The following is a 53,265-nucleotide window of genomic DNA, read 5'->3' as shown; positions in this document are numbered from 1 at the left end:
CACATGCCCGCCAATGTCAGAATACGAAGACGCAGCTGAATAAAACAAACCATCAAACCCCCCGCCAATCAGGCAGGGGGGTTTTTAGCCAATCGAGGAACGGCTGCAAAACGCCAACCACGTGCAAAACAGGTGGAGGAGAAATGAAGCACTATGTCCCTGCAAATGACCATGCGCATTTGGCCGAAACCACATTGGGAAGACAGAAACGCGAACATCAGATCGAGATCATTCTCTGCGAGCCTGATGCAAGAGCATCTGCTCATATGCTGGTCGAGTTCTATCGCGCACTGAATGATCTTGCCGAAGACCATGTGTATGTCACGAATATCCGCACCATGGCCCAGGGTACTGCAGGCGGGCCCTTGCACTGGTCCGGGCGCACCGCGATCTTTTGGGGAGATATCTACAAAAGCTGTCAACTAACGGCGCACGACAAAGCCTGGATTGCGCAGGTTCTGAACCTGTCCTCGCGCTCGGTTTTGGTTGGTGGCGCGGTATTTCTGCTAACCCACACAGCCCGCGTGGCCAATCCGGTTGCGTCTGTCCACCCCAATTTTTCTGCCGCAGCACACGAGGTTGGTTTGATCGATAGTGGCACGGGTATATACTTGTCACCAGATAGCCGCACCCATAGTGCGTCGAGCAGACTGGCTGCATTGCGGTTGATGTCCGACTTTATTGCTTTGGATCACGGTGAGCATCTTGCCGACTCCGTGCGCAGTTATATCGGTCTGATGGATAAGAAACCCGCCTGTGAAAGCCAGCTTGCGGCCCGACTGATCCGTCGTTCCAAAGCCGATCCGATGGTGCGGCAGGTCGTTGAAAAGATGCAGAGCAACCTGGAAGACCCCATTAGAATCCCAGAATTGTCCACGGCGCTTGGCACCTCGACACGCCAGCTACAGCGGCGGTTTCTGGATCGAACAGGAGTAAAACTTCTTACAACATACAGGGAACTTCGTCTCGAGCGCGCCCACAGCTTGCTTCAGTTTACCGAGATGCCATTTCTCGAAGTGTCTACCGCAACGGGTTTTTCATCTCCGGGCGCATTGACGCGCGCTTTCCGAGATCACTACAAAACCACACCGGAAACTATACGTAATCGCCGATTTGCAGGAAACATCTCGGGTGGTATTGCCTGAACCGCATTCACTCCACCGAAGCTGGCCGAGGTGTATTGTGATCTATGCCCTGATCGGCCGTAAAACTTTTGACCTCCCCAAAGTGGGCGTTAAAACAAAGAGCATATGTCGCAAATTCCCCGAAGATGGGCGCTCTGACCAATAGCTGCGCATCAACAATTTGGTTTATTTTGGCAAATCGTAACCGCTCCGTTTCATTCCCAAGAGGAACCCTATTTGTCCGCGAGCAGCGATCCTAGTGACTGGGGTGCCAGGAAAAGCTACTTGCTCAATTAAGTGCCTGACCTTTCCGCCCAATACCGTAAGGTGTTGAGGCCTTTCACCCGTCTTGGTCCGTATTGGGAGGAGAGAGAATGAACCAGAGAAACTTTATCCCCAAAGGGGCCGCCAGCTATGGCATCGAATATGACGGGCCATCCAAAGAGATCTATTTCCTGCTCCTCCCGAAGCTTACCATGCTTGCCTTCAGCGCAGCGGTTGAGCCGCTGAGGATCGCCAATCAGGTCACCGGCAAAGAGCTTTATAAATGGTATCTCATCTCTGAAGACGCACACCCTGTTTTGTGTTCCAACGGCGTTAAGATAACGCCCGATCTGGCCCTGCATAACCTGCCGAGGTCGTCCAGATTATTCGTATGCTCGGGCATCGAACCTTCGGAAAGCTGCAACCCCAGAATTCTTTCATGGATCAGCCGTCAAAAGGCGTTTGGCTGCAAACTCGGCGGTATTTGCACCGGTGCATTTACATTGGCCAAGGCGGGGATGCTGGCCGGAAAAAGGTTCACTCTGCATTGGGAGAACCAACCCGCATTTGCCGAACATTTTAATGACCTGACGCCTTCGGCGAACCTCTATGAGATCGACAACGATCTCATGACGTGCGGCGGTGGTAACGCGGCCACCGATATGATGCTGGACATGATTGAAACAGACTTTGGGAAAGATCTGGCCATCATAGTTTCAGACATGTGCATTCATTTTCGGTCCAACAACCAGAAGACGCTCCAGAAGTCTGCATTATCCGTCGCGCTGGGGAGCCGGAACCAATACCTGATTAATGCCATGCAGATCATGCATGAAAATCTGGAGGAGCCTCTGGATATCTCGGAAATTGCTGAAATCGTTCAAATCTCACGCCGGCAATTGGAGCGGTTGTTTCAGAAATATGTCGAGGCGTCTCCGGTTCAGTTCTACATCGAACTGCGTGTCGCCCGTGCCTACGCTTTATTAAGCGAAACCGAAATGACAGTTGCCGAAATAGCTGCCGCCACCGGTTTTGGCAGCGCGACCCAACTCACCGTTCGCTTCAAGAAGCGGTACGGTGAGGCGCCAACGTCATTCAGACGGGGCTGGTCCGACTAGATCAGGTGACTGCCGCGCGCCTTAGCGTCGCGCTGTCTGAATATCACAGGCAACCCGAAAATTGGACCGGTCTGCGGACCTTCACTGTCATTCAGGTAGACCCGGCCGGAATCGTGATCTACCACTCTACGTCAATACCCAAGCTCACTTGGCTCAGCGTGCGCCAGATATCTGGGAATGGAGGTCGTCTTGGATTTGAACCTACCCGAATTGCGTCGACTGAGACAGTCGTTCCATAAAGCGCCCGAATTGGGTTTTCATGAGACGGAAACCAAAGCCAGGGTCGCAACATTGCTGCGTCAGTACGGGCTTGAAGTACATGAAGGTGTGGGCGTAGTCGGCATTCTCAGGGCCGGCCAGGGCAATCGTGCTATCGGATTGCGTGTCGACATGGACGCGCTGCCAATTCAGGAAGCAAGCGAGCATGATTATGTATCTCAGAACCCGGGTGTGATGCACGCCTGCGGCCATGACGGTCACATGACGATGCTTTTGGGCGCAGCGGAAGCACTGGCCGCTAATCCCGGATTCAGCGGCACGGTCGTATTTCTATTTCAACCAAACGAAGAGCTGGGCCTCGGAGCCCAAGCGATGCTGGACGAAGATGTACTGGGGCGATTTCCAATCGACGAGGTCTACGCCATACACAACCTGCCCGGTGCCCCCACCGGACAGATTTCCACACGAAACGGGCTGATCTGTTCCTCGGAAAGCCTGTTTGAGATCACGGTTACCGGTCAAGGTGGCCATGCCTCTATGCCACAGGCAGGGCGTGATGCCCTGACCATCGGATCAGAGATCGTTTTGGCGCTACAGACGATTGTCGCACGCAAGCTCGCCCCAGGCGCCGGAGCTGTTGTCTCGGTGACCGAGTTTCTGACAGATGGGCAGCGAAATGTTCTGCCGGGAACAGCAACGCTCAAGGGGGATGCGCGGGCACGCAGCCCTGAAGACCGGAACGAGATCGAAGCACATATGCGCCAGATTGCCCATGGCATCGCCTCTGCTCATGGCGTCGAAGCACATGTGGATTACAGGACCGAATTCATCGAGACCATCAACGCTCCGATCCCGACCGAGGCCGCCATTCGCGTCGCGCAAAAGTCCGGGTTTGATACAATCCCTGATCGCCAACCGATGAGCTTTTCGGAGGATTTCGCCCATTTCAGCGCCGCGGTGCCCGGCTGTTTTATCCTGCTGGGAAATGGCGAGAACGGCCCAAACGGTCAGCCGCTACATTCAAACGACTACGATTTCAACGACGCTCTTTTGCCGATCGGTGCGGAATTTTGGGCTAACCTTGTACGCGACAGGCTGCCACTGCAGGAAAACGGCTAATAGGGCTCAGCAATTCACTTTGGCGGCACTTTGATAGTCCAAGTTGACCTTTCATACCCAACACGGCCCGTTGCTATGTTCGCCAACCTTCATCACCTGGATCAACAGCGCTTTATGTTTGACATGAAAAAATCGAAGGAGGCTCAGAACGGAAACATCCAAAAGCCGGAATAGATCTTGGTGCCGAGGCTATCAGACGGAATCGGTTCCACACCTGTGTCCCAAATCAATTTGACTGAGGTTCCAGGTGGCCCCTTTAACTCCAGCGGCTCAGCACCGAGAGCGAGAACAGTACCGCTAGTCACCATCTGGTCGTCAATTTTGATAGGTTGGTTCGCTTCAACCCTGTATCGCCCCGGAAAGGGCAGGTTCAACATGACCTCATCTGCTGTCAACGCGACCTCCGCCCCCGCAAGCCAGATCACACCTGCATAGTGTACATATGACCGTCGCAGAACGTCGTGGTCTTCTGGAAGCAACTTTGGAACCGCTCCGCGTGAAAGTGATTGGGCCATCGTTCGCGTAAGTGCCACCTTGTTCGCGATCAACAGAGGTGGTTTAGTAATTCTGATGATGTCCACAAAAACCGGCTGATTGGCCCGTCTGTAACTGGTGAGCCCCCAACTGGACATAAAAAAGCCGACCCGCGGGAAAGATGCAATCATTCCGCTGTCGTCTATGTAAGGCACTGGGCTTTCAAAGAGTCGATGAACTTCAGCTATCGTTGCGCGTTGTGTTCGTGTCCGTGTTCCTTCGCGCAAGACCAATGCTAACTGTAAGCAGGTGCTGATCAGCATTACAGTCATAATACGGATCATTGTCTGCGTTTGCGTTATGCGTTGCGCACCAATTGCAGCCGCCACCATTAACAAGGGCACCGCAAATGGAAAGAAATACACATAGGCATTGCGATAAACCACAACCGAAAGAAATGGCCCCGCAAACAGCAGAAGAACAATTGTGCGCCTCCGATCACCCTGAGCTGTCAGTCCCAGAACAACTAGGCAGACTTGCGCAAGACTGAACAGAAACCAGTTTAAAACTTCCTGAGAACGCGGCACCCAACCGCTATTCAGAAATGTTGTGTTCAACGCAGATTTAGCGTTTGTAGCAGTGGTTTTTCCTTCGGCGACTGAAATGCCGGAAGAATGCCACAGATATAGAAGCGCACAGAGAGCTGCGGACAGGATGCCCGCACCAATTATTCTGAGAACGACGCTCCGATCTTCAATCCGCCAGATTAGAGCAGCAAAATAGGCGGGCAGGTATAAAGCCGATTTTATGGTGACTAAAACGGCAAGCGCGCTTAGCAGGGCAACAAGCACGATCTGAATGACGGACATTCGTGTCGTTAGAATGATGGCTATGGACGAAGTCAAAAACGCGGCAGCGATTGGATCGGCACGGAAACTCGCCCCATGAGGCAGAACAAATGCAGAGGTTAGAAACGCCAATACCGCGATGATTGAACATCTCTGGTCGGAGAATTCTTCTGCGATCTTGTAGATCGAAAAGCAGGTAGCGGCCAAAAATCCGATCATGACGAGGCGCGCAGCGAAAATCTGGCCCATCTCATGACCAGGAATCTTACCGAGCCAAGCAAAGCCGTGAACAAAAAAAGTCTGCAACGGGCGATCAAGCCTCCCGTCAAGGAAGGCATGTACATGGGACAGGAAGTAGAACTCATCCCAATTGACGTTCTGTGTATAGGCGAGCACGGTAAGAAGCAGAAACAATACTGCAATAGCGTAACGCCCCAGCAGATAGTAATCGCTTTCTGAACTGGTGCTGGGGCGAGGATGCTTCTTCAAAGCATCAGGCATTTTCTGCGATGTCGACAGCTCGAAGTGGTACAATTTCGGGGGATTTCTGTACCGGTCGCAACAGATCCCGTGCCCTAATATCTTCCAATAAATTGCGGTTGGTGGCAATCAAATCGGCCAAGATACCCACCGCGAACATGATTGTCGCCATGGCAAGCAAGACGCCTGATAAGACCAGAGATTGAATGTGACCTGCACCGCCATCCGTCAGGTAGAACAAAACAAAGCGTGCGATACCAAAAAGCCCGGGCAAAGCAAAAACTGCAGAGAGTGTCAGGAAGAATTTTAACGGGGCATAGATAACAAAGACCCGCAATATGGTACGCGCCGAACGGGTCACATACTCGGTTATCCCTTTGAACAGGCGCGAGGGGCGTGTGACGCGGTTAACACGGACCGGTACGGACGTTATCGGGATCTTCTTGCGCCCTGCCTGGATGATAGTTTCCAAAGTGTATGTATATGTATTTATTACGCAGATACGTGCCGCAGCATCGCGCGAATAAGCCCGGAAACCGCTAGGCGCATCAGGTATCTCAGTACCACTGGCCAGACGTACAACCCAACTTCCGAGCCGTTGCAAAGCCTTTTTTATGGGTGAAAACTCATCAATCTGTGTAATCGGTCGGGCGCCAACCACAATTTGCGCAATGCGTTTTTGTATTGGCTCGATAAGTGCGGGGATGTCTTCGGCACAATACTGATTGTCAGCATCCGTATTCACAATGACATCGGCACCAAGAGACAAGGCCTCTTCAATGCCCGCTGAGAACGCGCGCGCCAAACCCAAATGACTGCTCAGTTGCAAGATGTGATCTGCACCAGCCTGTCGCGCGACATCGACCGTACTATCAGTAGATCCATCGTCGACCACCAGAACTTCGACCGAGTCCACCCCCGGAATAGACCTGGGAATTTCACGTATGGTCTGGGCGATTGTTTCCTGCTCATTGAGGGCGGGGATCTGAACAATAAGCTTCATGTGATAAGTCGACTTTTCTGAACCACCAATCAGGACTGCACCAAGATCGCGGCAAAATTATGTTGGCGCAAGGTTTTCTTATCGGCGACACGAAGTATGGGATTGCCCCCGGCTGTCAGGGCTCACTCGCTTCTGAGGGCGTTTTGGAACGAAGGCCCAAGCAAACAGCGATAGGCGCCAGCACCATTAGACCCACAATGCGATTTAAAGATGTTGCAAGGTAACCCGCAGCTGCTGCAAGCGCGACCAACGGCGAAAGCAGCGCAGCGGTTCCTTCTCGAATGCCAAGGCCAGCCGGGACTATTGATATTGATGCCCCCACAACACTGGAAACTGTTAGAACAGAAGCCTGTCCAAAAGTTCCGTCAACCCCGAGGACCCTAAAGCACAGGAATATTCGGGTTGCATCAATCAAGACCAAACCGATCTTGACTAAGGCAAGCCGCACGACCGTCGCATGTTTTTTGAAAACATGGATTCCAACTGCTGCAACAACGATGAGAAGAAGTAAGCCAAACAGACAAAAGATCAGCCCGAGCCCCTTCCGGTCTGTGCCCTCGCCCTCAATAACCAATAGCCAAACACCGGAGTACAGAAATGCGACGCCGACCCAGAGGAACGAAATCAAAAAAGTTGCGGCGGTCCCCTCTTTCAGATTAGCCCCTTTGGCCTTCAGCGCACCGATCCTTACCATTGTGCCACCTGGGATCGGAAGCATGTTGGCGACGCTCGCCACGATCGTGATCTCAAGTGCAGAGATGCGCGAAAACTCACGACCGATAAGCTGGCCTGAAAGTCGGAACTCTTCAGTGTTCAGGGCTACGGTTATCGGAATACCAAACACCACCAGTATCAACAGCGGGATATAGTTGAGATCAGAAACCAGTTCTGGTTTTGCGCGGATCGAGACATAAACACCAATCGCAAAGCCAAATGCGGCCAAGATCAACAACAACCGTTTCCAAAGTGGTCGGCGAGCGGGCGAAACCCGTGATGTCGGACCGGATTCTGCCATCATTCTGAGAGCCGATCCAGAATCATCCGATGCCACATCACGACGACTGCTTTGTGGCTACAACAAAATGACCGAAAGGCATTTTCGCAGGCCCATGGACTTCAACTTCAACGTCGTCAAACGCAGCAAGCATCCGCTCTAGCGCATAGCGTGTAAATCGATAGAAATCGTGCGGCTCGTCATGCAGAGGAAAGGCAAATGGAACTGCAACGATCAGACGACCACCTGGTCTGAGCGCTGCGTGAAGATTACACACTGCAACTTCTGTTTCATAGACATGTTCCAAGACATTCAGGCACAAGATCAGGTCGTATTGTTCTTGGATATTCATCTTCGTGATATCAAGTACTTCGTGCCCATGGGCCGGGTTGATATCCGTTTGCCGGAACTCGGCGACATCGTTGAATATGTGCACCGCAGAATATGCTTCTTGGCCCTTCACCTGCTTGCCGCTACCGATTTCAAGAACACGCTGATCGCGCGCGCTCGGTGCGATTTCTCGCAAACGACGGTAGTAGAAATCTCGTGTTCGGGTAACGGCCTGCAACAGTTTTCGAGCTATGTTCTTGAACATTTAAGGTAACTTCATCTAAGGTTCTTCTGAACAAGTTCCGGTGACTTCTACTCTGATCATCCGACGAACATCCACCAAAAAAAATCCGGATGACGAAAGCATGTATCTAATTCTGCACACATTCAGCCGCAGAAACTCTGGCGACGGTCTGCTTGTTGATCTAACCTTAGAGGCCCTTAAAGACGCGGGAATTGCAGCTGACGAATGTGCGCTCCTGGCACTGGATCCTGAAAGCTTCGACAATCCTATTAGGGTCTATCGCGCACCAGGAGAACCCTTCGGACGCCCCTCGCCCAGATTAGCGCGCGCTGCGCTGGAGGTGCTCGTAGATGGCGTTACGGCTGGCCATCTGGGCACCGTCGGAAAACTTGCACGACACGCCAAAGGATTGATCGCCGTTGGTGGCGGTTATCTTGTCGCGGACAGTTTCGTACGGCAATCAGGTGTTCTGTTTAATCACATGGCTCAGTTATCCGCGGCGGCTCGATCAGAGGTACCAACGATATATTTGCCGCAAAGTATCGGGCCAGCGACCGGCTTGGTTGGCACAATGATGCGCAAAAGGTTGGCTGCGGTAGATCGTCTTTATGTTCGTGACGACAAGACGTTTTCAGAACTTGGCTTTAACAATATGCGCCGCGTGGGTGACCTTGCAGTCATGAAACTTGCGCGCAAGATTCATGACATCACTCCCGAAAATCCCAGTGGAAAACCAGTGCTGGTGGCACGAGATCTACCAAGCGCGGGAGAGTATCAGGGGCGGCTAACACAGCTGGTGAAAGGGTTACACGAACCTATTTATGCCGTACAAGCTGACGCACCTGGCCCGCGCTCAGACGCCGCCTTCTATCGCCGAATGGGTTGGACAGACGATGGCAGCTTTCAGAAAATCCTTCGGAGCGGTGCGCCTGGTGTCGTTGTTTCGGTCAGGCTTCACGGGGCCATAGCCGCACTGCTTGCGGGTTGGCCCGCGATTCATCTATCATATGAAAGAAAGGGATGGGGCGCTTACGAAGACCTCGGCGTCGCAGAATACGTGCATGATGCGCGGACCTTCGATCCCGATCTGATTCTGGCGCAGGTCAAACAGCTTTCTGAAGATCCAATGCAGTATTGGGATCGAATCCGAAGTTCAGCAGACGTACTTAAGACTCAATATGCAGGAATGGTCGATGACCTTAAGAAACGGCTTAACCCTTGAAGTTAACGCTGTCAGCTACGCTCAGATACTCTTCGATCAGGCAATCCCACGTGTAGTGCCGCATCGCATGTTGCAAACGTCTGGACCGATTCTGGATCTCATCCAGGTTTAGGCTCAGAATGCGCTTGATAGCGCACGCAAAGGCCGCTGTGTCCGCAGGGTCGTCCAAAAACTCAACATCATCTTTAATCGCTTGCCATTCGGGCAAAAGCTCAATGTTTGTGGCTTTCGAGGCGATAACAGGTTTGCCCGAAACCAAAGCCTCTAACAGCGAAACCGGCATACCCTCCACATCCCCCTCTGCGTTGACCGACGGAAAAGCCATGGCAAAACAGTCACCGAAGAACCCGGCTTTCTCTGAACCTGACAGGAAACCGGTGAAATGGGTATCTGCGTGAATTGGGCGTGCCTTCAGGTCTTCGGCATCTTCCCCGTCACCGGCGAGACCAAGCGGGACCGGCTGACCATCCATCGCCAGAAGCTCAGCCGCATCAATCAAGTGATGAATACCCTTCTTTTTCGACAACCGGGATATCGTGCCAACAGCATACTTCGACCCCTGCACTCCATTGCATCGGGATGAGCGATTGAGATCAAGCGATACCCCCATCGGGAGGACATGGCATTTGAGCCCCGGCGACAGGGATCGGGCAAAGACCGCTTGATCAGAGTTGACGCAAAAGAAGGCTTCCGCCTGCCGCAATATCGCGCGCGCAAGGCGGCGACCCAAAATTCCAAACTTGCCAAAAACAGATAAATCAGACGAATGGTTCTGAAGCAAATAGGGAAGATGAACGAAACGCTTGAGCGCAAGTGCCACTAAACCCTGCGGCATCACCCAATGTGCATAAACCAGATCAATTTTTCCCTCTCGAGCAATTGATTTCGCGGCGGCGTATTGGCTCCATAGGAAAGGAAAAATCTGAAACACTCGCCAGGGGTTTTTGCGAATGTTCGGTAGGATCGCTGGATAGGCAAGTGTTTGCATTTGTTCGGACGGCATGTAGCGAAAGCGTCTAATTTCAATGCCATCAAGCGTTTCATTCAATGCTGCGTCCTGGTCATGTGGAGCCAGGATAAAGATCCTGTCCTGCGGACGTTTTGCACGCCATGCCAGTGCCTGTTCCAAAACGAATGGGGCCTGTTGATCGCCCGCACTCCGCGGGAAAGTTGATGTCAAAAAAAGAATGTTCATGGGCACTTTAAATCGATGATTTACCAGTTAATTGGGTCTCGCACATTCAAAGAGCCCCACGTAGCACTTGAGAACGAGTGGTACTGTATCCACCGGTACTTGTGACTGAAATACCATATCAATCCCGGCCCTCAAGTCATCACACTTCGGGGTCGGTATCTGGTATCAAGAATTCCTTAGCACCGTTTGTCCCCCAAACTTAGTTGGCCCTCCGTCATGTTTAGAGGAGCCACGAAATCAACAGAAATGAGGAACAGAGCAGGCCTTGATAACACGGTCTGAAAAACCAAACTACTCCGCGCAATGTGCAAGGCCACAGCCAGATCGCCTGTTTTCACGTTAGCCTCCAACTCCTGGCCGCGATTTTCATGTTTTGTGTCGTTGGGGTTTTTCGAATATACACCATCGCATCACAATAAAAGAAATTTTTTTTCTTGTACAAAAAATAAAACTATGCACCCTTCTTGTTACTTAGACTGTCCACCAGTCAGGTGAGGAGAATGCCGCATCATACAGTGCGCTCTTCAAGCCAAGTTTGAAATTGAAGTGATGAGCGCCGCATCCCAAGCTCAGCACAAGTAATTTCAAGTTTCATTCTTATTCGAAAGCTCCTGGCAGGGGCAGACACTCGGTTCGAGTGTACCCAGTCAGTGCGTTTTTTGTGATCAAGTGGCGTATCCGTGTCGCGAATACACGGGATGGCAACAGGGGGAAACTGATGTTCCAGGCTAAACGATTGGATCACAAGCTCACACGAATTCAGAATGGAGAATACCACCCCAAAGACTTCATTATTGCCGATGCCAAAGACAGCGACATGGCGCTCGGCGTGTGTGCGGCGGGTCCACAATATGCTTCCAACGGGCAACCAACCGGGAAACACCGGCCGCTTCAGGTGTATCGCGACGCAATGAGTGAGATGATTGCAAGCGATCTGGTCGACGTGATGCTGACCTCGTTGTCATCGGGCGAGTATCTTGCCCGTCACGCGGCGTTCGTTGGTTCGGCCGTGACCCCGGCAATCCGGCTGAATGACGGCAGCGATATCTGGCACTGGCGCGGGGCGAACTACAAGTCATATCCGACGGTGCCGTTTCGCACGGCACGTTTGGACAGGGTGAAACCGTTGGCAGATCTGGGCCTCTACGCGCTGACTTTTTTCAATGACCTCGACCAGGATCGACGCTCGCTAGAGGCTTATGCGCAGTTCCGCGACGCGGCCTCGACTGCGGGAATTCGGCATTTTCTGGAAGTGTTCAATCCGCAGTTCGACGTCGCAACAGGCGACGCGGAATTCGCCGCCTACAACAACGATGCCATCGCACGATGCCTTGCAGGCGTTTCGCGCCTGGATCGGCCCGTGTTCCTGAAGGTGGTCTATAACGGCGCGCGCGCCACTGAAGAACTGGCGTCTTTCGATCCTGAGAACTTGATAGTCGGCATTCTGGGCGGGGCGTCTTCGACAACGCGGGACACGCTTGAGATGGTGAAGCAGGCTGAGCAATACGGGGCCCGCGTCGCGCTGTTCGGGCGCAAGATTTTCTTTGCCGAAAGCTCAACCGGGATCGTTCGGGCCATGCGGCGGGTGGTAGAAGAGAGGATCTCTTCCGAGGAAGCGACCAAAGCCTATCACGACGAACTGCAAAAGGCGGGACTCCGGGCGAAAACGCCACTGACTGAGGATCTGGAACTGACCGATTCAGCGCTGAAGGCAGGATAAGGGGCATTACAGGCTGGCGAACAACTCCGGTGGCAGAAACCATCGGCGGGCAGGGCCACTTCGGTTAGCCGGAGGGTCTGGGATTCAAGGAGGAGAGAACAGCTATGTTTAGAAAGCAGATGCTCGCGACACTGGCCGCGCTGATGACATCCACCGCAGCCACGGCCGACGAGACAGAGGTTACAGTGTGGTCCTGGTTCGTGCAAAGTACGATGGAAAAACCCATTGCTGCGTTCGAGGAGAAATACCCTGACATCAAGGTCAAATACACTTATTATAACTATTCGCCGGAATACATTACAGCGCTGAAGGCCGCCGCAGCCTCAGACAGCCTGCCGGATGTGATCGGCTTACAGCCTGGTTCGCTGACGCAGCAATACCGTGAACATCTGACTTCTGTGAACGACATGGCTGCGGCTGAATGGGGTGCAGATTGGGCGGATAACATCTTTCCTGTGAACCGCCGTCAGGTGCTGATGGGCAACCCCGAAGGCGACGAAGGCTATTATATCGTACCGCAGGAATCTCAGGTTCTTTGCATCTGGTACAACCGCAAGATTTTTGACACGCTTGGCCTTTCGGCCCCGCAGACCTATGACGATCTGAAAGCCGCCGCCACAGCGTTGACCGAAGGTGGGTATATCCCGATGTTCCAAGGCGCGGCTGACGGTTGGCAAAACGAGAATGTCTTTTTGATGCTTGCGAACCAGTTCTCTGCCGGTATCACCGACAAGGCGCAGGCTGGCGAAGTCCCCTGGACGTCGCCCGGACTTGTGTCGGCAATGAACGCATGGAAGGGGCTGTTCGATGACGGGATCTTCCAGCAGGGCGCACTTGGTGCACATGCCTATCCCACAGGAGCGCAGCTTTTGGCGCAGGGCAAGGTTGGTATGATGGCGCTAGGCTCATGGTGGATGCAGGAAAGCAAGTTCCCGCCACCATTATCGGAATATGTCGAGAACATGGATGGGTTTGATTTCTTCTATATGCCGCCGGTTCCTGGCTCGACCCAGCCCAGCCCGCCGGTTGGTGGTATCGACATCGGCTATGGCCTGACCAAGAATGGAGCAGAGAACGAAAGCGCCTGGACCTTCCTGACCGAGCTAACCAACGGAGTCGGTCTGCAACAGGCTCTGAACGATCTCAATGATCTTCCCGCTTTCAAGGGCCACGAGCCGCAAGGCGAAGTATCTGATCATGTCAAACAGATGTATGCCCGTTTCATGGAGGATCTGCCCAACGCCGAAAATCAGCGTTTTGCGATTCCGGCCATTGCCGAAGCACTGGATAACGCGCTTGCGGGTGTTGCTGCGGGCGAGTTGAACGCCGAAGATGCATTGGCATCGGTCCAGGCGGCCACGGATAAGGCGCTTGGGCAGTAGAACCAGCGCACCCGACCAAAGGCGCTGCCGCGAACACAGAAGCAGAGCGGCGACGCCAAGAAAACCCGCAGGATCGTAAATGATATGGCACAGTGCATTCGATATAGTGCAGAGGCCGAACTGATGAGTGAGACAGCGCAACTCCCGAGACGCTCCCACTCGGTTGCCCGTTTGACGAACTTTGCGTTCGTCCTGCCTGCCGTTGTGCTCTTTGTGGTGTTCATTGCCTACCCGATCCTGTGGGTTGCTCAAAACAGTCTGCTTTCAGCGGGTTCCGAAGGCGGCACTCGCTATGCCGGTTTGACGCATTACATCGACATCCTGTCCAACCCCACGTTCTGGACTGTGGTGCGCAATATGTTTCTGTGGGGTGTCATCACAATTCCAGTGCAGATGGTGATCGGCGGGGTTCTGGCCTATTGCATCGAGCGCCATACCCGGGCCTGGCGCGGTTTTTTCCGAACTGCCTTTTTCCTGCCTGTAGTGACATCGGTGTCAGTGGTCAGCCTGGTCTGGGTGCAGATCTATGCACCCTATTACGGGATTGCGCAGGAGTACCTGAAACATATCGGGATAACATTGACCTACTCGCCAATAGGCGATCCAAAAACCGCGATTTACGCTCTGATCATTGTGAACATCTGGCAGTGGACCGGATTTTCGATGCTGATGTATATCGCAGGGATTGCCAACATGCCACCAGAAGTGCTGGACGCAGCACGTGTCGATGGCGCACGGGGATGGCGTCTGGCCGTTCATGTCATCATTCCGATGCTGGCGCCGTCGACGAAATCGCTGTTGATGCTGGGCGTGATCGGCACGTTGCAGACCTTTCCAATCGTGCACCTGATGACCGGCGGCGGGCCAAACTGTGCCAGCGAGGTTTTTGGCACATTCATCTTCAAACAAAGCTTCATTCTGGGCGATACGGGCAGCGGAGCGGCGCTTTCAGTCCTGGTACTGATGATCGCGCTTGTCCTTTCCGTACTTCAGATCGTGTTTCTAGGGACGCAGCAATCCTCTGCAAAAGGACGAAGCGCATGACCCGGATATCGCGAAGCAGTGCCAAATCCCTCGCCCTTCACGCCACTCTTTTTGTGGTGCTGGGGTTCTGGATGCTGCCTTTGGTCTATATGGTATCTGTCGGGTTACGATCGCCATCGCAGGCCTTTGACCCGGTGCTTTTTGCCTGGCCAGTCACCTTTGCGAACTTCATCACGGTGATCCGCGACAACCCGCTGACGGGTATCTTCCTCAACAGTCTGATTATCACGGTCGCCACCGTCATCACCGTGGTGAGCGTTTCGGCCCTGTTTGCCTTTGCCTGCTCGGTTCTGCGCCTGCGGGGATCGCTGGTGATTTATGCAACCTTACTGACAACGTTGATGGTGCCGCTGGCCTCGTTGGTGTTGCCGCTGGCCATCCTTCTCAAGACCTTTGGTTGGGTTAATACCTATTGGGGCCTGATCTTTCCCTACTCGGCGCTTGGCGTGCCGTTTGCGATCGTCATTCTGAAGGCGTTCATGGATGATTCACCCAAGGAACTTTTTGATGCGGCGCGGGTGGATGGCTGCAGTTCGTGGCAGACCTTCTGGCACGTTGCGCTGCCACTGGTGCGCCCTGCACTGGTTTTCGTCGCCATATGGCAGTTCATCGTAACCTGGAACGAGTTCTTTCTGGCCCTGATCGTACTGACAAGGGCCGAGATGAAAACACTGACCATCGTACCGATGCAATATTCAGGCCTTTACATGGCTAATCCTGGCGCGCTTTTTGCCATTCTGACACTGATCGCGCTTCCGCTGATATTCCTCTATGTGCTAGTGCAACGCGCCTTTGTGCGCGGGCTTTTGGCCGGTGCGGTGAAAGGCTGACCCATGGCGACCCTCCAGATCGATAACATCATCAAACGTTTCGGCACAGTGACGGTCATTCCGGAATTGTCGCTAACAGTCAAAGACCGCGAATTCTGTGTTCTGGTCGGTCCATCAGGATGCGGGAAATCCACCCTGCTGCGGATCATTGCTGGGTTAGAGGCGATCAACGCAGGGCGGTTACTGGTCGATGGCCGGGACGTATCCGCACTGGCACCGCCCGAGCGCGGCATTGCCATGGTTTTTCAATCCTATGCTCTCTATCCGCATATGGACGTGAACCGTAACATGGGTTTCGGCCTGGAGATTTCGCGTACCCCGCGAAACGAGATCGTCTCACGGGTTGCGCGTGCGGCAGAGTCGCTGCATCTGGGCAAGTTCCTGCGACGGCGACCTCGGGAATTGTCAGGCGGCCAGCGCCAACGCGTGGCCATCGGACGGGCCATCACTCGCAAGCCAACGCTGTTTCTGCTGGACGAACCGCTTTCAAATCTCGATGCCGCACTTCGGGTCAACATGAGGGTCGAAATCGCCCGACTGAAGGAAGAGCTGAACTCGACCATGATCTATGTCACACATGATCAGGTCGAAGCGATGACGCTGGCCGACCGGATCGTAGTTATGAACGAGGGTCGGATCGAGCAGGTCGGTGCCCCTCTGGAACTGTATGAGCAACCCGGCAACCGATTTGTCGCGGGGTTTCTGGGCTCACCGGCCATGAACTTTCTGTCCGGAACGGTCGCGCAGGTTGCCGACGGCGCGGCCCGGGTCGATCTGACTGCCGGGACCTCGGTTATGATACCGCTTGCGGGCCGCGTTGAGACCGGTCAGTTCGTAGAGCTTGGAATCCGGCCAGAACATATCAAGCTAAACGAGGATGACGATGGAGTGCCCGTCAGCGGACGAGCGGCAATTGTCGAGATGCTTGGCAGCGACACGTTTGTGCACGTCCGCCTGGGTGATGAAACGATTGTGGTACGCGACAGCCACGGGCGCCGGATCGGCAAAGGTTTGGATGTCGATCTGCGCCTGCCAGTCGAGGCGTGCTATCTGTTCGATCAGACCGGCCTACGTGTTTCCCGACTGAACGGGCTTGCAGAAGCCGCATAAGAGCCTGAAAGGAATTGGACCGCACCGTTATGAAAAACGCCTCTGACAATACCCCCTACCCTCAGTCTGGAAACAGCTCTGATAGCAGCGCTCCTGGGATTGCGATCTTTCAAAAGCTGGTCGCGGTTGCGCGGTCATCAGACAAGACAATGGCAGGTCTTTCACAATGGATTCTGGACAACCAGGCGCAGGCCACAGGGCTGACAATTTCCAGCCTCGCCCAGCAGACCGGCGTCAGCGAGACGACGGTGTTCCGCTTTTGCAAGATGCTTGGGCTGAAGGGCTACAAGGATCTTCGGTTCGCACTCGCCGAGGGGCGCGGTCTGGCGCTCGGTACGCAACTCGCCGGCACCGGAGCCGAAGGCCCCGATCCGAAGGATCACCGCATGTCTTCGATCATGCGGCGGGTGATCGACGTGAACACCGAGCAATTGCTCAAGACTGCAAGCCTGGTACCGTTGGACGCGCTACAGCAGGCATCGGATCTTATCGTGGCGGCCAATCACATCCATCTGGTGGGTTTCGGCAGTTCAGCGCCGGTAGCGTTTGACGCCTATCAGCGTTTTCTGGCGCTTGGGTTGACCGCAAGCGCCCATTCCGACCCTCACATTCTGGCCGCCGTCACCGCCACCGTGCGACCGGGGGCGTTGTTCTTGGGCATTTCTTGCTCAGGGTTGACGCGGGACATCACTGATACGTTCGAATCTGCAGGTACGCGCGGATTGAAACGGATCGCTATCACCAGCAATCCGAATTCGCCGGTTGCCGCGGGTGCGGATGTGGTGCTGGTATCTGCTGTCCGACGTTCACCCGTGTCCATGGACGTCATTAGCACCCGGATTTCACAACTGTCGATAATCGAAATGATTTGCGTTGCGTTGGCGGAAAACTACGCTGCCGATCCTACGATCATGCATGATACCAAGATGATCGATCAAGAGATCGCAAAAAAGCGGGTTCCCGTTCGAGACACTCCTCCCCCTAAGAAAACTCCATGAGGTTTCAGGACCATGACTAGTACCGATCCCGTCAAAGCATCCATCGTACAGTGTTGTCATCTGATGGCACACAAGGGCCTTATCGCTGGCACTGAAGGCAATGTAAGCGCCCGGGCGCGCGACGGTGGTGTCTGGATGACGCCATCGAACCTGAATAAGGGGAAGTGACCAAAGAGGTCTTGGTGCGGGTAGATTTTGAGGGCGAAATCATCGAAGGCGACAGACAGCCAACCTCGGAACGTTTCATGCATCTGGAATTCTACAAGCAGCGACCGGGCGTCAATGGGGTGGCGCATGGTCATCCGGTGTACTGCACCGCCTATGCCGCGGCTCAGAAAAAGTTACCCCGGGGCATTCTGCCCGAGCTGGTTGCCACCATCGGCGACGTAGCGCTGGTACCTTATGGCACGCCGTCAGGCCCCAAACTGGCCGCGGAGGTGGCAGCCTTTGTCAATTCGCACAATGCATTCCTGCTTGAAAATCACGGGTCAATCGCCTGCGGCGAGACAGTTCTGCAGGCCTATCAGAGGCTGGAAGTTGTCGAAGCCTATGCAAAGACCTGTTGGGTGGCCGAAGCAATCGGCGGTGTGAGGCCGATATCGGCTGCGGCCATTGCGGATCTTCCGACCCCTTCCTTTGCTTGACCCATAGGGTGCACTGATGGGTGATATATTTCTGGGACTCGATTTGGGCACCAGCAGCTGCAAGCTTATTGCTTTTGATGCTACAGGCCAGCTGCTATCGGGCGCGGTACGTTCCTACGGCGCGTTAAATCCGCAAAAGGGTTTTCACGAAATCGATGCCAACGATGTCTGGCACAAGGCTGTCGAGTGTTTTGCAGAACTGCGCACCACCGAGCTTCCGGGCCACGTGCGCACACTGGCGATCTCAGTGCTCGGCGAGGCGATGGTGCCACTGGACACGGACGGAGTGGTGCTGGCTCCCGCTCAACTCAGCTCAGATATGCGTTGCACCAAAGACGTCACCCGCCTTGATGCGGAAATCGGCGGGCAAGGGATATACGCGCGTACAGGCCAGCCGCTTTCACCGATTTATACATTGCCGAAACTCATGTGGTGGCGACGTCATCGGCCAGAGCTGCTTGATGATGCGGCCTACCTGCTGTGTTTTGGAGAGTTCGCTCTGATGCGTCTCGGGCTACCTCCGGTCATCGACCGGTCGATGGCCGCGCGCACGTTGCTTTATGATATCCGCACCGGCGATTGGTCAGACGAGTTGCTGGCCTATTGCGGCCTTCACCGCGAAAGACTGGCACGCATCGGGCAGAGCGGCGATGTGATCGGCCAAGTGCCCGATGCGGTCGCGAAAACGCTATCCCTGCCCTCAGGCGTTACGGTCGTGCTTGGCGGACACGATCAGCCAATGGGTGCGCTCGGCGCAGGAGTGGTGGCACCGGGGACTGCAATGTACTCCATCGGTACAACCGAAGCGCTTGTGGTGTCGGTACCCGGCCCGAGCGCGGACTTCGCCAAAGCAAACATTCCCTGCTCTGCACACATAGTCCCCGGACAATATGCGGCACTTGCAGGCACGCAGAGCGGCGGGCGGTGTTTGGACTGGTACCGCAATTCCATAGGTGCGGCGGACAAGGGCAGTGCCATTGCAGAGATCGGTGATATGCTGGCGTCACTGCCAGATGAACGTGCACGCTGGCCCATCACCCTGCCGCACCTTCTGGGCAGTGGATCGGTTCTAAACGATCACCAAAGCCTTGGGGCAATCTATGGGCTGCGCATGAATACCAGCCAAAGCGATCTGTTGCTGTCTTTACTGGAAGGGATCACCTTCGAGCAAGCCCTGAACCTTGAGGCGCTTGAGATGACCGGACGGGTGCAAAACCTGCGCGCAGTCGGTGGTGGTGCGCGCTCATCCCTTTGGTTGCAAATGAAGGCCGATATTCTTAATCGCAAGATCACGCGGGTGGCAATAGAGGATTCCCCCTGTCTGGCTGGTGCAATTCTGGGACGTGCCTGTATTGAGCAGCAGGACGTGGTAGCCGTCGCGCAGGACATGATCCGCGATGACGCAACGTTCATCCCGAGGCCTGAACGCCATGAATTGCACGCGGTCCGGCTGGAAGTTTATCGCGACCTCTACACCGCTTTAAAACCGTTGTCGCAAAAAGTGGACTTTCAGTGACCCTCAAAGCGATATCTGACCGGTGCTCATAACCGGGCAACATGGGTTTCCGCACTAAGCTCCGCGCCTCGTATGCCATCCAATCAGGCTGAAACACGCAAACAACACGGCTGCGACGCAGACAATTGAAGGTCCTGCTGGCGTATCGACCACGTAGGCAGACCTTAGCCCTGCAACGGTGGAAAATGCGCCTATTGCCGCTGCGATTAAAGCCATCGATTCAGGTGACCGCGCCAAACTGCGGGAAGCCGCCGCCGGTATGATCAGCATCGCGGCAATCAGAAGAACACCCACGACTTTGATGGCCACGGCCACAGTTACGGCCAGTGCCAAAGTCAGGATCAACTGCTCGCGCTTGGGATTGAGGCCGCTGGCATAGGCCAGTTCTTCATTCAGCGTCGCGGTCAAAAGCTGGGACCATCGCCATGCGATCAGCCCCACGACAAGAGCAGCCCCACCCCAGATGACAACCAGATCCCAGCGCGAAACCGCAAGGATGTCGCCAAAGAGATACGCCATCAGATCAATGCGAACGCCCGACAGGAACGACACCGCGACAAGACCAAAAGCAAGCGCGGAATGCGCCAGCACACCCAGAAGCGTATCCATCGCATAACCGCGCCCAGTCAGCAGCGATACGGTCAGCGCCATGGCAAGCGCAACCGCCAGCGCGCCTGCAAAGATCGACACCTGGAAGGTCAGCGAAAGCGCGACACCAAGGATCGCCGCGTGGGCTGTGGCATCTCCGAAATAGGCCATTCGACGCCATACAACAAAGCATCCTAGAGGCGCCGCAGCACAAGCTACGCCAATACCCGCCAGCGTTGCACGCGTCATGAAATCATCAAGCATTATTCCGCGGCTTCCTGAGAGTGTTCACATTGATCGTGATCATGATCATGATCGTGCCGATAAAGCGCCAACGCACCGCCAGTGCCCGTCCCGAACAGAGCGCGATATTCCGGGGCCGAAGCCACAACAGCAGGCGATCCCTCGCAACACACATGCCCATTGAGACAGATCACTCTGTCCGAGGCACTCATGACCACATGCAACTCATGACTGATCATCAGTATGGCACAACCGGTTTCCCGCCTTACCTCCTCAATCTGGTGATAAAACGCCGCAGAACCGGGTTGGTCCAGTCCCTGAGTTGCTTCGTCCAGCAACAATACATCCGGACGGTTGATCAGCGCCCGCGCCAGCAATACACGCTGGAACTGCCCGCCGGACAATTGCGACATCTGTCGCTTCAGAAGGTCCGGCACTCCAGCCGCTTCAAGTGCATCCACGCATTGTTCGCGAGAGACTGGATCAGTCAGTCGCATGAATCTTTCGACAGAGATCGGCAGCGTCGGATCAATATGCAGTTTTTGCGGGACATACCCAATCTTCAGACCCGGTTTCAGCATAACCCGGCCTGCGGACGGTTTAGTCGCACCGATGATCGCCCGCAACAGACTGGTCTTGCCCGACCCGTTCGGACCAACAATCGTGACGATCTCGCCCGCCTCTACCGTCATTTCTACATTATGCAGGATGGTGTTTGCGCCATAGCGCACGCTGAGATTCTCAACGGTGATCAGGGTCATTGCTACGCCTTTTCGGTGCAGTCAGGGCAGAGCCCTTCGGCTTCTACAACCGTTCGTTCTATTTCGAAACCCGCTGCGCGTGCAGCCGCGCCAAGGACGCCTTTGGTCGGTGCCGACTGAGCTTCGGCAACAGCGTCACACTTTCGGCAAATCATGAACGCCGGTGAATGCACGGCGCCGGGATGAGAACAAGCAACAAAGGCGTTCAACCGCTCGATCTTGTGGACAAACCCGTTCTGGACAAGGAAATCAAGCGCGCGGTAGGCCACCGGCGGCTGAGACCCAAAACCTGCTTCACGCAGAAGATCGAGAATGGCGTAGGCTCCAAGTGCCCGATGCTCTTGCAGCAACATCTCAAAAACCTTGCGCCGGACAGGCGTCAGCCGCAGCCCGTCTTCTTTACACCGGGCTTCCGCTGCAGCCAGTGCAGTCTCGACACAGTATTCGTGGTCGTGGTCATGGAACCCAACCGGCGCCGTGTCGTCTGCTGGAGTGGAGCGTATCTCACTTGTCATGTTATTCCATATCATGTATGCGGCTCGTAACGTTATAAAATCACACAGAGGGTCCAATGTCCAGAAAGCTTCTGCCACTATCGATCGCTGCAGCAATAATGAGCGGAACTGCCATGGCAGATGCTCCCAAAGTGGCGGTAGATATCGCCCCGGTCCATTCACTGGTAACCCGTGTTATGGAAGGTGTTGGGATCCCGGATTTGATCATTTCGCCGGGTGCCTCGCCACACGAATACAACCTGCGCCCATCGGAAGCATCGGCACTGCAAGAGGCAAATCTTGTGTTCTGGATTGGCGGCGATCTGACACCATGGCTGGAAGGCGCTGTCGAGACGCTCAGTGGTGGAGCAACCGTTACGGCTTTGCTGGAATCGGATGGAACGGTTCTGCTTGATATCCGTGAAAACGCACTGTTCGAAGCGCATTACCATGGGGATCACGATGATCATGGGCATGTTGACCACAACCATTCTGAGGGCGATGGGCATGATCACGACGATCATGGGCACGAGGATCATGCAAAGGATAACAATCATGACGATCACGCGGAGCATGACGAACATGGTCACGATGATGACGAGCACGCACATGGCGAGCGTGATCCACACGCGTGGCTTTCCCCAGCAAACGCTGAAGTTTGGTTGAATTCAATCGCGGCGCAGTTGTCTGCGGCCGACCCGGAAAATGCAGGTACCTATTTTGCAAATGCGGCAGCTGCACGCGAGGAAATGGCCACTCTGTCAGCGGAGGTAACCGAAACGCTAAAGCCAGTCCGCGGCCGTAGTTTCATCGTGTTCCACGATGCTTATCAGTATTTCGAAGATGCCTTTGATTTCCCGGCTTCCGGCGCGGTTTCGCTCAGCGATGCATCCGACCCGAGCCCGGCGCGCATTGCGGAAATCCAAGCGCGCATCCGTGAAGAGGGCATCGATTGCGTCATGAGCGAGCCGCAATTCAACCCAGGCATTATTGCAACCGTGCTGGATGGGACTGATGCCAATACTGGCGTGATTGACCCCTTGGGCTCTGACTTGGAACCCGGAGCGGCGCTTTATCCTCAGATCATCCGCAACATGGCCAATACACTGGCCAAATGCCTTTGATTCAACAACCGATCCAATGGTGTCTAAGTGTCCGGGATTGTGTCGCAAACATTGGAACCCTATTAACGGGGCAGCCCGCTCTGGCATTTGTTTCGCGCAAATAATTCTCGGACAGGTTTCAGCTTGATCTCATTGAAAGGCTGCCACTTCCCCAATGATGCGATTTTGTACGCCGTGTACTTCTACCTTCGATACATGGTGTCTTATCGTGAATGAGCGTGAATCATGGCCGAACGCGGTGTGCAGGTCGACCACGCCACTTTGAATAGGCGGGTAGGATCGGCGAAAGCAGACATTCGCTGTAGGTGTATTGTTTGAAGGCCGAGTACTGTAAGCAGACTCACAATGAGCCTCCCCAACTGAATTGGTCCCCCATGTTTAGGAAACGGAGGACCAAGAATGGCAAACAAGAGACCGAAGCCTGAAGGGATGTTTTTGAAGTTACGGCAGATTGAAGTACTGATGGGACAAGGCATGTCCAGTCTTGATGCAATCAGTTAGATTGGCGTTGTTGAGCAAACCTACTACCGATGGCGTAAAAAATGAGCCGTTGAAGGCGCCATTGGTTCGAGCCCAACGGCGAATGCGGAATGAGGGTAGGTCAGTTGAAAGAACTGAAGCGGCTCCAGAAAGAGAACGAACGACTGCGGCGTGCGGTTTCTGATCTGACTTTGGACAAACTGACCCAGTCGGAGGCCACAAAGGACGAAAGCCGCACTATGAGTGCCGCATGCATGTCAGCACCCGACTACGCAAACTAGCAACCAAAGATTTTTCTTACCCAAAGGGGGATGTCCATACATGTCGCAAAGTTCCGGGGTTCTCTGTTTGAATAGAAACCCTTGTGATATCGACGATCCAAGTTTCAACTTGGGTGCTACTGTAATGGCTTCATTCAACGGTGCGCACTTTCCAAAGGATGTTATCTTACACGCGGTTTTCTTCTATCTCCGCTACGGTGTTTCAGACCGGGATCTGGAAGAAGTCATGTTGGAACGCGGCGTTGACTTGGATCGCGCGATGTTGAACTGCTGGGTCGGTCGATACTCTGTTCTCGTGGCAGAATCTGCCCAATATAGGAAGCGTTCCACAGACCATTCATGGCGCATAGAAGAGACGTATGTGAATGTAAATCGCGAATGGGTTTACCTTTATCGAGCTATCGACAAATACGGCAAGACGCTCGATTTCATGTTGTCAGAGCGTCGGAACAGCCGCGACAACGAAGTTTTTCGCCCGCGCGCTTGTGGTGAACGGTTTACCGCGCGAGATCGTCATCGACAAAAGCGGCGCCAATACCGCTGGCATCAAAGCCATGAACAAGATGTTGAAAGGCCTTGGTTACCCAATCCCGGTCGAGATGGTCAGGCGGAAATACTTCAACAACTTCATTGAGCAAGATCACCGGTTCATGCAACGTCGGATCAAGCCAATGGTGGAATTCAAGTTCTTCACGGCTGCAGCATCTGCCCTGGCTGGCCTCGAACTGATCAACTTGACCAGCAAGGGTCAATTCACGTCCGAAATCACTCTATTTCAACAGTTTGCCCAACTGGTGGGAAAGTCGGTTCATTACTCCACCTATGCAGTCCCAAAAAAAGTTTGCGACACATCCAAAGTTTTGGCTGTCGGCGTCAAGCTGCCAGCGCAATCGCCTTTTTACGCCTTGCCAATCAACTCTTGCGGCACTTGCATGCCGTTGGAATAAGGAAGACTATCGAGGCGAGGTTCATACTCACCAGAGCCAGAGATCGCGTTGATATGATTGGCAATCTCTTCCAGCGTTGCAAACCAGACATCCCCTGTACCCAACATGTACTTAATCATTTGATCTACCCTTTGCCAGCGAGACAGGCGCCCGCTGACAAAGGGGTGCCAAACAGAAATCCAAAGTCCCCCCGGGGAGTGGCGGAGCGCTTCGAATTCGGCCACGAAAATCTCCATGGCCCGGTCCGGCGATTGTGGTGCAAACATGTAGCCCAGATCCGGGGCGTGAACGTATGGCGGCCAGTCATCCGTTGCCCAGCTAACAGGCAATTCAACCAGATTTCCTCGCCCGGTTTTTAGGATATAGGGAACATCGTCTCCCATCAGCGACGAGTCGTACACAAAACCCTCTTGTGCCAGAAACTCAGGGGTTTTGGCCGACATATGGTAGAGAGGCGAGCGGTTGCCGCGCGGCCGTTTACCAGTGTGTTTTTCGATTATCTCAATCGAGCGACACATCCAGTCGTGTTCCTGAGCTTCGGACAGACTGTTCGGGGCTTCGTGGATATAGCCGTGATAGCCGACCTCATGATCATCCGCGACAATGGCTTCCACCGCTTCGGCATGGTTTTCGATACACCACGCCGGGATGAAAAAGCTCTGCTTCAGGTCATACTTCCGAAAGGTCTCCAGAATACGCGGAACCGCTACTTCGGGCCCATACCGCAGCATCGACGTGGCCGAGAGCTTGTTTTGCGCGTCCTCGCCGTGATGAATATGGATAAGGCTGTCAGCGTCCATATCCAGTGTGATGGCGCAGGCAACCTTGGCACCATTGGGCCAAGGTACGGGTCTTGCGAGTTGCATTCGGAGATACTCCTTAAATCATGACTGCGCCACCATTTGGGCTCAGCGTTTGTCCTGTAAAATATCCGGCATCAGGTCCACACAGGAACCGCACTAGCCCGCCGATCTCGGCCGGTTGGGCGATCCGGCCTAATGGAACGTCAAGTTCCTTTTCGATCCATTCCGGTGACATATTCTCGACTGCCAACATTTGGGTATCCACTGGCCCCGGCGCTACAGTGTTGACTGTAATCGCAGGCGCAAGCTCACGTGCAAGGGATCGAGTCAAACCCACAACCCCGGCCTTGGACGCACAATAGGCCGAGTAATCCGCTCGCCCCAGATAGGCGAGTTCCGAGGCGATCAGAATGATCCGCCCGGAATTGACCTGTGTCATCAGCCGCGCCGCGCCTTGTGCGATAAGGAACGATCCCCGCAGATTGACCGAAATCATTCGGTCAAACTCAGATGGGTCCATGTCGATCAGTCTTGCTTCAAACAAAATGCCCGCCGCGTTTATCGCAAAATCCAGGCCCCCTTCAGTCTCAGATATCGAGCGAAACAGCGCATCTACGCTGTCTGCATCGGACACATCACAGTTTATTCCCCGCGCGTTGGGCACACCTGATAAAGTATCCGAGACATCCTGCATATCGGTCGCCACTATTGTAGCCCCTGCCTCAGCCAAAGCGCGCACGACGGCCGCACCAATCCCCTGTGCAGCGCCAGTAACCAATGCAATCTTTTCAGACAGGCCCTGAGTCATTGCATTAGTTCCCCGCGATCAACGGTAAAGGATTGGCCGGTGATGTTGGCCGCTGCAGGTCCGGACAGAAACACATACATCGCTACCATGTCCGAAGGCTCCATCAAGCCGCCAAGCGCCTGTGCCGATACGATTTCGTCCAGCAAATCGACTTCGGTTCGGTCCTGCCGAGCGGCCATGAAAGCCAGCGATCGCATCGACGCCACCGTCCGGACCCAGCCGGGGCAGACCGCGTTGACCGAGATGCCGCGTGGTGCAAGTTCCTGTGCCAGAGATCGGGTCAGCCCGATTACCGCGTGTTTCGAGGCGCAATAGGCGCTGAACTCGGATACAGCTGTTTTCCCCCACATCGAGGCGCTGTTCACGATCCGGCCACCATCCGGAATCTTGTCAAGTAGGTAACGTGTCACGGAAAACGTGCCGATCACGTTGGTTTCGATGATTTGCCGAAACACCTCATCCACATGATCCGCTGGGTCATCGATTGGGGTGATGTATTCAAAACCCGCATTGTTGATTAGAACATCAACTTGATCGAAAGACGCGCACATCGCCTTGACCTGATCCAGATCAGAAATGTCACATTTGATATGCCCAACAGCCTTGCCATGATCCTTGTACAATCTTTCGGCAACCTCCTGCACGTCATCTTCGAACGCCACAATGGTAACTTCCGCCCCTGCCTCCAGGAACCCCTGCGCTAGACCAAGACCGATCCCCCGGTTGGCGCCGGTGACTACCACATGTTTGCCAGACAATTCTGCACCCATTTTAAGCTTCCTCTAGTGTATGTGCATATTCGGCCCGGATGAGTTCGAGTATCTCTGCGCGCAGTTTGAAGAACCGGTCCATATCCGCCGTGCCGTTGCGGCGGTCCTCGATAGACAAGATGTCATCGACTTTGATTTCTCGCACCACCCGCGCCGGACGAGACGAGAAGATGACGATGCGGTTGGCCAGCAAGATCGCCTCTTCCACGTCATGCGTAACAAAGATGGTGGTCTTCTTCTCGGCCTTGTTGATGTCCATAAGCTGGAATTGCAGATATTCCCGCGTCTGAGCATCCAGTGCGCCAAATGGTTCGTCCATCAGCAACACATCTGGAGACGAGGCAAGTGTTCGTGCGATGGCAACCCGCTGACGCATCCCGCCAGAGATACGATTGGTGTAGAAATCTGCGTAGCGTTTCAACCCAACCATATTCAGATAGTGGTCGGTCACCTCTTCCTTTTCCTGTGCGCTAATGTCTTTGCGATACCGGGTGCCGAACTTGATGTTGTCGCGCACGGTCAGCCACGGGTATGACGAGTAAGACTGGAACACCATGCCACGCCTGCGGTCCGGCCCCGTCAGCAAGTCTCCGTGCAGATGGATTGTGCCCTGGTCCGGTGTTTCCAACCCGCCGACGATCCGCATCAGAGTGGTTTTCCCGCAGCCCGAAGGCCCCAGGAACATGACCATTTCGCCTTCGCCAATTGTCATGGACAAAGGCAGGACAACTTTGGTTTCGATCTTGCCGTCATTAGACCAATAGGTCTTGGCGACATCTTTTATTTGAATGAAGTTGTCCATGAGCTACCTGCGCAGATAAGAGAACAGCCGTGTGTGGGCATAGCGGAAAGCCTGATCGGTCAGCAGGCCGATGATCCCGATCGTGATGATGCCTGCCATCACTTCGGGTGTTTTGACGAACCGGCGGAGGGACCAGATCACATGGCCGATACCGGAATTTGCGGCCACGATTTCCGCCACGATCAGATAGGTCCAACACCACCCCATCGTAATGCGTAGACTGTCGATCATATTGGGCAAAGCCGCTGGAATGATGATGTGCCGCATGATCTGACCGTTGCTGGCCCCAAGGGTTTGGCCGGATTCAACGAACTCGACTGGTACGCGTTTGGTGTCATCCGAAATCATCAATATCAGTTGAAAGAATGTTCCCATCCACAGAACAGCTATCTTTGAGGTTTCGCCGACGCCAAACCAGATGACCAGCAGCGGTACCAGAGCGGGAACCGGCAGATAACGGACAAAATCCACAAAGGGTTCAAGGATCGCACCGGCGAATCTGTATGTACTCATTAACAGCCCCAGCGGGATAGCGATTATCACCGATAACAAAAACGCAAACCACACGCGCGAGACACTAATGACGATATCCGAGGCAAAGTTGCGCTCGACAAAGAGGTTGACGAAGGCCTGCACAACGGCGACGGGCGACGGCAGGAATTCTGGACGGATCACACCGGATCGCACAGTAATCTCCCACATGGTCAAGAACAGGATAAAACCTGTTATTCCCAAAACCAGGTCGGTGCGGCGATTTAAGGGTTTGCGGAAGGCGAACAATGACTTGAACACGCTTAGTTCTTTCTGGTTATGAAATCAGAGGAATGTCTTGCCCCCGCGCCAGCGGCGCCGGCGCTAGAGCAATTGGCTTAGCGCGTTTGTCCATCGAACAGCCCATTTAGAACCGAACCGTCGACAAAGGGTTGATAGTCAAGCGGGGCGTCTTGAAGATCGAGCACCACGTTGATGTCGTTGAATGACTCGAAGACATCTTTCAACTGACCATCCCCTGCGGCGGAGGGCAGATAGTTAACACTTTCCTCGTAGGATGTGTATTTAACGCCAGCGAGCGACTCCATCATTTCGTCTTCAGGTACATCGAAAGCCGGTGCCGATATGGCGACGAACTTACCTGGATCGGTATTATAAAGGTCGATCGCCCGATAAATACCCCTCAGGAATTTACCATATTTCTCGGGGTTTTCCTGCAGGTCCTCAGTGCGGACAATGATCACATCAGTGATCAGCCCCTCATAATCGGCAGAGGACAGCAACAGATGCGCACCTTCCCGAGACGTATTCTTGACGATCGAACTCATCATCGGTTCCCAAGTTGCAACGGCTGACACGTTAGGATCCTCGAACACCGCTGCCGAGTCATCGGTGGCGATTAACTGGATATCCACGTCCTTGATGCTTTTGCCCACCTGCGAAAGAGCATGCTGGATCAGGGTGGTTCCGGGATGATTGACCTCACCGGCCATGGTTTTGCCGATCAGGTCTTCAACCGACTGAACGTCCTTGGATGCAACGACCCCGTCCGCCCCGATTGAGATGTCGATGGTTCCAATTACTGTTCCGGTTGTGTCAGGCTGACGCGGGCGCGACATGCTTTCACCGATGGTGCGCATTGTGCAATCAATCGAGCCGTTTGCCATCGCGGGCAACACGTTTGCCCGGTCGTTGTCAAACGCTGTCGTCACCTCAAGCCCTTCGCTTTCAAAATAACCTTCCTCCTGCGCGACGAACACGGGCGCGAAGCCGAACCAGAATGGGAAGATACAGCTGATGCTGTCCTCGGCCTGAGCCGTACCAGCTGACAAATTCGTCGCCATCACAACAGCGGCCGGTACTATAAGGGCTTTTCTGGCTGTCCGGAAAATTGAGTGGTGTTGCATGTCTTGGTCTCCTTGTTGAGTAAGAGATGGCTCTGACGGCCACTTCGTTCCGGAATGAGACACAAGCTAATAGCGATCAAAAATACAGGAATCGTTTACTTTACATCTAGTTTTTTAGAAGTAATGGGCGCTCTCATTAACTTCGTTCGCAATTTAATTACAGGTTGAGAAATCCTGTACGTTATTTTCACAATATACAAAAAGGGGGCGGACTTGATGCCCGCCCCTTTTGAAATCACTGGCGCTTTGATCAGGAAACAGCCTTTAGAGCCTTCTCAAACCCGGTCAGAAATCTGTCTGCGTGGCCCTTGTCAAATGTCAGATGCGGCCGAATTTTCAGGACGTTAGCATTGAACGATGTGGCCGAAATGAGAATCCGCTGCTCTCGCAATTCGTTGACGAGGGAAAGGGCGCTGCGGCTGTCCGGAGTTTTGGTGGCGCGGTCCTGCACCATTTCGACACCCATATATAAACCGGTTCCACGCACGTCGCCGATACTTTCATGACGCGTCGCAATATCGCGCAGCCCATCCAGCATGATCCGGCCCACATGGTCACAGTTTTCCTGAAGGTTTTCGTCCTGAATGACCTCGAGTGTCGCCTTGGCTGCAGCCATGGCCACAGTGTTCCCGCCAAAGGTGTTGAAGTATCGCGTGTCGTGTCCAAACCGTTCGGCGACTTCGGGACGCACGGCGATCCCGGCAACTGGGTAACCGTTGCCCATCGGTTTGCCCAACGACACAATGTCAGGCACCACGTCGTGGTGTTGATATCCCCACATATGCGTGCCAGTCCGCGCAAATCCACATTGCACCTCGTCCGCCACAAACAGGCCGCCCGCGTCTCGGACCAAATCCAGCGCCGGTTTAAGCACCCCCGGATCTTGGGGAAAAATCCCGTCCGAGGTGAATAGTGAATCGGCCACAAAAGCTGCCAACCCCTGCCCACGCCGGTGCAGATCATGTATCTGCTCTGAAACGCGCGCGGCCAGCCACTCGCCCATATTCTGCGTTTCGACCCGATAGGTGTCGGGCGCAGGCACCAGTCGCACCCATGTTCCCAGCGGTGAATTTTCGCCCATCGACGGCGAGAATCCGGCGGTCAGTTCCGAGTTGCCGTGATACGCCTCGGATGTGACGATGATGCCCTGATTGCCAGTGTGGTGTTTCGCCATGCGTAGGGCCAGGTCGTTGGCTTCAGACCCCGTGCAAGTGAACATGACGTGACCGATTTCGGTTTCAAACGTGTCCAGCAGTGTCTCGGCAAAATCCAAAATACCGTCCTGCATGTACCGGGTGTGGGTACACATGACCTCCATCTGCTTTGCGATGGCTGCGTTCACATGGGGATGGCAGTGACCGACGGACACCACGTTGTTGTAAGCATCGAGATATTCGTTGCCGTCCGAGTCATACAAGAACACGCCATTGGCGCGGCTGAATTCCACCGGATTGGAATAGAACAGGCGATAAGCCGGACCCAGTAGTCGGGCACGGCGTTCGACAAAGGCGCGCGCACGCGGGTCAAGGTTTTCAGTATTGGCCGGGTCGAACCCGTTTACCATCTTTCCACGTTTAGTCGGTTTCTGAGCTGTGGTCACTACGATCGCCCTTTCTGATCGGCAAAAGACATCAATAAGTCCGAGACCTGATCCGGGCTGCGCGCCAGAAACCAATTCAGCTGATGCCACCCCTGATAGGTATTGCGCATGATATAGCGTGTGTTTTCGGGAAACATTTTAGTGCGCCACAAAGTCAGCAATGCGCGCAAAATGACTCGCCCCATCACAAGATGTGGGATCAGGGCAATCTCATCCTCGGTCAGTTCCGTGACCTGCAAATAGCCGCGCAGCACATCCCGTCCGCGATAGAACAAATCATCATATGGCCCCTGCGGCAGTTGGTTGAGCAAGGCTGTCGCCACATCCACCGCAATCGAGGTTTTGACAGAATCGCCAAAGTCGATGATTCCGGTCACAAATTCCGGCCGGTTGTGATCGACCACGATGTTGGATTTGCTGAAATCGTTATGCAGCACCTGTTGCCGGCGTTGGCGCAGACCGGGCTCAATCCCCCGGAACCTCATGAACCCATGTTCAAGCGGTTGGCGTTGCGACGGGTCATCGACATGGGCCAGCAGATGTTCCAGTGTCAGCAAATGCTGTACGTCCCAGGCATATTGCCGCGCGGCACCGGGATGATCGAACCCTTCGGTGGCCAGCCGCAAACGGCCCAGTACCTTGCCGATCTCGACCCGCTGGCGCGGATTGGATTCGGTCGAGTCCAGCGGGATCCCGTCCAGATAGCTGAGAACACGCACCACCCGCTTGTGCCCGCCTTCATCGGTGACAAATCCATAGTCCTGACCTGCGACTGTCGGGATAGTGTCCGGGATCGCAAGTGCGGGGTCGCGCGTTGCCGCGTAGCGCATCATGCAGGTCTGAAAGTCGATCTCTTCCAGTGGTTCGGTCGGGTTGGCGATTTTCAGTACGAACTTGCGACCATCCTCGCAGGACACGCGGAAGGTGTCGTCCTTTTCGGTCTCGAACCGGCGTAGCCTGCCCCGAAAACCATAATGCTCTTGCAAAACGGCATTGGCGTGATCGGGCGAGATGGGGACATATGCGCCGCTCAGCCCGCCCTGATCTGTCACTGTCGAGCTGGTTTCGGTCATTGCACTATCACCGCGTGCTACGCGCTTCGGCCAGCACGCAGAGCAGTTCATACATCACTGTCGCCCCTGCCAGCGCCGTCATCCCGCCCACATCGAAAGGCGGTGACACCTCGACCACATCTGCACCCACATAATTCAGCCCGCGAAACCCGCGGATCAGCGCCATGGCTTCTGCGGTGGTTAGGCCCGCGACCTCGGGCGTACCGGTGCCGGGCGCAAAGGCCGGATCAATGCTGTCGATATCGAAGCTCAGATAAACTGGACCTTCGCCTACAACGGTGCGTGCCTCTTCGACAATGGCGGAAATGCCGCGTTCCTGCACTTCTTCGATGAACATCACCCGCATTCCGGCCTGTTCGGAATAATCCCATCCCTCGGACATGTTCTGCGCGCCGCGAATGCCGATCTGAACTGTTTTCTTGGGGTCGATCAGACCCTCTTCATGGGCGCGGCGAAAAGGGGCACCGTGGTTGAATTTTGATCCCTGAAAGCTGTCCCAGGTGTCCGTGTGCGCATCAATGTGGATCAGCGCCACCGGTTCGTGCGCGACCGCGCGCAAGATCGGAAGAGATACCGAATGATCCCCGCCGCAGGACAGCGGGATAACGTTCCGGGCAACCATTTGTGCGACGAAATCAGTGATGTTTTTGTGAGTTGCCTCGATATCAAAAACCGAGTCGAACGGAACATCTCCCACATCCGCGATGCGACACAGTTCATAAGGGTTGACTCGCGTGGCGTGATTGATGGCACGCATCAGGCTGGACTGGTTGCGCACCTCGCGCGGACCATGGCGCGCGCCGGGGCGATTAGTCAACGCGCCATCATATGGGATACCAAGCAGCCCGATGTCCACATCCGCCAGCGAGGACGCGACAGGGGTGCGCATGAAAGTCGCCAGCCCGCTATAGCGCGGGGCAAACATATCGGGCGAGGACGGCGGAATATATTCTGTCACGAGAGGTACACCTTGTTCTGCATCTGGCACCAGAAATCACGCTTGATTACCGCCGAGCAACCCATGATAAATGATGATTACATCGACAATTATCGTAGGAAGCGGGATGCTGACTTCAATTTCCACACCAGACCTTCATCTGCTGCGCGTGTTTGTCGCCGTGGCCGAGGCCGGAGGGTTTTCGCGCGCTCAGATCGCGCTGAATGTCAGCCAGTCAACGATCAGCACCCAGATGAACGACCTTGAAACGCGGCTTGGCATGCGGCTCTGCCGTCGGGGACGGGCCGGGTTCGCGTTGACCGAAGAAGGGCACGAAATCTATCAGATCGCAACCGAGTTGCTGCAGGATTGTCAAGGTTTTGTCGCTCGCGCCAACAGCCTGCGCGGCGAGATCGCAGGCGAGTTGGAGATCGCCACAGCGGATTCCCTGCTGGGGAATGAGGACTTTCCCCTTGACCGCATCCTTTCGGATCTGCGCGATGCCATGCCGGACGTGAAACTGCACCTGCGAGTCATGGAACCCCTTGAAATCGAGCGCCGGATCCTGGAGCAGAAGCTGCATATGGGAATTCACACTTTCCCCAACCATGCGCCCGGTTTGCGGTACGTATCGCTGTTCAAGGAACAACAGTCGCTTTTTTGCGGCATCGGCCACCCGCTGTTCGAAATCCAGAACCCCGACCGAAATGAGATCGAGACCCATGACTATGCCTCACGCTCTTACTATGGCGGCTCGCTGCGGCCCGGAGGGTTGAAACCCGCGCATGAGCATATTCATAGCGGCAATATGGACGGCATTGCCGCCGCCATCCTGTCGGGGCGTTTTCTGGGGCACTTGCCTGCCCAATGCGCACGGCCCTATCTGGCCGCCGGGCGCATGAAAGAGGTCTGCCCCGAGCAGTTTTCCTATGACGCGAATTTCGAGGCCGCCTTCCCCGTCGGCGTGCGCTTGTCGCGCGCACAACGCATATTAGAAACAACCATCGACAAAAGGTTTCACGCCAAGCTTTGACTCACTTGTGGTGAAGTACCCGCCCGATGGTGTTCATCAGGATTTGTGCCGCCAGAATAGCTGAGGTTCCGGTATGGTCATAATCCGGGGCGACCTCGACCAGGTCGAGCCCCACAACAGTCCCGCGCTTTATCAACCCATCCAGCAGTTCCAGCACCTCATAGTACAGAAACCCCCGTGACTAGGTGTGCCCGTGCCCGGCGCAATAGATGGGTCGAACCCATCGATATCGATCGTCACATAGTTACGCACGCCGGCTGGAATCCGATCCAAAACCGCCTCAGTTCCCAGCCGACGGGTCTGTCGGACGCTCAGGATGTCCGATCCCATTCTGCGCGCGTCATCATAGCCTTCTTTTGCGGTTGAAGACACGTTGCGGATACCGATTTACGTCAGCCCTGAAACATAGGATTTCTCAGCGGCCCGGCGCATTGGGTTGCCGTGACCAAACTTCACGCCGTGGCGCTCATCGACAAAATCCAAATGCGCATCGATCTGCACAATATGAATAGGCCCGCATTAGACACAATCCTCTTCAAATGCGTTCACGCAGGGAATATTGACCGAGTGATCCCCGCCCAGAACAACTGGAATCGCGCCCGCCTTCAGGCCTTTCCGGACTCCGAACTCAATGTTGATGTGGCTAGCGGCGGTATCGGTGTGAACAATGTCCGCATCCCCCAGATCAACGATGCGTGTTGTCTCTGCGGGCAGATAGGTGATGTCGTCCTCATGATCATATGCCCCGCCATGCCCGAAGGAAAACAGCGTCGACGCCTCGCGGATCGCACGCGGACCAAATCGTGCGCCAGGACGGAATTGAGTGCCAAAATCGAATGGTGCGCCCAGTATCGCTACATCCGCATCGATTGTGTCCCAGTTGTTGACATAGGGGTATTTCCCAAATGTCGATATCCCGACGAAGGGCAGGTTCAGTCGCCCGGTTTCATATCCAGGTGCACTCACCCTAAATCTCCTCTTAACTGACTGCAGTGTGCTCTGGCTTAAACGCGATGAATTCCATTTCGACCGCTGCTTCGATGGTCAGGCCCGCACAAATCGTGGCGCGTGCCGGTGCCTTGGTGGAGAAGTACCTAGCATAAACGAGATTGAAGGCGTCGAAATCACTGACATCGGGAAGACAGACGTTGACTTTAATTACGTCGGACAGCGAGGCGTTTGCGGACTCAAGCTGCGATCTTGCGGTAGACATAATTTGATGAGTTTCCGGCTCTACGCCCCCGGGGACGATTACGTCATTGTCACCAAATCCCACCAGGCCGGAAAGATAGATGAAATCGCCTGCTCTTACATAGGTCGAGTAAGGTAGGTTTTCGCTGCTGGGCGATCCATGGCTGATAAGCTGTTGCTGATGCTTCATGATATCATCTCAGGATTTTGAGTGACTTGATGAAATGTAGCTAGATCAATGTTGCGTCCGCTTATGACAACGATGGCCCGTTTGGGCTGGCGTTCTTTAACTTCTGGCGATAGGGCAGCCAGAACAGAGGTAACCGAGCCACCCTCGACGATCATACCTTCATTGTCTGCAAAGCGACGCATTTCCGGAGCAAGGCTGTCTTCAGAAATGAGAACAGCATGATCCATCAGATCACGCACAATCGGAAATGTGCATCGGTTTCGAAGACCGATAGCACCCGTAATACTGCTTGCGAGACTTGGGTGTTCCTCGACATGTACCGGCTTTCCTGCTTGAAGGCTGCGTACCATGCCAGGTTCGATTTCCATCGAAGACCCGATCACCGAAACGTTCGGGGACACCGCTTTGGACGCCAACGCGACCCCGGACAAAAGCCCCCCGCCTGACAGCGGTGCGATGATCATGTCCGCGTCAGGTAGATCAGTGAACGCCTCAAGCGCAATGGTGCCCTGCCCAGCAATCACATGCAAATCATCGTAGGGGTCAGCCCATGTGTACCCTTCCTGCGCAATCAGGTCCTCAGCATGGGTCTGCGCATCGTCCTGCGTGTCCCCATGCACGATCACCTCAGCCCCATAGGATCGCATCGCCACTCGTTTGTTTTCTGGGCAAAGGTCGCAGACCACGATTTTCGCCGTGATCCCAAGGCGCCTTGCAAGGTAAGCTACCGCACGCCCATGGTTGCCGCTGGACACCGCAATGATCCCTCTGGCGCGTTCATCGTCGGTCATCTGCAGAATCCGGTTCGACGCCCCACGGATCTTGAAACTGCCCGCGATTTGTAAATTCTCAAGCTTGAGCCACACCTCGAACCCAGCACGATCAGACAAGTGTTCCGAAAACACCAGAGGGGTCCTGCGGATAACCGGTTCAATTCGCTGGCGCGCGATCATGATGTCACGCAATGAAGGATATTCAGAAGTCTCTATCATTTCGCGTCCCTTTCGCCGAGCCCGAGTGGAAATCGATCTGCAAACGGGGCCACCATCTGGGCAAGTTGTACCCGAAGCGGAACCGGAAGCGGTGATAATGGTGGTCGCAGATCCCTCCACCCATTGTCACCTGATACTGACGCGACCACTTCTTTTACGGCTTCGCTAATCGGAAACTTTAACAGGACTTCCTCCCAAAGTTGGGAAAGTGTCGCGTGAGCGGAGTGAACATTACTCCGTTTCTCATGCCAGTCTACGCGTACTTGAGCCAGCAGGTTTGGCATCAGATTTGCGGTAGCGGTGATTGCGCCATAGCCACCGGCCTCAAGCAAGGGCCAAAGCAGATGATCGTCGCCTGTATACACCTTCAAATCAGGGAATTGCCGGGACAACTCAATCATGTTGTCCAGGTTTCCAGTGCTGTCTTTAATCCCCACAAACACACTCGGGTACCGATCCATCAACTGCTCGATCACCGCTGAATTGATTGGCGCACCGGTCGCATCCGGGAAGTGATAAAGAACTATATCGCGGGCATCAGCTCCAAGGGATTCTACCAGTTCGGTAAAAAAAGCCAGGCTGCCTTCATCGGTGGCTGGCCTAAAGAAGAACGGAGGATGTATCAGAATACCTGCACAACCAGTTGCCAGAGCGTGCCGACTCAGTAGCATCGTGTCCTCAACAGAACAACAACCCGTACCCACGATCAACCGTGCGGAATCTATCCCAGATGCGATAATTTCCTCCAGCACAGAACGTCGCTCTTCGATGCCAAAAGATGCAGCTTCTCCGGTTGTTCCAAATAGAACAACTCCATCGCAGCCATTGTTTAACAGCCAATGGCAGTGCGCAGAAAGTTTCTGCGTATCGGCTGCGCCTACGATATCTACTGGCGTTACAGATGCCGCACAAACTGTTGGCAAGTTGCCCATGCTCGGACCTCCAATATTTTTTGCAAATTGATCGACTTTTAGTCAGCCCAAAACCCAGAGATTCTAAAGTGTACTATTGTCTGCCAGAAGTGAACTCACCCTTTGACCTGTATCACTTCCAGAGCCTTGAGAAATTTCTCTGCGCGGCGATCCTGGCTTTGGCGGCGGAAGGCAACTTTAATGTCGGTACTGTATGCATAAGACTCTGGATCCAGAGCCCAGATTTCCTTGTTTTCGATCCATCTTTCGCATGCATGACGCGGAAGGTACCCAAGGTACTTGCCACTCAGAACCATGCCGAGCATGGCTTCAACCGTTGAAGCCGTTGTGGTTTCCGTTGGTGAGGCCGACGGCGCGTTTTGTTTGGCATCATCGTACTTTCGCGCCGCATATTCTGAGCCCGCCACGATTTGTGCCAGTTTATCACTGTCCTCTACACCAAATGCAGGATGACCCCGACCGCAGCAGAGCAGTTGTTTTTCACGGTAAACCAAAGCAGAATCCAGCGCGTTGGAAATCTCCAGGAAAGGCCCGATCGCCAGGTTCAATTCGTTATTCAACAAAGCGCGCTCCATTCTGGGCGCGGGCAGGATGGAGATGTGTAGGTCGATATCCGGGAAACTGGAGATAAAGGACTGCATAACCTTGTAAATAGGACATCTCAGATTGGTGAGGATTCCGTCATCCATTGCAATCAGGAATTGACCGCGCATATCTCCCTTGAACGCATCAAGCGATGTTTCAAACCGACTCAGCGCAGAGTTGAGGTGCGACAATTGAGAATAAACAAGGTGCCCTCCCTCAGTGACCTGAAATCCGCTTCGTCCCCGCTCGCAGAGACGAAACCCCAAACGGGTTTCCAGATTCGAGATTGCGGTACTGATCGCCGAAAGGCTCATGTTGAGGTCATATTGAGCACTCGACAAGCCACCCGCTTCGACAACTTTGGCAAAGACATGAAACATCTTCAGGTCAACATCTTGAAATCGTGTGTGATCATTGGGGCTATTATTCATCTTTTCCCGTTTCAAGCTCACAGCCAGTCACTCATCTTTGGTAAACACGTCCGATACTGATGTGATGGCAACGTGGTTGACCATTGATTTAGACTGAACTATCCAAATTATACGATCACGTCAATTTACTGCCTCGTCCGCCAAAAGGATTCCCCATGACACATGCCGCTTTTTCCCCGTTTCAGGTCGAGCAATTCCTGTCCGAACTGGAACATGGTGTCGTCTACAACTTTTCAGAAAGTGGCGTGCATCCTATGTCGCTACAGGGACTGGTTGATCTGGCTGATATCGACATGTCCGGTTTGATGCAGACCATGCTCGATTACCCGCAGGTCAACGGAAAACAATCGCTTCGCGAGACAATTTCGGGGTTGTATCCGGGTTCCGCACCCGACGGGGTGATGATCACCGTTGGCGCGACCGAAGCGAATTCGCTGGTAGCCAACACGTTGCTGCAGCCCGGCGACAACGTGGTTTGTTTTCGCCCGACCTATGAACAGATTTCCGGGAACGCGTTGAATCGCGGCAACGAGGTCCGCTGGGTCGATCTGATCGAAGCCGACAGCTGGGCCATCGATCATGACGCATTAAGCAAGGCAGTGGATGACAAGACCCGCATCATCCATGTGGTCAATCCAAATAATCCGACAGGGCAAGTGATCTCGGATAATGATCGCGCCGCAATCATTGCCGCTGCCGAACACGTAGGGGCATGGATAGTCGCCGATGAAGTTTATGCCGGAACCGAGCGCGAAGGCGACGCTGAAACCCCGTCTTTCTGGGGCAGCTATGACAAGGTTCTGATCGTGAACTCGATGTCCAAGGCATATGGCTTGCCCGGTCTGCGACTGGGTTGGCTGGTCGGCCCAGACGAAATCATCACCGAGTGCTGGCGGAGGCATGAATACGCATCGATCGCTGCTTCAATGCTGTCGATGGAACTCGCCGATATCGCGTTGGCAGAGCCTACACGCTCGAGGCTCAAAGCGCGGGCGCGCCAGTTGATCCGAACAGGATTTGACGTTCTCGCTCAAGAATTGTCACATTATCAAGGCGTCTACAGCGTCGTACCTCCAAAAGCCTCAGCGATGTCGTTTGTGCGTTTTAACCTCCCGATTACATCAGAAGAATTGGCTTCGCGTTTATTGATGGAAAAGGATGTTCTCGTGATCCCTGGATCACGGTTCAGCGTCGAAGGCCATTTCCGCGTCAGCTCAGCTTTGCCCGAAGATCATCTGCGCAAAGGCCTGACACTGTTAAATGATCTGACCGGTGATATTCTGGCAGGGCGCTGATGATGTCTGACATTCGATCCAATGCGACGGCACTGGCACGGGCAATACCGATGCTTTTTGGCAGGCGCGCCGAGGTTGTGTTGCACGATCTGGAAACCGAGACCATTGCCTATATCGAAAACCCGTTTTCCAAGCGCAAGCCCGATGATCCGTCGAACATGCAAGAGATCGACTTTCGCCCGGGCGACACCGTGATCGGGCCTTATGAAAAGATGAATTGGGATGGCAGCATCCTCAGGTCGATCAGCGTGGTTTTACGCGATGAGGCTGGAGCAGCGCAATTTGTCCTGTGCATTAATCACGACCTAACCGACCTGCATCAACTCAGCCAGTTGGTGCATAATCTGCAACCGGCACAGATGGCCTCAACCCAGCCGGACTCACTGTTTCGCAATGACTGGCACGAACGCCTGAATGTCTTTGTTAGTGGCTGGTGCACGCAGCGCGACTTGCGCATTGACGCGCTGGACCGCGAAGCTCGGCGCGATCTGGTCAGTGCTTTGCAGGTTTCAAACGCTCTGGCCGAACGCAATGCCGCCGCCTATGTGGCCCGATTGTTAGGGGTAAGCCGCGCGACTATCTATAACGATCTCAAGACGCTTGTCGAATGACTAACGATCTGAGACCCGTTCTGGACATTCTGAACCGCCTGATTGCGTTTCCCACGGTCTCGGATCAGTCAAACGCGGAGCTGGTAGGATTTATTGCCGCCTATCTCGACCAGCTTGGGGTCCACGCACAGATCGTACCCAATGCATCAGGTGAAAAACTGGGGCTGATTGCGCAGATCGGGCCGTCAGTGGAAGGCGGAGTGCTGTTGTCGGGCCACACGGACGTTGTGACGGTCGAAGGTCAGGCCTGGACGTCCGATCCCTGGGTGCTGACGCATCGTGAAGGCAAGTTCTATGGGCGCGGCACCTGCGACATGAAAGGATTTCTGGCACTTGCACTCGCAGCGGTGCCCCAAATGCTGGCCGCACCGCTGACCCGCCCGGTACAACTGGCCTTTTCCTATGATGAGGAAATCGGTTGCCTTGGGACGCAGCCAATCCTTGCAGCCTTAGATGCGCACCAACCGCGTGCCTCGGCCGTGATTGTAGGAGAACCCAGCCTGATGACATTGGTCACGGGGCATAAAGGCGGTCTGGGCTTAAAGACACGGATCATGGGAAAAGCCGCGCATTCCTCGCGCCCTGATATCGGCGTTTCCGCGATCGAAGCCGCAGCGCGTCTGATCCAGTGGCACCAGAAGGAAACCGTGCAATCTCAAAGCCAGACGACCGACAATGGTTTCACCCCACCCTATTCGACCGCCGGAGTTGGTACAATTCACGGCGGTATTGCTCTAAACACGATCCCCGAAAATTGCGTATTGGAAAGCGATATCCGCTTTGTGCCGCCTGATACTGCCGAGGATTGGATCGCGCGTTACAGACGTGAGGTCAAAATAGTTGAGGCGACAATGATCGAGCGTCACGCGGGTGCTTCGATCACAGTAGACGTACCTGAGAATATTCCCGCCCTGCGCCCTGATCCGAATGGCGTTGCCGCACAGTTGGTGCGCAGGATCACTGAGGATAATGACGACCAGATGGTGTCGTACCAGACCGAAGCCGGGCACTTTCAGGCTGCAGGGTATTCAACCGTGATCTGCGGCCCCGGCAGTATCGAACAGGCCCACGGACAGGACGAGTTCATCTCTGCCGCGCAATTGCGGCATGGTCAGGCGTTTATGAAATCCCTGATCCAGACCCTTTGTTGAAGGAACGCTCATGTCAGAAACCCCCATCATCCTGAATGCCGATCAGATTGCTCAACTGATCCCGCGCATCGATCTGGCCAACGAACTGCGCGCCATGTTTGCGGAGCTTGGCCGCAAAAAGGCGGTGCAGCCAGCGCAGACATTGACTCCATTTCCCGAAAATCGCGGCGATTACATCACCTATCTTGCGGCTCAGGAGCAGGCAGGTGTGTTCGGGGCCAAGTTGTCGCCCTATCTGGTGACCGAAGGCAAACCGATAATCACTGCTTGGACTGTGTTGATGTCAATGGAAACCGGCTTGCCCTTGCTGCTGTGCGATTCTGGTAAACTCACCACAGAGCGCACCGCCGGCACAACGGCACTGGCGGTTGATTTCCTAGCAAAAAAAGACGCTCGCAAACTGGCGATCATCGGTAGCGGAGCGGTTGCCCAGGCGCATTACCGTCATGTTAAGCGTTTGCGTGACTGGACCACATTGCAGGTCTTTTCACCTTGTCTTGACGCAAACGCGGATCGGCAGGTCGCATGGCGCGCATTGGCACCCGAGGTACAATTTTGCGCCAGCGCGGAAGAAGCCGCCGCTTGCGCTGATGTCGTGATGCTGTGCACATCCTCCGGGACGCCTGTCCTGAATGCGGCGGGAGTTGAACCTGGTGCGCTGGTTACATCGATCAGCACGAATGTCGCGCACGCGCACGAAGTCGGACCCGCGTGGCTGGTTCAGGCGCAGGTCTACTGCGATTACCGCGCTACGACGCCGTCCTCTGCAGGCGAAATGGTGCTGGCGGAGCAGAATCACGGCTGGGACCCTACAAAAATAAAGGGCGATCTGGCGGAACTAGCGACCCAAAACTGCCCCCTGCCCGAGAGGAGCCAACCGGTTTTTTTCCGATCTATCGGGCTGGGCCTTGAAGACATCGCCGCGGCCAATGCTGTCTTACGGTTGGTTCGCGGGGCATAATCCTGACCCGGATGCGCGCTTAAGATGTACGCATCCGGGCCAGGTCTGACTATTACTTCAGACGAATCCGATACAAGTCTGCACCACCGGTCATGTAAAGGTAGTGATGACCGTCGGGGTCACTTACAAATGCAGTGTTGGTTGGCCAGACCTCGCCGGTCGGGAAACGACCGATCCGCTGACCATTGGGCGCGTAGACGTAGATGCCGGGTTCATCGACCCCAAAAAGCGCGACGTAAAGGTTGCCTTCAGCGTCCACATTCAACCCATCCGGACCTAGAGTGTTCACGTCTGTATAATCGACCAGAACCTTGCGCGGGCCAAAACTGCCATCCGCGTTCACGGGGTATTCGAGAACAGCAATAAGCCCCGCATGAACCGGTTGGTCTTTCACATGCCGACTGTAATCCGTTGAACTATTGTCATTCGCCGCAGCCACATACAGCTTGCTTCCATCGGAGGAGAACACAAGACCGTTCGGCTTGACTGCATCCGCCACGGCCAGTGTGACGTCGCCGTTCTCCTCGATGCGGTAAAGGCCCTGGATTGGTTGTTCAATGGATTCATGGCCGCTATAGCGCGGATCAGTGAAATACATCAGCCCATCCGGCCCGATCGTCAGATCGTTCGGTGAATCAAGCCGCCGACCCTGATAGCTGTGCGCCAGCACATGGGATCGGCCTGTTTTAGCATCGATGCGCGAAACCCGGCGACCGCCAAAGTCGGCACCCTGCGCGACAAAAAGATCTCGGTTCTCGCCCATGATCAGACCGTTCGACTGACCACTGGGCGAGCGGAAAACCGAAACGGTGCCCTCTGCGGCATCGTATTTGAAGATGGTTCCTTCCTGATGACCTGATTTCTAACAATCCGCCGTTGATGCGATGTCGCTGAAAAAAACGTTCCCATCTGCATCATGTGCAATGCCCTCAGTAAAACACTGCGCGGAATGAATATGTTCCCATTTAGCACCATCGTCGACTATCTGATCCAGACCTTCCGGAGGGGGAAGGTCGGAGGCTTGAGCCATTGAAGCGACGCTGAAGGTAGCCGCAATCGCTAATAATCTACTGGTTGAAACGGTTTTCGATCCTCTGGTCATGTAAGTTGCCTCCAATTGAAATAGTTGGTGAACTGTAATCAACTGCTCCTAAACACTATTCCCTGCCAGCTCAGATGCAGACATCCGGGTTGATCGCGTTTCGCTGGACTGATCACAGCCACCTGCGATCCTTTGCGCTAAGAAATGCTTGGTAAATCCGGATCTGGGCAAGTTTACTTTCGGTCTAAAAAAGTAAGCTTAACTAGAACCGGATGTGCCGATGAAACACGCGAGTTATTGTGAGCATGAGGCGAAATTAATAGTGCCTGCGCCTTTTTCCGGTCCTTGATCAGCCGTGGGAAAAACAACTGAGATGTTAACAATGCAAATCGATCCGGTACTCGCCCGCGCAGATGAACAGTTGTCAAATGCGCTTGACCGTCTGCAAAATTTTCTGCGGATACCCTCTATCTCCACCGACCCGAAATACACGATGGAATGTGAACGTGCCGCAGGCTGGCTTGCCAGAGAACTGGAGAGTCTTGGAGTAGACGTGCAGACGTTTGAAACGGATTTACACCCAATCATTGTAGGCAAAATTGAAGGAGACGGCCCGCATCTTCTGTTTTACGGACATTATGATGTCCAGCCTGTCGATCCGGTTGATTTGTGGCACCATGATCCCTTCGATCCGATTATCGAAGACACCGATAATGGTCAGGTCGTGCGAGCGCGCGGCGCGTCAGATGACAAAGGGCAGCTGATGACGTTCGTTGAAGCCTGCCGTGCTTACATAGACACATTTGGGAGCCTGCCCTGCCGGGTTACTTTTTTGTTTGAAGGCGAAGAAGAGATCGGCTCTCCGTCACTCCTTCCATTTCTGAGGGCACATTCAAAGCTCTTGCTAGCCGACATCGCAGCCATTTGCGATACAGCCATGATCGCGGATGATGTACCATCTATCGTATCACAGCTTCGCGGAATACTTGAAGAAGAGTTCACTCTTCATGGTCCATCAATTGATCTTCACTCCGGCGATTATGGAGGACCTGCCGTCAATCCGTTAAAGGAGCTCGGACGCGTTATCGCGAGTTTTCACAATGACGAGGGCACGGTCCTTGTCGATGGCTTTTACGATGATGTGCCCGATGTTTCACCGGATCTCCTGGCGAATTGGGACAATTGCGGATTCGACGAAGACTCCTACCTCCAGAAAATTGGGTTGACTGTTGCAAGTGGCGAGCGTGGGCGCTCATCCTTGGAACAGCAATGGGCACTCCCAACACTGGAGATCAACGGCATCTGGGGTGGTTACCAAGGTCCCGGTTCAAAAACAGTTATACCCGCTGAAGCCCATTGCAAACTAACGTTCCGACTGGTCGGAAAGACGGACCCGGAAAAATTCGGTACGCTATCCGCAAGCACGTCGAAGATCATGCTTCGACTGATATCCGTGTGTCATGGGAACCGGCCGTTGCGGGTGCACCTGCAACCGTTATGAACACAGATAGTTTGGCCTTTCGCAGGGCTCAGGTAGCGCTTCGCGACGAATGGGAAAGAGATGTTGTATTTGTCGGATTGGGTGGGTCACTTCCAGTCGCTGGCTACTTTCAGGACGTATTGGAGCTGGACACGATGCTAATCGGCTTTGCAAAAGAAAATGACGCCATACACAGCCCAAATGAGAAGTATGATGTCGAGAGCTTCCGCAAAGGGATCAGGAGCTGGATTCGGATCCTGGGTGCTCTCGCTCCGTAACCCGGCTTCTCGCAGCTGGTTATCGCACTCCGCGGCCCAGCCGCCATTTATCGAATAAGGTTGAGTTTGAATCTCGACTTTGCGCGGCTTTCCTTGAGCAGGTGTCGGTTAAAATACCTGCTGCAGATGCCGAAGCTGCCAACGATTCCCAAGGTCAACAATATAAAATAGAAGGCCAGGATCGGATAAGAGCATCACATGAAGCGTAGTATGCTCGCACAACCAATACCTTCAGTATGGCTCGTAACCGGGTAAAGTCGATCTGCATGTCGGGATCAATTCCTCTATTTGCTCCACAAGTATGTCAAGATCACGCCGTTGCGTTCGGTGATTGGAAATGGCGCAGCGCAGCGCATAGGTCGACCCAACTCTCGTGTCAGAGAGCGCCGCAACCCCATCTTCCTGCAGTCGCAGCATGACTTCTCGGTTGAGGGCTTCTAGATTGGAGTCCGTCATATTGGGCAGGTAAATGCGAAAGCACACGATGTCCAGCATAGGATTGGCCAATAGTTCGATATCCGGTGCCATTCGGATGCGATCCGCCAGATACTCTGCTTGGTTGATGTTCTGGTCGATCAGCCGGCCAAATTTTTCGACACCATGTTCCTTCAGGCTCATCCAAACCTTAAGCGCCCGGAACCCGCGCGATGTCTGAATGCCAAAATCATGTAGCCAATCGGCAGCGGCGACGCCACGTGGTTCCTTCTCCAGGTATGACTGACTAAGCGCGAAAGTATCGACATGTTGCGATCTGTCTTTGACCACGCAACAGCCAACTTCAAACGGTGCATGCAGCCATTTATGTGGATCCAGCGCAACAGAGTCAGCTTTGTCCAGACCGTTTAGCTTATCTCCGTTTTTAGGAGCGATAGCGGCTAGTGCTCCGATGCAACCGTCCACGTGAAGCCATAGTCCTTCGCGCTGGGACACATCTGCGAGTGCGTACAAATCGTCAATTGCGCCGGTGTTGATAGTTCCAGCTGTTGCGATAATGGCGACTGGTTGGATGCCATGCGCGCGGTCTTCGGCAATCTGTGCACGCAAGGCTGTAACGTCCATCGTATAGTCTGATCGGGACGGCAGGCACCGCAGGGATTTTGATCCTAGGCCCAGCACTTCCATTGCAGTCAGATGGCAGCCATGAACCTGATCGGACGCATAAAACGCCAGCTTGGCACCGGCGACCCCATGTTCCCTGATGGTTTGCTGACCGAGCGCTGTGTTGCGCGCAACCGTGAGGCCTATCAGATTGGCTACGGAGCCACCACTGGTCAAGGTTCCACTAGCGCCAGCCGGGAACCCGACCATGGTCTTAAGCCAGTCCACCACCTGTTGGTCCATAAGAGCTGCGGCGTGATTTCCACCGCCGAGGTTTGACCCCAGAATAGCGGCTAAAAAGTCACCGAGAGCGCCAGTGAAATTGCTGGCACCCATGTACCACATCCAAAACCTGGGGTGGATGTTACCCATTGGATAGGGCAGCAGGTTGGCTCTGATCTCATCAAAAACCTCATCAAGTGGCATTCCCGATCTCGGTAACGCTTCCTTGTACGTCTCGCGCACGCTGTCTGGCATGTTTTGCCAAACAGGAGAATCGCGCACATTGGAAAGCCGGGACACGGCTTCATCCACCATGCGGTACGCCGTGGCGCGCATGGCTTCCCAGTCTTCCGGGTCGAGTGATTCTTCCTGTTGCAGCATTTGGTCCATTACTCGCCCGCCATTTGCGCACTTGGGGTAGACAGGGAAATTGCGCGTTCTTCGTCGGTCATCTCGGCCTCGATATCGTCAAACAGAGGGGTCGAAAGATAGCGTTCAGCCGTATCTGGCAACATCGCCAAAATAACGGATCCTTCCGGTGCGGTCTTAGCAACTTGCAATGCTGCCAAAACTGTGCCGCCGCCTGACACCCCCGTCAGAATGCCCTCTTTCTGTGCAAGTTGCAGTGCCATATTGATCGCGCCAGGACCAGCAACAGGCATCAGTTCGTCAAATGATCCATTATCCAAAGCTTCTTGCAACACAGCCGGGATAAAGTCAGGTGACCAACCTTGAAACGGGTGTGGTTGCCAAGCCGAATGACCGGCGACAGGGCTGCCATCAGAATTGCGATCCTGCGCAATCCCACTTCCTACGAGCCCTGCATTCTCGGGTTCGCTCAGGATAATCCGGGTATCGGGCGACTCGCGGCGCAGCACGCGCGCAACTCCGGTCAATGTGCCTCCTGTGCCAAATCCCGTTACAAAATGCGTCAGTCGCTTATCCTTAAAATCTGCGACAATTTCAGGGCCTGTTGTCATTTCATGAACTTTGGCATTCGCTTCTGTTTCAAATTGACGGGCAAGAAACCAACCGTTGGCCTCGGCCAGCTCTACCGCCTTGTTGTACATTCCCATCGCCTTTTCGGCCCGCGGTGTCAGCACCACTTTCGCACCCAACACCCGCATGAGGCGCCGCCGCTCGACGGAAAAACTGTCTGCCATTACGATCACCAATGGATAGCCCTTTGCAGCACATACCATCGCCAGACCAATTCCGGTGTTGCCGCTCGTTGCCTCAACAACCGTTTGGCCCGGTTTTAGTGCACCGCTATTCTCAGCCTCTTCGATAATGCTAAGCGCTAACCTGTCCTTGACAGACGCTGCGGGGTTGAAAAACTCGGCTTTGACAAAAAGCTCTACGTGATTGGGTGCCAAATTGTTAATCCGGACCACCGGCGTTTGTCCGATTGTCTTGTTGATATCTGCGTAAATCACTTTCCTAGCCCCTCTTAGAATGGATGACGTTCTGCGCTAATGTACTGAATTTGCCCCATGGTTCGCGCACAAGCTTGCAGACAGTTTGTAGAAATGGTGTAGAATTCCGCGACTTCTGATAGATTTCTTCCATGAAATTCTGTTTTGGCAATTTCGAGCTGGACCACACTGCTGCTGAATTGCGGCTCTCGGACGGTCAAGGCGTTCATCTTGAACGGCAGGTTTTCCTGTTGCTGAGCTTATTGGTCCAAAACGGCTCGCGCGTGACGACATTGGACGAAATTGTCACCAAAATCTGGAATGACGCACCAATTTCAGACGCCGCTATTGCAAGCCGTGTCCGATCTGCCCGTGCTGCTTTGGGGGATAACGGGAAAACGCAAAGCATCATCCGCACGATCAGGGGACAGGGCTTTCGGTTCGAATTGCCGGTGACCAGAAAAGCCGACGGAAGCATCGCAGAGACGCTGATCATCAATGAAGGGGTCGCTCCATCCATCGCCGTGTTACCGTTTCAGGCCTTTGGAGAAACAGAACAGGCAGGGGTGATCGCTCCGGCCCTTGCACATGAATTAATTGTGTCGTTGTCGCTCACAAAGTGGGTGACGGTCATTGCGCGCGCCTCAAGTTTCCAACTCGGTAGTGTTGCAAACGCGCAAAGTGTGAGCGAGCAGTTAGATGTAAGATATGTGCTGTCGGGTAGCGTCGAGATTAACGGACCCAATTTGACCGTGTCGCCAGTGCTTTCTGCTGCGGATTCCGGACAAGTGATCTGGGCTGATCGCTACAATGGCCTGATTGATGACATCTTTTCTATTAAGGCAGATGTCACCAATTCTGTAGTCGCAGCGGTCGAAGTCCATGTTCCCCGCCATCAGGCGGCCGAGGCCCGACGGCGGGATATTGAATCCCTCGACGCCTGGAGCTTTTTCCACCTTGGATTAAACCACATTTATCGTTTTACCGAAGAAGACAACGCTTTGTCTGCCAGATATTTCAAAGAAGCCCTTGCCCGTGCGCCCAATTTTGCACGTGCCCATGCCGGGCTTTCTTTCGTTTCTTTTCAGAAGGCGTTTACCGGTTTCGGCGCTGATCGCGGTGTTGCCGCTCGGGATGCGCTGTCTGCTGCTGAACGGGCAATGGAACAAGCCCCCGACGATCCGTTTTCCAATTTTGTGCTTGGACGGAGCTATTGGATCCAACAAGATCTGGATACCGCTGCGCATTCCGCCGTTCAGACACCATAAAATCAAGAGTATTTCCTGCTTTGTCGACGGCTCGATACAGGTACATCCATTTGCCGCGCACACCCAGATAGGTTTCGTCCATACGCAATGAATTCAGCGTTAGGCGCTTCTTCGAATGGGCGCGTGCTGCGACCATCGGTGAATATTTCACCACCCATGTGTTCAAGGTGGTGTGGTCAACCCGCACACCACGTTCGGTCATGATCTCTTCCAAATCGCGATAGGACACCGTATACCGCAGATAGAAGAACACTGCGTACAAAACCGCATCCTTGGGGAAGTGACAGCCTGTCAAAGCGAACATGCAAATACCTGTTTGTGATCGATCCAAAGAAAACAAACGCGGGAACCAGTGTTCTCGTCAAACTAAGCCCAAAGTTTGCGACACAAACAATCTCGATTGCCAAATCGGAGTAACGTGCCTGGCCGCCGCGTGTCTTGCGAACTGGCGGTGTCCAGTTCTGTACCACATAATCAGAAATCCAGATCGCCACATCACCTCGGCGCCGGAGGCTTTCGTTGTATTCTGAACAGTTCGTGACCCGGTACTTAGCCTTGGGAAACTTGTCGCGACGGGCATCATTGAATTTGTGGGGCATCGACCCTCGCTCAAGTCCAAAAAAACGCTGGGAATACGTTGAGCGCCCGACCCGTGCAACACAGTCATCAAGAGGCACACTTGGCCCACACTGGGGTTCAAGGTCTTCGCCTCAACATCCACAACGTTAGCAGGCATCGAGGTTGCGCATATGATCCGCAAGGAGCAATTCACACCCCTACTCTGTCCATTTCAGCAGTTCGCCGTACTGGCTGCTTAACCAGTTAACCCGGCGTGATCTCTTCGGTCAGCAAAAAGTTTCGCAACAAACCCATCGTTGATGATTAAGGCCTGCAAGAAAACGCCCGTGTGATGGGCGCGCGATTGATCCTTGGGTTGAAGATGCTGGAGCAGAAGTATGGCTGCGTCGGCGACGTGCGCAGCATGGGGATGTATGTGTGGCTGCAAATGATCAATGCGGATGGGTCCGAGGCCACCGAGATTCGCGCCTATGTGAAAAACCGTATGCGCGACAATCGCATGTAATAGGCAGTGGAGAAGCCAAAGATAACATTCTGAAAATTCGGCCACTTCTGACCATCGGGTCTGAGCGTGTGGATATGATCACAACCATTCTGGATCAGGTGTAGGGTGAGATCGAGCGGTCACAAGCCAGAGCGAACCCCGTTATCGCAGATGTAACAGAAACAGGCTGAACAACTCGGCCTGAGACGAAATCTGCAACTTGCTGTAAATATTGCGTCGATGGGTTTTGACCGTCGACAATGAGACACAAAGCTTCAACGCAATCGAATTGCTGTTGTGACCGACAAGGATCAGTTGAACAACTTCGCGTTCGCGGTCGGTCAACGTGTCGCTGCCAAAGTCCTGAAACCGCTCTTCCTGCCCCGGGCGCGCATGATGCTCAAAGCTTTGGGAATTAATCTCAAACTGCTTGTTCATGACTGCATTGAGTATCGGAAAGCAGGCCTGCAATCGCGTTTCATGTTCTTTATGGTGTGTACCGTCCATCTCGGTCAGGAAAGTGAAGTCGATCGCTGTCCCGTTGGGAAGATTGATCAGAACAATGAATTCCGTCATATTTTTGGGCCAGCCAGGGGTGCGATACCCAATAGTTTCGCTGTCTTCGATATGGATCTCAAAATCGGCAGACCGGATAATGTCGTCATAGCCCTCCGGGATGAAATCCGAGATTAGAAAAACACCAGAACTGGCCCCAAGTTGAAAGGCGCGGTAAGTGGGGTTGATGACATAGGTAAAGTTCAGATAATTCTCAAAGCCTCGTTTGTACGCAACTTCTCGCGGGTGGTTGCTCAGGGCGACGGGGCCTTTGTCTTTGTAGTACTGGAAGATATGAATCCATTTGAATGGCAATGCTTCGCCCAGCACATCCGCCAAGCCGTCAAAAAACCTGTCCGAGCCAATAAGCGAAATCATTGATGCAAACAGCGCGCCTTCGATTTGGGGCGTGCGCAATGGTGATGAGGAATCTTTCGGCATACAAAACCATAGCTTTGCAGGGGTTTGAATTACAAGAATATTGCGGGGCCGCGTCATCCTTTGGGATGATGGACCGTTTTGAGAGTTTGCCTGTACCGTCGAATCTATTGCCAGAACCGATCTGGCCGTGGGATTTTAGGACAACTGCATGACATTTCCGATCTCAGACGTGCGGGCACAATTCCCGGCTCTTGCGATACGCGACAATGGCCAGAGCCGCATTTACGTGGACAATCCTGCGGGAACGCAGGTGCCAGCCTCGGTTGCTGAGGCGGTATCTCAGTACATGCTGTCATCATCAGCCAATGCCGGGGGGCATTTTAGCACGAGTGTTGAAACGGACCGCATTACACTGAAGGCCCATGATGATGCGGCGTTGTTTCTGGGCGCAACCTCAGGCCGGGAAGTGGTCATTGGTCAAAGCATGACTGCGCTTACGTTTCACATGTCACGCAGCATTTGCCGGAGTTTTCAGCCGGGTGATGAAATCATCATTACCCGGATGGAACATGAAGGAAATGTGGGGCCTTGGCTGACGATTGCCGAAGATATGGGGCTGGTGGTGCGCTGGCTCGATTTCGATCGCGAAACATGGGTTGTAGAACCCGAAGACCTGAGCGCGCTGCTGACCGATAAGACGCGACTGCTGGCGCTGAACTATGCAAGCAACCTGACCGGGTCAATCAATGATGTTGCGACCCTTTCTGCCATGGCTAAAGACGCAGGCGCGCTTGTGTTCGTGGACGCCGTGCAACTGGCGCCGCATCATCTGGTCGATGTGCGCGCACTTGGCTGCGACTTTCTGGCCTGCTCGGCCTACAAGTTCTTCGGCCCCCATCTGGGATTGCTTTGGGGGCGCGAAGATGTCCTGCGGGAGCTGTATCCCTACAAGGGGCGCTGCGTGTCGGATGATACACCGGATCGATTTGAACTGGGCACTCCGCAGTTTGAATTGCTGGCAGGTTTGTCCGCAACGATCGCCTATTTTGAGGATTTAGGCCGGATGGGTACCGCGTCGGAGGATCGCCGCACACGGATTGCGACCGCCTATCAGATGTCGCGGGATTATGAAGAACCCCTGACCAATACGCTGATCAGCGGGTTGGCCGAAATTCCCGGCGTTTCAATTTACGGAATTACGAATCCAAATCGCGTTAAACACAGGGTGCCAACTGTCTCGATCCGTCACACCAGTGTGAGACCAACCGACATCGCGCGTGCACTGGCTGAGGCAGGCATCCATGTCTGGCACGGCCACAACTATGCTTATGAACCGGCACGCGCGTTGGCCCTGCCGCTGGACGAGGGTGTCGTTCGCATCGGGCTGGCAAATTACAACACAAAGGAAGAGGTCGAGAGCATCATCGGAGCCGTTCTAAGGATTGTCACACAAACAAAATAGAGACTGAAAAGTCGATCAACCTGGAGGAAGACATGAATCTGAAAATGCTTAGAAACCTGGCCATCGGCCTGTTCGCGATGCTGACGCTTGGAACAGCGGGCGCCGCTTCTGCGGAAACGCTTCGCGTAGGAATGGAATGTAC

General features: G+C 54.3%; 46 protein-coding genes and 9 pseudogenes (1 of these 55 cut by a window edge). 27 read left to right on the top strand and 28 right to left on the bottom strand.

Annotated features, from left to right (window positions below; genetic code table 11):
- The first annotated feature begins 143 nt into the window (after positions 1-143).
- From BLU89_RS18835 to BLU89_RS18825, 3 genes are all read left to right on the top strand, one after another.
- Complete coding sequence (locus tag BLU89_RS18835) at positions 144-1,145, top strand: helix-turn-helix domain-containing protein (RefSeq protein ID WP_074738903.1); 1,002 nt, start codon at positions 144-146, stop codon at positions 1,143-1,145.
- A gap of 353 nt (positions 1,146-1,498) precedes the next feature.
- A complete protein-coding gene (locus BLU89_RS18830) occupies positions 1,499-2,506 on the top strand; it encodes a GlxA family transcriptional regulator (RefSeq protein ID WP_074738901.1) in 1,008 nt (335 codons plus the stop codon).
- Between the two features lie 177 nt (positions 2,507-2,683).
- Complete coding sequence (locus tag BLU89_RS18825; RefSeq protein ID WP_074738899.1) at positions 2,684-3,844, top strand: amidohydrolase; 1,161 nt, start codon at positions 2,684-2,686, stop codon at positions 3,842-3,844.
- 143 nt (positions 3,845-3,987) lie between these two features.
- Here the strand turns inward: BLU89_RS18825 and BLU89_RS18820 are convergent, their stop codons facing one another.
- The 4 genes from BLU89_RS18820 to BLU89_RS18805 all read right to left on the bottom strand — a co-directional run bounded on the left by BLU89_RS18820 (position 3,988) and on the right by BLU89_RS18805 (position 8,238).
- A complete protein-coding gene (locus BLU89_RS18820; RefSeq protein ID WP_074738897.1) occupies positions 3,988-5,667 on the bottom strand; it encodes an ArnT family glycosyltransferase in 1,680 nt (559 codons plus the stop codon).
- On the bottom strand, positions 5,660-6,649 hold the full coding sequence (locus BLU89_RS18815; RefSeq protein WP_074738895.1) for a glycosyltransferase family 2 protein: 990 nt from the start codon (positions 6,647-6,649) through the stop codon (positions 5,660-5,662). Before BLU89_RS18815 ends, BLU89_RS18820 begins: the two co-directional genes overlap by 8 nt.
- A gap of 115 nt (positions 6,650-6,764) precedes the next feature.
- The gene (locus BLU89_RS18810; RefSeq protein WP_143030619.1) at positions 6,765-7,667 is read right to left on the bottom strand and encodes a hypothetical protein; all 903 of its coding nucleotides are present in this window, start codon (positions 7,665-7,667) and stop codon (positions 6,765-6,767) included.
- Between the two features lie 34 nt (positions 7,668-7,701).
- Positions 7,702-8,238: a class I SAM-dependent methyltransferase gene (locus BLU89_RS18805; RefSeq protein WP_074738891.1), complete on the bottom strand. Its 537-nt coding sequence runs from the start codon at positions 8,236-8,238 to the stop codon at positions 7,702-7,704.
- Positions 8,239-8,338: 100 nt separating this feature from the next.
- Here BLU89_RS18805 and BLU89_RS18800 point away from each other — a divergent pair, with 100 nt between their 5' ends.
- Entirely contained in the window at positions 8,339-9,439 is a 1,101-nt protein-coding gene (locus tag BLU89_RS18800) for a polysaccharide pyruvyl transferase family protein (RefSeq protein ID WP_143030618.1), read from the top strand.
- Here BLU89_RS18800 and BLU89_RS22000 read toward each other — a convergent pair.
- On the bottom strand, positions 9,429-10,634 hold the full coding sequence (locus BLU89_RS22000) for a glycosyltransferase (RefSeq protein WP_074738887.1): 1,206 nt from the start codon (positions 10,632-10,634) through the stop codon (positions 9,429-9,431). The genes BLU89_RS18800 and BLU89_RS22000 overlap by 11 nt on opposite strands.
- 718 nt (positions 10,635-11,352) lie before the next feature.
- Between BLU89_RS22000 and BLU89_RS18790 the strand changes: the two genes are divergently transcribed.
- The 8 genes and pseudogenes from BLU89_RS18790 to BLU89_RS18750 all read left to right on the top strand — a co-directional run bounded on the left by BLU89_RS18790 (position 11,353) and on the right by BLU89_RS18750 (position 19,878).
- Positions 11,353-12,354 carry a beta/alpha barrel domain-containing protein gene (locus BLU89_RS18790; protein WP_074738924.1) on the top strand — a complete coding sequence of 334 codons (1,002 nt, stop codon included), beginning with the start codon at positions 11,353-11,355 and terminating at the stop codon, positions 12,352-12,354.
- A gap of 104 nt (positions 12,355-12,458) precedes the next feature.
- Positions 12,459-13,736: an ABC transporter substrate-binding protein gene (locus tag BLU89_RS18785; protein ID WP_074738885.1), complete on the top strand. Its 1,278-nt coding sequence runs from the start codon at positions 12,459-12,461 to the stop codon at positions 13,734-13,736.
- Positions 13,737-13,859: 123 nt separating this feature from the next.
- Entirely contained in the window at positions 13,860-14,780 is a 921-nt protein-coding gene (locus BLU89_RS18780; protein ID WP_074738922.1) for a carbohydrate ABC transporter permease, read from the top strand.
- Positions 14,777-15,610, top strand: coding sequence for a carbohydrate ABC transporter permease (locus tag BLU89_RS18775; RefSeq protein ID WP_074738883.1), 834 nt, complete (start codon positions 14,777-14,779; stop codon positions 15,608-15,610). Before BLU89_RS18780 ends, BLU89_RS18775 begins: the two co-directional genes overlap by 4 nt.
- 3 nt (positions 15,611-15,613) lie before the next feature.
- Positions 15,614-16,720, top strand: coding sequence for an ABC transporter ATP-binding protein (locus BLU89_RS18770; RefSeq protein WP_074738881.1), 1,107 nt, complete (start codon positions 15,614-15,616; stop codon positions 16,718-16,720).
- A gap of 149 nt (positions 16,721-16,869) precedes the next feature.
- Positions 16,870-17,718, top strand: a complete 849-nt coding sequence (locus BLU89_RS18765; RefSeq protein ID WP_176797729.1) for a MurR/RpiR family transcriptional regulator — start codon at positions 16,870-16,872, stop codon at positions 17,716-17,718.
- Between the two features lie 12 nt (positions 17,719-17,730).
- Positions 17,731-18,362: pseudogene (locus BLU89_RS18755) on the top strand (class II aldolase/adducin family protein).
- Between the two features lie 16 nt (positions 18,363-18,378).
- Positions 18,379-19,878: an FGGY-family carbohydrate kinase gene (locus BLU89_RS18750; RefSeq protein ID WP_074738875.1), complete on the top strand. Its 1,500-nt coding sequence runs from the start codon at positions 18,379-18,381 to the stop codon at positions 19,876-19,878.
- Positions 19,879-19,932: 54 nt separating this feature from the next.
- Here the strand turns inward: BLU89_RS18750 and BLU89_RS18745 are convergent, their stop codons facing one another.
- The 3 genes from BLU89_RS18745 to BLU89_RS18735 are packed head-to-tail and all read right to left on the bottom strand — an operon-like array spanning position 19,933 to position 22,000.
- Entirely contained in the window at positions 19,933-20,730 is a 798-nt protein-coding gene (locus tag BLU89_RS18745) for an iron chelate uptake ABC transporter family permease subunit (protein ID WP_074738873.1), read from the bottom strand.
- The gene (locus BLU89_RS18740; RefSeq protein WP_074738871.1) at positions 20,730-21,470 is read right to left on the bottom strand and encodes a metal ABC transporter ATP-binding protein; all 741 of its coding nucleotides are present in this window, start codon (positions 21,468-21,470) and stop codon (positions 20,730-20,732) included. The genes BLU89_RS18745 and BLU89_RS18740 overlap by 1 nt, the downstream gene beginning before the upstream one ends.
- Positions 21,471-21,472: 2 nt before the next feature.
- Positions 21,473-22,000, bottom strand: coding sequence for a transcriptional repressor (locus tag BLU89_RS18735; protein ID WP_425441415.1), 528 nt, complete (start codon positions 21,998-22,000; stop codon positions 21,473-21,475).
- A gap of 41 nt (positions 22,001-22,041) precedes the next feature.
- On the opposite strand from BLU89_RS18735, the gene BLU89_RS18730 reads away from it, so the two are divergent.
- From BLU89_RS18730 to BLU89_RS18715, 4 genes and pseudogenes are all read left to right on the top strand, one after another.
- Positions 22,042-23,088, top strand: coding sequence for a zinc ABC transporter substrate-binding protein (locus BLU89_RS18730; protein ID WP_074738867.1), 1,047 nt, complete (start codon positions 22,042-22,044; stop codon positions 23,086-23,088).
- Positions 23,089-23,211: 123 nt separating this feature from the next.
- A pseudogene (locus BLU89_RS21995) lies at positions 23,212-23,364 on the top strand (IS6 family transposase); the annotation flags it as partial.
- 123 nt (positions 23,365-23,487) lie between these two features.
- Positions 23,488-23,792, top strand: a pseudogene (locus BLU89_RS21790) (hypothetical protein); the annotation flags it as partial.
- Positions 23,793-23,889: 97 nt separating this feature from the next.
- Positions 23,890-24,796: pseudogene (locus BLU89_RS18715) on the top strand (IS6 family transposase).
- Here the strand turns inward: BLU89_RS18715 and BLU89_RS18710 are convergent.
- From BLU89_RS18710 to speB (BLU89_RS18670), 9 genes are all read right to left on the bottom strand, one after another.
- A complete protein-coding gene (locus BLU89_RS18710; protein ID WP_074738863.1) occupies positions 24,748-25,662 on the bottom strand; it encodes a polysaccharide deacetylase family protein in 915 nt (304 codons plus the stop codon). The pseudogene BLU89_RS18715 and the gene BLU89_RS18710 sit on opposite strands and share 49 nt — an antisense overlap.
- A 13-nt stretch (positions 25,663-25,675) precedes the next feature.
- Positions 25,676-26,407, bottom strand: coding sequence for an SDR family NAD(P)-dependent oxidoreductase (locus tag BLU89_RS18705; RefSeq protein WP_074738861.1), 732 nt, complete (start codon positions 26,405-26,407; stop codon positions 25,676-25,678).
- Positions 26,404-27,177: an SDR family NAD(P)-dependent oxidoreductase gene (locus BLU89_RS18700; RefSeq protein WP_074738859.1), complete on the bottom strand. Its 774-nt coding sequence runs from the start codon at positions 27,175-27,177 to the stop codon at positions 26,404-26,406. The genes BLU89_RS18705 and BLU89_RS18700 overlap by 4 nt, the downstream gene beginning before the upstream one ends.
- 1 nt (position 27,178) lies before the next feature.
- On the bottom strand, positions 27,179-27,979 hold the full coding sequence (locus BLU89_RS18695) for an ABC transporter ATP-binding protein (protein ID WP_074738857.1): 801 nt from the start codon (positions 27,977-27,979) through the stop codon (positions 27,179-27,181).
- A 3-nt stretch (positions 27,980-27,982) separates the two neighbouring features.
- A complete protein-coding gene (locus BLU89_RS18690) occupies positions 27,983-28,771 on the bottom strand; it encodes an ABC transporter permease (protein ID WP_074738855.1) in 789 nt (262 codons plus the stop codon).
- 77 nt (positions 28,772-28,848) lie between these two features.
- Positions 28,849-29,877 carry an ABC transporter substrate-binding protein gene (locus tag BLU89_RS18685; RefSeq protein ID WP_074738853.1) on the bottom strand — a complete coding sequence of 343 codons (1,029 nt, stop codon included), beginning with the start codon at positions 29,875-29,877 and terminating at the stop codon, positions 28,849-28,851.
- 250 nt (positions 29,878-30,127) lie between these two features.
- Positions 30,128-31,477, bottom strand: coding sequence for an aspartate aminotransferase family protein (locus BLU89_RS18680; protein WP_218129435.1), 1,350 nt, complete (start codon positions 31,475-31,477; stop codon positions 30,128-30,130).
- Positions 31,477-32,550 carry a phosphotransferase gene (locus tag BLU89_RS18675; RefSeq protein WP_074738850.1) on the bottom strand — a complete coding sequence of 358 codons (1,074 nt, stop codon included), beginning with the start codon at positions 32,548-32,550 and terminating at the stop codon, positions 31,477-31,479. Before BLU89_RS18675 ends, BLU89_RS18680 begins: the two co-directional genes overlap by 1 nt.
- A gap of 7 nt (positions 32,551-32,557) precedes the next feature.
- The gene (gene speB, locus BLU89_RS18670) at positions 32,558-33,508 is read right to left on the bottom strand and encodes an agmatinase (protein WP_245709793.1); all 951 of its coding nucleotides are present in this window, start codon (positions 33,506-33,508) and stop codon (positions 32,558-32,560) included.
- A 106-nt stretch (positions 33,509-33,614) separates the two neighbouring features.
- On the opposite strand from speB (BLU89_RS18670), the gene BLU89_RS18665 reads away from it, so the two are divergent.
- On the top strand, positions 33,615-34,520 hold the full coding sequence (locus BLU89_RS18665) for a LysR family transcriptional regulator (RefSeq protein ID WP_074738848.1): 906 nt from the start codon (positions 33,615-33,617) through the stop codon (positions 34,518-34,520).
- A gap of 1 nt (position 34,521) precedes the next feature.
- Here BLU89_RS18665 and speB (BLU89_RS18660) read toward each other — a convergent pair.
- From speB (BLU89_RS18660) to BLU89_RS18640, 5 genes and pseudogenes are all read right to left on the bottom strand, one after another.
- Positions 34,522-35,486, bottom strand: a pseudogene (gene speB / locus BLU89_RS18660) (agmatinase).
- Between the two features lie 13 nt (positions 35,487-35,499).
- Complete coding sequence (locus BLU89_RS18655) at positions 35,500-35,901, bottom strand: RidA family protein (RefSeq protein WP_074738846.1); 402 nt, start codon at positions 35,899-35,901, stop codon at positions 35,500-35,502.
- Entirely contained in the window at positions 35,898-36,893 is a 996-nt protein-coding gene (locus tag BLU89_RS18650) for a pyridoxal-phosphate dependent enzyme (protein ID WP_074738844.1), read from the bottom strand. Before BLU89_RS18650 ends, BLU89_RS18655 begins: the two co-directional genes overlap by 4 nt.
- Positions 36,890-37,825: a dihydrodipicolinate synthase family protein gene (locus BLU89_RS18645; protein ID WP_074738842.1), complete on the bottom strand. Its 936-nt coding sequence runs from the start codon at positions 37,823-37,825 to the stop codon at positions 36,890-36,892. The genes BLU89_RS18650 and BLU89_RS18645 overlap by 4 nt, the downstream gene beginning before the upstream one ends.
- A gap of 95 nt (positions 37,826-37,920) precedes the next feature.
- Entirely contained in the window at positions 37,921-38,862 is a 942-nt protein-coding gene (locus BLU89_RS18640) for a LysR family transcriptional regulator (RefSeq protein WP_143030617.1), read from the bottom strand.
- A gap of 134 nt (positions 38,863-38,996) precedes the next feature.
- On the opposite strand from BLU89_RS18640, the gene BLU89_RS18635 reads away from it, so the two are divergent.
- The 4 genes from BLU89_RS18635 to BLU89_RS18620 are packed head-to-tail and all read left to right on the top strand — an operon-like array spanning position 38,997 to position 42,859.
- The gene (locus tag BLU89_RS18635) at positions 38,997-40,136 is read left to right on the top strand and encodes an aminotransferase class I/II-fold pyridoxal phosphate-dependent enzyme (RefSeq protein WP_074738838.1); all 1,140 of its coding nucleotides are present in this window, start codon (positions 38,997-38,999) and stop codon (positions 40,134-40,136) included.
- A gap of 2 nt (positions 40,137-40,138) precedes the next feature.
- Positions 40,139-40,747 carry a helix-turn-helix transcriptional regulator gene (locus tag BLU89_RS18630; protein WP_074738918.1) on the top strand — a complete coding sequence of 203 codons (609 nt, stop codon included), beginning with the start codon at positions 40,139-40,141 and terminating at the stop codon, positions 40,745-40,747.
- Entirely contained in the window at positions 40,744-41,898 is a 1,155-nt protein-coding gene (gene argE, locus BLU89_RS18625; protein ID WP_074738836.1) for an acetylornithine deacetylase, read from the top strand. Before BLU89_RS18630 ends, argE begins: the two co-directional genes overlap by 4 nt.
- A gap of 10 nt (positions 41,899-41,908) precedes the next feature.
- Complete coding sequence (locus BLU89_RS18620; RefSeq protein ID WP_074738834.1) at positions 41,909-42,859, top strand: ornithine cyclodeaminase family protein; 951 nt, start codon at positions 41,909-41,911, stop codon at positions 42,857-42,859.
- Between the two features lie 52 nt (positions 42,860-42,911).
- Here BLU89_RS18620 and BLU89_RS18615 read toward each other — a convergent pair whose 3' ends face one another.
- Entirely contained in the window at positions 42,912-43,697 is a 786-nt protein-coding gene (locus BLU89_RS18615; protein WP_083347804.1) for an SMP-30/gluconolactonase/LRE family protein, read from the bottom strand.
- Between the two features lie 24 nt (positions 43,698-43,721).
- Positions 43,722-43,961, bottom strand: coding sequence for a hypothetical protein (locus BLU89_RS21385; protein ID WP_143030616.1), 240 nt, complete (start codon positions 43,959-43,961; stop codon positions 43,722-43,724).
- Between the two features lie 322 nt (positions 43,962-44,283).
- On the opposite strand from BLU89_RS21385, the pseudogene BLU89_RS18610 reads away from it, so the two are divergent.
- A pseudogene (locus BLU89_RS18610) lies at positions 44,284-45,659 on the top strand (M20/M25/M40 family metallo-hydrolase).
- A gap of 231 nt (positions 45,660-45,890) precedes the next feature.
- Here BLU89_RS18610 and BLU89_RS18605 read toward each other — a convergent pair.
- Complete coding sequence (locus BLU89_RS18605) at positions 45,891-47,369, bottom strand: pyridoxal phosphate-dependent decarboxylase family protein (RefSeq protein ID WP_074738830.1); 1,479 nt, start codon at positions 47,367-47,369, stop codon at positions 45,891-45,893.
- Complete coding sequence (locus BLU89_RS18600) at positions 47,369-48,415, bottom strand: PLP-dependent cysteine synthase family protein (RefSeq protein WP_245709792.1); 1,047 nt, start codon at positions 48,413-48,415, stop codon at positions 47,369-47,371. Before BLU89_RS18600 ends, BLU89_RS18605 begins: the two co-directional genes overlap by 1 nt.
- A gap of 131 nt (positions 48,416-48,546) precedes the next feature.
- On the opposite strand from BLU89_RS18600, the gene BLU89_RS18595 reads away from it, so the two are divergent.
- Entirely contained in the window at positions 48,547-49,662 is a 1,116-nt protein-coding gene (locus BLU89_RS18595; RefSeq protein WP_074738826.1) for a winged helix-turn-helix domain-containing protein, read from the top strand.
- On the opposite strand, the pseudogene BLU89_RS21785 reads toward BLU89_RS18595, so the two are convergent.
- Positions 49,640-49,966, bottom strand: a pseudogene (locus tag BLU89_RS21785) (IS6 family transposase); the annotation flags it as partial. The gene BLU89_RS18595 and the pseudogene BLU89_RS21785 overlap by 23 nt on opposite strands.
- 361 nt (positions 49,967-50,327) lie before the next feature.
- Here BLU89_RS21785 and BLU89_RS21780 point away from each other — a divergent pair.
- Positions 50,328-50,480: pseudogene (locus BLU89_RS21780) on the top strand (IS6 family transposase); the annotation flags it as partial.
- Positions 50,481-50,548: 68 nt separating this feature from the next.
- A pseudogene (locus BLU89_RS21775) lies at positions 50,549-50,850 on the top strand (hypothetical protein); the annotation flags it as partial.
- A gap of 37 nt (positions 50,851-50,887) precedes the next feature.
- Here BLU89_RS21775 and BLU89_RS18580 read toward each other — a convergent pair.
- Positions 50,888-51,697 carry a helix-turn-helix domain-containing protein gene (locus BLU89_RS18580; protein WP_176797725.1) on the bottom strand — a complete coding sequence of 270 codons (810 nt, stop codon included), beginning with the start codon at positions 51,695-51,697 and terminating at the stop codon, positions 50,888-50,890.
- Between the two features lie 172 nt (positions 51,698-51,869).
- On the opposite strand from BLU89_RS18580, the gene BLU89_RS18575 reads away from it, so the two are divergent.
- Both BLU89_RS18575 and BLU89_RS18570 read left to right on the top strand, forming a co-directional pair.
- Positions 51,870-53,123 carry a cysteine desulfurase-like protein gene (locus BLU89_RS18575; protein ID WP_074738820.1) on the top strand — a complete coding sequence of 418 codons (1,254 nt, stop codon included), beginning with the start codon at positions 51,870-51,872 and terminating at the stop codon, positions 53,121-53,123.
- Positions 53,124-53,155: 32 nt separating this feature from the next.
- Positions 53,156-53,265: the 5' portion of a transporter substrate-binding domain-containing protein gene (locus BLU89_RS18570; RefSeq protein ID WP_245709791.1), read on the top strand. Its footprint extends 706 nt past the window's final position; 110 of the gene's 816 nt are visible here — the first part of the coding sequence; its start codon is at positions 53,156-53,158; its stop codon lies beyond the right edge, outside the window.

Origin of the sequence: Ruegeria halocynthiae (assembly GCF_900106805.1) — a bacterium.
GTDB classification, from domain to species: domain Bacteria; phylum Pseudomonadota; class Alphaproteobacteria; order Rhodobacterales; family Rhodobacteraceae; genus Ruegeria; species Ruegeria halocynthiae.
Note: the sequence above shows the minus strand (reverse complement) of the source record. Positions and strands in the feature narration are given on the sequence as shown.

Bases quoted from the DNA above. Each gene is read 5' to 3' on its own strand.
- BLU89_RS18650 (WP_074738844.1), bottom strand. From the start codon at position 36,893: ATGATAGAGACTTCTGAATATCCTTCATTGCGTGACATCATGATCGCG.
- BLU89_RS18825 (WP_074738899.1), top strand. From the start codon at position 2,684: ATGGAGGTCGTCTTGGATTTGAACCTACCCGAATTGCGTCGACTGAGA.
- BLU89_RS18605 (WP_074738830.1), bottom strand. From the start codon at position 47,369: ATGGACCAAATGCTGCAACAGGAAGAATCACTCGACCCGGAAGACTGG.
- BLU89_RS18595 (WP_074738826.1), top strand. From the start codon at position 48,547: ATGAAATTCTGTTTTGGCAATTTCGAGCTGGACCACACTGCTGCTGAA.
- BLU89_RS18620 (WP_074738834.1), top strand. From the start codon at position 41,909: ATGTCAGAAACCCCCATCATCCTGAATGCCGATCAGATTGCTCAACTG.
- BLU89_RS18635 (WP_074738838.1), top strand. From the start codon at position 38,997: ATGACACATGCCGCTTTTTCCCCGTTTCAGGTCGAGCAATTCCTGTCC.
- BLU89_RS18575 (WP_074738820.1), top strand. From the start codon at position 51,870: ATGACATTTCCGATCTCAGACGTGCGGGCACAATTCCCGGCTCTTGCG.
- BLU89_RS18630 (WP_074738918.1), top strand. From the start codon at position 40,139: ATGTCTGACATTCGATCCAATGCGACGGCACTGGCACGGGCAATACCG.
- BLU89_RS18645 (WP_074738842.1), bottom strand. From the start codon at position 37,825: ATGGGCAACTTGCCAACAGTTTGTGCGGCATCTGTAACGCCAGTAGAT.
- BLU89_RS18735 (WP_425441415.1), bottom strand. From the start codon at position 22,000: ATGATATGGAATAACATGACAAGTGAGATACGCTCCACTCCAGCAGAC.
- BLU89_RS18675 (WP_074738850.1), bottom strand. From the start codon at position 32,550: ATGACCGAAACCAGCTCGACAGTGACAGATCAGGGCGGGCTGAGCGGC.
- BLU89_RS18745 (WP_074738873.1), bottom strand. From the start codon at position 20,730: ATGCTTGATGATTTCATGACGCGTGCAACGCTGGCGGGTATTGGCGTA.
- BLU89_RS18685 (WP_074738853.1), bottom strand. From the start codon at position 29,877: ATGCAACACCACTCAATTTTCCGGACAGCCAGAAAAGCCCTTATAGTA.
- BLU89_RS18820 (WP_074738897.1), bottom strand. From the start codon at position 5,667: ATGCCTGATGCTTTGAAGAAGCATCCTCGCCCCAGCACCAGTTCAGAA.
- BLU89_RS18655 (WP_074738846.1), bottom strand. From the start codon at position 35,901: ATGAAGCATCAGCAACAGCTTATCAGCCATGGATCGCCCAGCAGCGAA.
- BLU89_RS18710 (WP_074738863.1), bottom strand. From the start codon at position 25,662: ATGCAACTCGCAAGACCCGTACCTTGGCCCAATGGTGCCAAGGTTGCC.
- BLU89_RS18830 (WP_074738901.1), top strand. From the start codon at position 1,499: ATGAACCAGAGAAACTTTATCCCCAAAGGGGCCGCCAGCTATGGCATC.
- BLU89_RS18785 (WP_074738885.1), top strand. From the start codon at position 12,459: ATGTTTAGAAAGCAGATGCTCGCGACACTGGCCGCGCTGATGACATCC.
- BLU89_RS18765 (WP_176797729.1), top strand. From the start codon at position 16,870: ATGGCAGGTCTTTCACAATGGATTCTGGACAACCAGGCGCAGGCCACA.
- BLU89_RS18815 (WP_074738895.1), bottom strand. From the start codon at position 6,649: ATGAAGCTTATTGTTCAGATCCCCGCCCTCAATGAGCAGGAAACAATC.
- BLU89_RS18790 (WP_074738924.1), top strand. From the start codon at position 11,353: ATGTTCCAGGCTAAACGATTGGATCACAAGCTCACACGAATTCAGAAT.
- BLU89_RS18805 (WP_074738891.1), bottom strand. From the start codon at position 8,238: ATGTTCAAGAACATAGCTCGAAAACTGTTGCAGGCCGTTACCCGAACA.
- BLU89_RS18780 (WP_074738922.1), top strand. From the start codon at position 13,860: ATGAGTGAGACAGCGCAACTCCCGAGACGCTCCCACTCGGTTGCCCGT.
- argE (WP_074738836.1), top strand. From the start codon at position 40,744: ATGACTAACGATCTGAGACCCGTTCTGGACATTCTGAACCGCCTGATT.
- BLU89_RS18705 (WP_074738861.1), bottom strand. From the start codon at position 26,407: ATGACTCAGGGCCTGTCTGAAAAGATTGCATTGGTTACTGGCGCTGCA.
- BLU89_RS22000 (WP_074738887.1), bottom strand. From the start codon at position 10,634: ATGAACATTCTTTTTTTGACATCAACTTTCCCGCGGAGTGCGGGCGAT.
- BLU89_RS18665 (WP_074738848.1), top strand. From the start codon at position 33,615: ATGCTGACTTCAATTTCCACACCAGACCTTCATCTGCTGCGCGTGTTT.
- BLU89_RS18835 (WP_074738903.1), top strand. From the start codon at position 144: ATGAAGCACTATGTCCCTGCAAATGACCATGCGCATTTGGCCGAAACC.
- BLU89_RS18740 (WP_074738871.1), bottom strand. From the start codon at position 21,470: ATGACCCTGATCACCGTTGAGAATCTCAGCGTGCGCTATGGCGCAAAC.
- BLU89_RS18800 (WP_143030618.1), top strand. From the start codon at position 8,339: ATGTATCTAATTCTGCACACATTCAGCCGCAGAAACTCTGGCGACGGT.
- BLU89_RS18700 (WP_074738859.1), bottom strand. From the start codon at position 27,177: ATGGGTGCAGAATTGTCTGGCAAACATGTGGTAGTCACCGGCGCCAAC.
- BLU89_RS18770 (WP_074738881.1), top strand. From the start codon at position 15,614: ATGGCGACCCTCCAGATCGATAACATCATCAAACGTTTCGGCACAGTG.
- BLU89_RS18750 (WP_074738875.1), top strand. From the start codon at position 18,379: ATGGGTGATATATTTCTGGGACTCGATTTGGGCACCAGCAGCTGCAAG.
- BLU89_RS18775 (WP_074738883.1), top strand. From the start codon at position 14,777: ATGACCCGGATATCGCGAAGCAGTGCCAAATCCCTCGCCCTTCACGCC.
- BLU89_RS18810 (WP_143030619.1), bottom strand. From the start codon at position 7,667: ATGATGGCAGAATCCGGTCCGACATCACGGGTTTCGCCCGCTCGCCGA.
- BLU89_RS18730 (WP_074738867.1), top strand. From the start codon at position 22,042: ATGTCCAGAAAGCTTCTGCCACTATCGATCGCTGCAGCAATAATGAGC.
- BLU89_RS21385 (WP_143030616.1), bottom strand. From the start codon at position 43,961: ATGACCAGAGGATCGAAAACCGTTTCAACCAGTAGATTATTAGCGATT.
- BLU89_RS18695 (WP_074738857.1), bottom strand. From the start codon at position 27,979: ATGGACAACTTCATTCAAATAAAAGATGTCGCCAAGACCTATTGGTCT.